The following is a 57,671-nucleotide window of genomic DNA, read 5'->3' as shown; positions in this document are numbered from 1 at the left end:
AAAAATTCCGGCGCTGGCGTCCAGCAATTGACTGTTGTCACGGAATAACTGGTAGGCATAATGGAACAGAAATGCAGGCGAGAAGGCTCCACGCAAACCGAGTACATATACCCGGCGGCTTGCTCGCAAGGTTTCGACCGCTTCCACGAGGATCGGATACTGGTCATCGGCGAGAGTGCGTTGAATATTCTCGAGATCCTGGGCGCGGACGTCTTCAAATAAAGCCCGCGTGTCATCAATGCCCCGACGCTGGACATCGAGCACGCCTGATGCATATTCCGGTTCAGGGTATCTGAGGCGCTGCCTGAAAGGCTCGCGCAGTTGCTTGTACTCGGAAAATCCCAATACCTTGGTCAATCGGCTGATGGTTGCGGGTTGTACGCCGGCTTCCCTGGCGATGGTGCGCATCGAGTTCAGGCCAACGTCTTCCGGGTGCTCGAGTAAATACCGGGCCGCGGTCTGCAGTTGTGGGGTCAAATCGGAAAACGCATCGACCAGCCGCCGTATTGTGTCTGAATAGGTGTGTTCCATGGGTAGAGATTTAGTTTTGATCGTTCGGGTTCCCCGGGTAAACCACAATGTCTTGATACAAATGAATTATAGATGATAATAGTGAATCATTTGTTGCATTAATGGAAGCGATCAGTTAACTTTGTTGTCAGAAATTTGCCCCGGCAAAATGGCCGGTAGAATAATAAGTCCGTTACTCATAAAAATGACATATATCGATAAGGGGAAAACCAAAATGACCATTAAATGGCAGCATATTGCGGCCCTGGCAACTGTATTCGCCAGTGCGGCGTTTTTCACGCAGACGGCGGTCGCACAGGATGGGGCCGGCAACGACGAGATCGAGGAAGTCGTTTCCATCGGAACGCGTAGCACCAAACCACGTTCCGCAGCGGATTCAACTGTTCCCATCGACGTAATTTCAGGCGAAGATTTTAACGCGCTGGGAAATGCGGCCGATCTCACGGACAACCTGAGAATGGTGGTGCCTTCCTATACGGCAACCCCGGCAACCGGTGATGGCAGCGCGTTCGTGCGGCCAACCTCCTTGCGCGGTACGGCACCCGACCAGGTTTTGGTCCTGGTCAATGGCAAGCGCAGACATCGTTCTGCCCTGGTGCACTTTTTTGCGCCCGCTGCCGGTAACGGCGCACACGGCGTCGATGTCGGAATGATTCCCGGTATCGCAGTCAAGAGCGTAGAAGTATTGCGTGATGGCGCTGCGTCACAGTATGGATCTGACGCGATCGCCGGCGTTATCAATTTCGTAATGAAGGACGCTTCAGACGGCGGCGAGGCATCGGTTCAATACGGCGAATATTATGATGGCGAAAGCAGCGTCAAATATTCTGCCAATGTTGGATTCCCCGCGGGTAACGATGGATTCGTCAATGTAAGCCTGGAGTACCTCGAGAACGATGCTCTCTCGCGTGGTGTCCAGCGCGTAAATGATGAGGCCACTCTGATCGCGATGGGCGTTCCATTATCGCAAATTGGCGCGGATGCTCCGTTTGGCGACGCACCCCTCTTGCAGACCTGGGGTCGCCCGTACTCTGACGGCACTCGTTTCTTCCTGAATGCTGGATTTCCGACCGCGACCGACGCCGAGGTTTACGCGCGCCTGGGATATGCGGAAACTGACGGTCGCTATCGTTTCTTCTACCGAACTTTTGATCATGTAACCATAACGACATTGAATGCTCTTGGCTTTGTGGGACTGCCCGCTGGCTACACGCCATTTCTCGATGGCGCTCAGAAGGATCTCAGTTTAGTAGGTGGCGTAGAAGGTGAATTCTCGAACGGTATGTACTATGACTTCAGCGTCGGTTACGGCAAGAACGAACTGGACTATTTCCTGAATAACACCATTAACCAGGATCTGGGTCTGGATGCGAGCTTGAATATCCCACAACGCGACTTCGATGTGGGTGGTTACGAGCAGGAAGAGCTGAATCTGAACGCCGATTTTTCCATTCCGCTCAACGATACTGTGAATCTGGGGTTTGGCGCTGAATGGCGCGAAGAGACCTATACCGCGAAAGTGGGTGAGCCCAATTCATTCCTGGGTGCAGGCGCCAATGGATTGAAGGGAATCAGGCCAGAGGACGCCGGTGAGTTTTCTCGCGACAACTTTGCCGTGTATGCGGATGTCGAGCAGGATGTCAGTGACGCCCTCCTGATGCAGTATGCCTTGCGTTATGAGGACTTCTCGGACTTTGGCAGCACTCTCAACGGCAAGATTGCAGCGCGCTACAGGACCTCGGATACCCTCGCTTTCCGCGGTTCTATATCGACCGGGTTTCACGCTCCGACGCCGGGTCAGGTCAATGTGACTACCACGATCACTACGTTTGATGGCGTGACCGGATTGCAGGTCGAAGAGGGTCTGGTACGGTCGACTGACCCCCTGGTCGCAGCAGTCGGCGGCACCGCACTCACCGAAGAAACATCGGTTAATTTCAGCATCGGGTTTACCGCTGACCTCAATGACACAACGACGCTGACCCTGGACTGGTATCTGATTGACGTCGATGACCGCATTTACCGGACGGGCGATATTTCGGTAGACCCCATGACCACCCAGACCATTTCGTTCTACACCAACGCGCTGGACGTTGAACATACCGGTATCGATTTGGTGCTGACCTCGGCGCTGGAGTGGCCAAATGGCGACACCACCACCGATCTGACCTTTGCGTATACGCATACGAAAACCGATGTAACGGGTCAGAAGCAAATCAATGGTGTCAATCCGGTCAATGACGGCCTGGTCGAAGACATCGAAAACAACTACCCCGAAAATCGCTTCGTGCTGACGGCCAATACATATTTTGGCGAAAAGTGGAATTACTTGTTCAGAGCGAATTTCTATGGCGAGCATTGGGATGAGCGTGGCAGAATCGGTGCGGCCGTTAACCCAAGCGCCAAGATAAATTCAACGATCTACGTTGATATGGAGTTGGGTTACCAGGTCAATGATAACGTCCGCTTGATGTTGGGCGCCTCCAACATATTCGATGAGTTCATCGATACGATTGGTCCGCCTAATTCGAATCGGCTTAGCGTTGGCTTGCAATATCCACGTCGAAGCGCCGCGAACTACGAAGGTGGTTCCTGGTATCTGCGCGGGACTTACAGCTTCTAGATTATTGCTAACGAATACAGGCGATCGATAAAGCCTGAAAACTCAAGGCCGGTTGCGATGGCATTGCAACCGGCCTTTTACGATTCCTACTCAGGATCGGGTCGGACTATTACCGTGTCGGCAATGGGGATGATCTCGGTCACTGGCAGGCCGGCGGCCTGGGCGTGCTGGCGTATCGCTTCTTCACTGCTGGCCTGGTAGATACAAACGGTTCCCAGTGCCCCACTGGTTTCCTCCAGCACATAGGAACGAATCCAGCGGATATCATCCGGCATGTCATCCCCGACTTCAGTTGAACGGGCGGCCGCTGCTTCAAGCGATGGGCCGTCAGTGAAACCATCACGTCGCAAAATAGCATATAGGTTCATCTGGACTCCTCCTATTGGTTGTTATTGTCACCCGCATTCCAGGATTCGAATTGGAAACCGCAGGCGGTCATCCTGCCTCAAGCCACCACCTTTCGCCACTGTCACGCTCGACTGGCTGGATGCCGCTTGCTGGCGCCGTCGATGAGCCGTCGCGCGGCACATGACCATATTTTGACGGAGTTATTCGTTTTTATCGGTGTCAGCGGATTTCTGCTCGGTAGCTTTGTCTTGGTTGCCAACCTGTTCCCGGGTCTTTTTAAAAACCGCGGGAATGTATGAACAGCGCGGCCGAGACCGGGCCAGCTTGTTCCATCGCACGAAAAAGCAGACCGGGGGCGAGTCGCCATCCCGGCAATCGCAAATGGTCAGCGCCAGCCATTAGTTGCAAAGAAATGATTCCGAATTTAGGCTAAGACCAGATTCGTGCGGGAACAAAATTGGATCAAAACCCTTTTCGAGCATGCGTGATTTTCTCACACTGTTGATAGCCGCAGCCAGTTTCTATGTTTTGCTGGCGCTGATGTTGTTTTTTTTCCAGGACAGGATGGTGTTTCTGTCCAATATGCCGGGTCGGGCCCTGACCGCTACTCCCAAAGATGCCGGATTCGACTATGAAGATGTCACGCTGGAAACCAGCGATGGACTGAAATTGCACGGTTGGTACGTACCGGCAGCACAAGCCCGCGGGGTCATCCTGTTCTTGCATGGCAACGCCGGCAATATTTCCCACCGCCTCGACAGCATTGCGATCTTTCGCGAACTGGGCCTGGACACGCTGATCATCGACTATCGTGGTTACGGACAAAGTCAGGGAAAACCCTCTGAGCAAGGAACTTATCTCGATGCCGAGGCTGCCTGGCATCACCTGGTCAACGACCGTGGGGTGGCAGCGGACAGGATCATCGTTTTTGGCCGCTCGCTCGGCGGCGCGGTAGCTGCCTGGCTGGCAAACCAACACACGCCAGCGGCCTTGATGATCGAATCCAGCTTCAGTTCGGCGCTGGACATGGCGCGCAAACTGTACCCTTTTATGCCGGTGCGCTTGATCACCAGGCTGGAATACCCGGTGAGCCTATACGTGAGCCAGCTGCAATGCCCGCTGCTCGTGATCCACAGCCGGGACGACGAGATCATTCCATTTACCATGGCCGAAGCGATTTACGACTCGGCAATGGAGCCAAAGTCGCTGCTGGAAATCTGGGGCGACCACAACAATGGATTCCTGCTGAGCAGGGATCGTTATTTGTCCGGAATCAATGAATTTGTACAAAAAAATCTACCACAGTAAGGCCGCGGTTTTCATCCTGCTATCGATCGTATCTTTTGGGATACCCGCAGATGATACGCAGTATGCGCTCGATCGAGCCGTCATGGTTGCCGAGATCGAAGAATATGCGCGGCTTACCGGTGATCAGGCGTTTGACAAGCGTGTCATGCAGGCTATGGCCAGTGTGCAACGTCATGAATTTGTTCCCGAGGCACAAAAACGTTTTGCGTATGAAAATCGCCCGCTACCGATCGGTTTTGGCCAGACCATATCGCAACCTTATATCGTGGCATTGATGACCGACCTTATAAAACCTGGCAGCGACGATGTAGTTCTCGAGATCGGCACCGGTTCCGGGTATCAGGCGGCAATCCTGTCACCGCTCGTAAAAAACGTTTACAGCATCGAAATAATCAAGCCACTGGCAAAACAGGCCGCAGCGCGCCTGCAACTGCTTGGCTTTGACAACGTCACGACCCGCCTGGGCGATGGGTATTACGGCTGGGCTGAACATGCCCCCTTCGATGCGATCGTGGTGACCGCTGCGGCGAGTCACGTGCCGCCATACCTGGTCAGGCAACTGCGCCGCGGGGGACGAATGATCATCCCGGTCGGTGGCAGGTTCCTGACCCAACAACTGTTGTTGATCGAAAAAACCGAGACAGGGGAAGTGAAAACGCGGCAAATCATTCCCGTCCGATTTGTACCGCTGACCGGCGAGCATTAGGGGGCAGTCACCCGGGAAAAACACGGGCCGGGACGAACCTTGTGAAAACACACAACCGTCACTTTGTATTTTTCTCTGTATCGCTTATTTCGGTGGCCGCAATCGGCTATGAAATTCTATTGATGCGATTACTGTCGATCGTGCAGTGGCATCATTTTGCATACATGGTCATTAGCCTGGCGCTCCTTGGCTATGGCGCGAGCGGCTCTTTTATCGCATTAAGCAAGCGCTTGTTAGTTCCTCATTTTGCCCTGGCATTCAGCGTCAGCGCCTTGCTTTTCAGCGTCACCATGATTATTTGTTTTGCGCTGGGGCAGTTGGTACCTTTCAATGCGCTGGAGATTGTCTGGGATCCGCGTCAGTTGCTCTACCTGTCGCTAATGTACCTGGTGTTCTTCGTGCCGTTTTTTTTCGCGGCCAGTTGTATCGGCCTCGCTTTCACTTGCCTGAAGAAACACATCAGCCGTATTTATTTTTTCGATCTCCTGGGCGCGGGAGCCGGGGCGTTGGTGGTTGTCGCGGCGCTTTTTCTGCTGTCGCCGCAGAACACGCTGCGGCTGCTGGCGGTATTCGCGTTGGCTGCATCGGCATTGGTGGGCCGCGCCCTCGCGTCACCGGCGCGCAACCGCTTTATGCTTGCGCTGGGCGTTTTCTTTATCGGCCTTTTGTTGGTCTTACCGCAAAATTGGCCGGCTTTTCGGATCTCCGAGTTCAAGGGCCAAAGCCAGGCCCTGCAAGTTATCGATGCCCGCGTGCTGGGGCAATATTCGAGCCCACTGGGTCTATTGACCGTCGTCGAGAGTCCGGCCATCCCATTTCGCGACGCACCGGGCCTGAGCCTGAACACGCAATCTGAACCCCCCGCGCAACTCGCGATATTTACTGACGGCGACGCGATGAGCGTAATTACGCGCTTCGACGGCAACCTGAATTCACTCGCGTACATGGATGATATTACCGCCGCGCTGCCATATCGTTTGCTCGACAGGCCCAGGGTTCTGGTCCTTGGCGCCGGTGGCGGTACCGACGTGTTGTTTGCCGTCTATCACGGCGCCCGCGCTATTGACGCTGTCGAACTGAATCCGCTGGTGACCAAGCTGGTCGGTGACACCTATGCCGATTTTGCCGGGCATTTATACGACGATGAGCGTATCGATGTATACACCGACGAGGCCCGCTCTTTCGTTGCCAGGCGCGCCGCCCGGTACGATCTGATACACATAGCGCTACTGGACTCTTTCGCCGCATCCGGAGCGGGTGTCCAGGCGCTGAATGAAAGTTATCTTTACACCGTCGAGGCCATCGGAGAATTCCTGCAACGTGTCGCGCCCGGAGGAATGCTCGCCATCACGCGATGGTTGAAGGTGCCACCCCGAGACAGCCTGAAGTTATTCGCCACGGTGATCGAGGCGCTAAAGCAGGAAGGAGCGGCCGATCCCGCCCAGAGTATCGTCCTGATCCGGAGCTGGAATACCAGCACAATGCTGGTGAAAAACGGCAATTTTTCCGCTCGGGAAATCGAAATCATCAAGGAGTTTTGCAAAACCAACTCTTTCGATACCGCCTTTTATCCGTCGATGACCGCCAGCGAAGCAAATCGCTATAACTTGCTGGATCAGCCTTTTTTGTTTGACGGTGCGATGGCGCTTTCAGGTCACGGAGCTGCTGAGTATCTTGATCGTTATAAATTTCGGATCGAACCGGCCACCGACGACAAGCCCTATTTTTTCCATTTTTTCAAATGGCGCACATTGCCTGAAGTGATGTCGCTGCGTAAGCGCGGTGGCGCCGGGCTGATCGAATGGGGTTATCTGGTGCTGGTTGCCACGCTGATTCAGGCAATCCTGGCAGGCGCCCTCCTGATACTTTTGCCGCTTTGGATCGTAAAGCGCCGCTGGCCTAAAGGCGCCGGTACCCGCATGGGTGCGTATTTCTTTATCCTCGGCCTGGCTTTCTTGTTCGTGGAAATGGCTTTCATTCAAAAATTCATCCTGTTTCTCGGTCATCCCCTTTACTCTGTTGCTGTTGTGCTGAGCGGTTTCCTGATCTTCGCCGGGCTGGGCAGCGGCTATTCGCAGACGCTGGTGCGGCGCTACCGAGGTCGTAGGCTCTTTCTGGTGGTCTATGCCGTGACAGGAATCGTGTCCGTTGCCCTGGTTTATTTGTTTTTCTTGCCTGAATTGTTCGACCGTCTTATCGGGCAGCCGGACGCAATCAAGATACCGATTGCGCTGCTGATGATCGCGCCATTGGCATTTTGCATGGGCATGCCTTTTCCGATCGGTCTTGGCCAGGTCGCCGGTCAAGCACCGGATTTTATCCCGTGGGCCTGGGGCATCAATGGCTATGCTTCGGTCGTGAGCGCATCGCTGGGGACGCTTTTGGCGATTGAGCTTGGCTTTACGGCAGTGATCCTGTTGGCCCTTGCGCTGTATGTGGCGGCAGCCGTTGTGGTCAACACCGGCGCCTTTTTTCGATCACCATCGGCAGGCTCCTGACCCTGTTAATGATCGCGCTGAGTGTGCAGAATTCGAGGCGAAAAGCCGCTCATTTCGCCTTGAAGCGCGGCAACCATCGCGGCACGCGAGCACAGTAATTGAAATAGGACTCGCCAAACAGCTTTCGCAGATGGGGTTCTTCATAGAGGACCACAAAGCTGTGAAATGCCAGACCGACGATCAGCATATAGACAAGCAAAATGATGGCCTTGAATGATGCCGCCCATGCCAGGATCAGGATGAGCACGCCAACATACATGGGGTTCCTTGAATACTGATAAAGGCCACGGGTGACCAGTTTTTTGGGAGCGTCGATGGGTGCAGGTGTACCGCGGCCGACGGTCGCGAAATCCCAGAGACACCATAAATAGATCGCTGAACCCAGGATAAAAAACAAGCTCGATACCAGGGTCATGAACCCAAGGTCCGTGCGTTTGCCGCCAACGATCAGCCATGGAATCAAGAAAGCGGCCGTACCCGGCGCGACTATCGTGAAAACCAGGTTTTTGAGAAACAGCACCATTGCCTCGCCTGGATACCCTCGGAAAATGCCCGCCCGACCGAGTGTCGGGCGGGCTCCATTTTCCTTATGCTTCGCGCTTATAGACCAAAGAAACGACTGTGCCCATGGCGACAAACACCACTATTCCGGAAACAAACCACTTGAATACCAGGTGATGCGGCAGTGGATAAATAACATAGGCGTCATAGGCCTGTACGACCATGAAAAACAGCCCCATGTACAGGCCATAACGAACACCCTCGCCGATCCCGCGATTCTCATAACCACGGGTGAAGATATAACAGAACATCAACGTCAAGACGGCGCTGGGTAGGAAGATAATCCACATCATCTGGTCCATTTGCTCTTTCGGCCTGAAGACCGACGCCAGGTCCTGGTAAATCGGATCAAGCCAGATGGCATGTATCAGAAATCCAAGCGCATGATAAACCAGGTAAGCAGCCACAAAGGCCATCCAAAACCTTTTCGTATTCATTGTTTTTCTCCCCAGGATCGAATGGGTGGACATACCCTAGAACGTGGTCCTCGCCGGTTCAAGCTGCACCGCAAGAATCGAGAAAACGAGGCAACCCGGGCAGGCGCATGCAGGCCTTTCCTCGGCACATACGCTATATTTGGAGGTCGATGAATACGGACCAAAAACTCGCGACCATCGAAGGCGCCTGCCACTGCGGCAATATCAGCTACCAATTCAGGACCGTCTTTACGCCGGAATCGTTAATCATTCGTAATTGCCAGTGCAGTTTTTGCACCGCTCATGGGGGCGCAACCGCAAGAGACCCAAATGGCACGGTGAAAATAACGGCAGCCAATCCGGATCTTGTGACGTTGTATCGTTTTGGCACGAAGACCACTGATTTCGTGCTTTGCGGCCGGTGCGGCGTGTATGTGGGTGCGGTGTTGACCCGCGATGGGAAGAAATACGCGACGCTCAATATGCGGTTGTCATCGCTGGATATCGGTCAGGCCGAACCTGTCGTGTATGACGACGAACCCGCGGAGGACCGCGTCTCACGCCGCATGGAGTTGTTCACGCCCGTTATCGAATGCCCGTTTTAGGCTAACCGGCAGCGTTCCTGGCTGCGGTTTTGGTGCCTGAATTCCCAAAATCCAGGCGTTTTTTGCGCTGAAGACATTTCCGTGACCTGATTCACATATTGTCGCGACACCTCGGACTAGGCTGCACGTGTCATGGACGATTGCGCACAGCCTGATGGCGGCGCTGGAGGAACGAGCGTGAAAATACGGATATTGCTTGCCCTGATTGGGCTGGGCCTGCTGGGCACACAAAGTGCCATAGCGGACGACAACATATGGCTTGGTGCGAAAGCCGGCACGTTGGGCATCGGGTTCGAAGCGACCTGGCGACCGACCCCGATACTGGATTTTCGGGCCGGGCTGAACAACTATTCCTATGACACCAGTAGCGCCGAAGCCGGCATCGACTATGATACCGAGTTGGACCTGAATACTTTCTACGCGACCGCCAACTTGCGGGCGCCGATGAGCCCCTTCCGGCTGACCGCGGGAATATTTTCCAACGGGAACGAGGTCAACCTGGTCAGCCAGTCGAGTGCGACTTATGATATCGGTGGCATGACCTATACGGGGGCCGAGGTTGGCACGCTCAATGCAGCGGTAACCTTCGAAAAGACCGCTCCTTACCTGGGCGTCGGCGCCGATTTTCGAATTGCCGATACCCTCGGCTTGAATTTCGACCTTGGCGTGCTGTGGCAAGGAACACCTGTCGTTGGCATGACCGCCAGCGGTCCGATTACAATGGACCCGAATTTCCAGGCCGACCTCGCGGCGGAAACGGTGGAGCTGCAAAATGCGCTGGACAACTATAAAGCGTATCCGGTGGTATCCATCGGCCTGAGCTTCAATTTCTGATCGAAATTCAGGAAGGACAGAAAGACGCAAAAAAGCCCGCTTTTGCGGGCTTTTTTGTGTCCGAAACAATCAATCAAAACCGGTATTTGTCCCTAATCAACTTTATTCGTCGGCTGGTTTTGTTACATAATGTTCGGGAAGTGTGAAATACATCCAAGACCGTTGTCGAAGGTCTTGTAGGATAGCCCCGGCATCCACTATCGAGTTTTTCTATGAGTAGCACCGGAGTTTTCAGAATCATCCAGTCCGTTCTCAGCGGCAAGACGGTGGATAAGTCTCGCCAGGAAGGCAAGAAACAGGGAGCGCCGGCCGGCCCATATCATTCCGTGACCATAAAATCGTCGCGCAGCTCCTGCGTCACCGCGAGAGCCCTGAAAGGCATTCGTTTCCTATCGAAGGAGGCACCGGCCCTGCCGCTGGAAGACTGCGATGTCGCAACCTGTAACTGCCGGTACGAACACCACACTGACCGACGCGGTGGCCGTCGGCGAGGCGCCGAAATGGGAGCGGCAAATATCCCGTCGATGAGCGGCGAAGAAAAAAGACATGAACGCGACCGCCGGTCTACCGCTGAAGTCATCGACGAATACGATGGTTCTGACACCTACTTCGACTACGTCTGCCAACGGCTGGTCCGGGAGCACGCGGAGAAAGCCGGCACCCTCAAGAAACTCGGCCTAAGCGAAGATGAACTGTATTCCGAAGACAAAGTCTGGTACGAAAGCGAAAGACCTGTCGAAAAATAAACGCTTTATCGGCGTATCATAATACCGCCATCGCCTGGTCCGCCGCCCTGCCACCTTCCGAAATAGCATTGCGGTAATTCATCCGCGCACCCAGTTCCGAATGACCGAAATGAATTCGGCCAAAGCCTTTCTTCACAACATCTTTCGGTGCAGGCCTCCCGTCTTTACCGAAATAGAACCCTGGTTGCGGCGCAACAAAAGCATGCCCCCAGCGATTGAGAATGATGCCGGCAATATCGCGCTGGTCATCGAAGCCCGCCAAGCCAAACATTCGGGTCATTTGCTGCCGGATTTCGGTTTCGTACTGGCAGTAAGACTTCGACAACAATTCATTGCGCGCTAATGCGCCCTGCTCCTTGATACCGTGGCCGGCGTAATTAAAGGGAACATAAAAGGTCATGACCGTGGGTTTGGCCGGGTCGAAAGGTTGCTGGCTGTTGCCGGTGATCATCGGACGGCGTATCGAGCAGAAAGTGCCAAAACCTTCGAACCAACGCGCCGAGGAGATGCCAAGGCGGTCAAGAAATTTCCAGTTTCTTAAGGCCACGTTGACCACGAGCACGGGGCCATGATGAAAATCTTCGTAAGCCGTGGCGATATCGTCCGGCATATCGCTGACGATGTTACGCGCGACCCAGCCACCGATAGATAACACAGCTGCCTTCGCGCGCACACTCCGAACTTCACCATCCTGGTAATAACAAACGCGGACGTAATCGGCGCTATCTACGGGCCCTTCATGACGAACGTCAACCACCGTTGCTTCAAGGCGCTCACTAACCGTGTTTTCGGGCCGGTCCAGAGCCGAAAAATTCACGGCATTGTTCAAAGTCTCCTCGGATGACCTGCCGCCTTCGATGACATCGGGAATCAGGTGCCTGACGATGTGCCGCAGATAACCCGCGTTACCCCCGGGGAAACTGAGGCTGACTTCCCGGGTTTGATCGAGCACATCGAACGATCCATAGGCGGTAGTGCCCGGCATGGCCAGCAGAAAGGCGGCATAAGCGGAGATCACATCGCTGGACAGGCCATAGCTGCTGATCGCCAGGATCGGGTCGACAAATTTGGCAACGCCCGGGTCAAGGCCCATTTCTTTTTCCAGCAAGTCCTTGTAGGACATGCTGTCGAGCCAACGATCGAAACCATCGCCCTCATGATATTTTTTGCGCTCCTCATACGCACGAATCATGTCCTTTCTGAAAATCTCCGGCCATGGCGTATTTTTGAGTTTGTTGCGCCACGGGTTTTTCACCCAGCCCGAGTCTTTGAAAAAGTAACCGGTATCGAACCTGCGTTCGGCCCAGTACATGGTTTCGAAGCTGTCCAGCGGAACCTTTACATCCGAACTGCCGAACGCCGGTTGAGCGAACTCAAACTCGGTAGGCATACCGATAGTTTTCCATATCTCATCGGACAGACCGTCACGACCAGTGGGTAAAATAAAACCATTTGAACCCTGCGGTCCGTATAGCCGGTAACCATCGACATCGAATTCATTCTGTTTGGCCTCGCCGCCGAATATCGGGTGGTTGTCGAGGATCAGGCAACGGCCATCGGCACCGTATTTTTTGTGGAACTGAAAGGCCGCAGCGTGACCGGCAAAGCCACCGCCGATCACGACCATGTCGAATATCTCGCCGGTATCCGCGGCTGTTCCCGCCAATGCCGGCCCATGGCCGTCACGGATCAAGTGCGCGGCCTGTCTGACCGACGCCGTGATGCCGTTGGAACGCGCATAGTCCCCGACACCGCCATAACCGGTCCACGGATCGCTGAATACACCCTGCGATCGGTTCCTGGCGGCGAACAACGGTGCCGGCGCCGACAGCAAGGCCGCGCCCGCGCCGATCAACACACCACCGAGGAAGTCGCGTCTGGTGATTTCAATGTTTAGACCGGACCTTCGAATCTTCCTGGCAGGCATTTATTTACCGTTATACCTGGCTGCGATATTAAGCCAGGCCTACTCTGCTGCAGTCCTAGAACCAGCCAAAGTGTATCACGAGCATTATGGGCCCATCGGCTGTCCCCACGGGCAAATGACCAAGCCTTGACATGCAACCTTTTAGTTGCCTATTATGGACCCTGATGGATCAGATATTCAAAGCACTGGCGAACCAAAGTCGCCGCGAAATTATGGATAAGCTTTTCGCACACGATGGCCAAACATTGAATGAGTTGTGCGAGATTGCGAGCTTCAGCCGGCAGGCGGTTTCCAGGCATCTGCAAATACTTGAAGACGCCGGCTTGATCGTCATCCATTGGTCCGGGCGGGAGAAACTTCATTACCTGAATCCTGCGCCGGTACATGAAATCAGCGAGCGCTGGCTGAAAAAATACGCACGCAGACGATTGACGGCCATATCCGCACTGAAACGAAAGCTGGAGAAATAAGATGAGCAACAAGCCCGAGTACATATATGAAACCTTCATCCGCACGACACCGGAAAAACTTTGGGAGGGGCTGACCAGCGCGGCATTTACCCGCCTTTATTTTCACAACACGGAAATCAGTTCCGATTGGGAGGTGGGTTCACCGGTTGTTTTCAAACGAGCCAATGACGGAGGTACCGCCGTCGAAGGCAAAATTCTCGCGGCAGACAAACCGAAGCTGCTGTCGTACACATGGAGAGCGTTGTATGACGAGGATATGGCGGCTGAATCCCATTCGCGCGTGACTTTCGAAATCGAAGCAATGCCGGGCGTGTGCCGCCTGCGCATCGTCCACGACGACTTCGACGCCGATAGCAAAACCTACGAGCAAGTCAGCCAGGGCTGGAGCGCAATTATCTGCAGTCTGAAATCGCTGCTGGAAACGGGTGAGCCCCTTCCACTGGCTGGGAACGAGGAACCGCCGGAACAGGAAAAAGGCGCGGCGTGACTATGCCGGTGGGTATTCACTGAATACAATCCGGGTCTCGCCAGTCACCGCCGATTGGTGTTTTACCCCATCCTGCCGATCGGATCATCGAGGCTGTCCGGGGGCACGGTAAACCATGCCGGTCCCCGGAGAGTCATGTACAGACAGTCCTCCAGGCGCACACCGAATTCGCCATAGATATAGATGCCCGGCTCATTGGAAAAACACATGCCGGACATCAATGGCGTGGTTTCGCCGTGCACGAAGTTGACGCTTTCGTGACCATCCATGCCGATTCCGTGACCGGTACGATGACTCAGACCCGGCGTCTGGTAACCCGGGCCGTAACCGAGCGATTCATAGTATGCCCGGACGGCATCATCGACCGCGCCGGCGGGTGTACCCAAAGTCGCGGTTTCGAACGCAATTTGCTGCCCCTTGCGAACGGTTTGCCAGACTTCCCTTTGTCGTTTTGTTGGCCTGCCAAATACAAAAGTGCGTGAGATATCCGATTTATAACCTTCTACCGTACAACCGCAATCCATCAGCACGATCTGCCCTTCTTTGATTTCCTGCGGCTGGTCCGTGCCATGCGGATAAGCGCTGGCCTCGCCAAACAAGGCCATGTTCCTTACGTTATTCCCGCCCAACGCCGTCTGCGCATCAAACATCATCGCGTTGACATCGGTCGGCGTCATCCCCGCCTCCAGTCTCGAATACACATGTCGAAATGCCGTCAAAGTCACCTCGCTGGCCTTTTTCATCAGCGCGATTTCATTATCAGATTTGTACATGCGACAACCCAGCGTGACCGGCAACGCTGATGTTATTGCGAACGATCGCACCGATTTTTTGACCCCTTTGACCACAAAATAGCGCACAGTGTCCTCGAGCCCGATCACCCCTTGATTGAGTCCCCGATCCTTGAGTATGCCCGCGACGAGGGCGAACGGGCTTTCGTGTTCGTGCCAGGTCCGGATATCATCGCCAAAAGCCATCGACTCGCGCACACTCGGCTCCTCAAAATAGGGGGTGACAACCGCGATTTCCCCGCGCCTGGGAATGATCACCGCGGTCAGACGTTCGCTACGCCGCCAGTTGACACCACTGAAATAAAGCATGGCGGAGCCCGGTTCAAGCAAGATTGCATCGATCCCCGCATCGACCATCAGCATCTGTGCCTTGGCGATCCTCGATAGTCTTTCGCCGACACCAATCGGCCGGACATCGCCGGTTATGGATTCCAGTCCTGTACCGCGCCCATCGCTATCATCGGCATCTGGTGCACTGCTGCAGGCAGTCAGACCCGCAGCGGACAGGCCAGCGATACCCGCGGTCAGGCCGCTGATCTTCAGGAATTCGCGTTTACTGATCGGCATAGGATTCTCTCCTGGCGTTACCGTGTGAAGCGAAGACTAAGTGTATCCAAAGAGCCGGATAAATAGGATCCGGGCCATTTTGTAGCGTAAATGTGTTTCTTGTACTATATTTGGGTTAATCCCATAATCGGATCGTCGGCCGGCATCGCGGCCGGCCGGTTGAAACGAGGGAGCGACGCCAATGCGATTACTGACTCTGTCATGTGCCGCGCCGTTTCTTGCCATCCTTTCTGCGTGTACACCATTGATCGTCGAATACCCGGTACTGAACGAAATGCCACAAGCCAGAGACGATGCGGCATTGGTCTATTTCTTTAAACGCAGCAGCTATCACAATACCGCCAGAAATCACCACGTATTCAATAATGGAGAGTTCCTGGGCGCAGTGAAAGACGGTTCGTTCTTTTTCGCGCATCTAGCACCAGGAATACACGACTTTCGCTGTCTGAAAATGGGCCTCCGTGCCGGCCAGACATACTACCTGGTTGTCGGTGATGGCTACGAATACCAGGTTGGCAAGAACCCCGATTCTGCCTCAGAACCAGAGTACACGTTTGGCCCTTGTGCTTCAGTATTTTTCCCGATGTCGCCGGAAATTGCCAAACCGATAATCGCGAATCTAACCTACACGATCGTACAAAGAAATTGACGCCAATGCGAATACTGACTCTTTGTTGTGCCGCGCCGCTTATCGCCACCCTTTCCGCGTGTGCAAAGTTGATCGTCGAATACCCGGTGCTGTACGAAGTACCACAAGCCAGGGACGATGCGGCACTGGTGTATTTCTTTAAAGCCGGCAGTTACTACAATCGCGCCAGAAATTACCACGTATACATGAACGGCAGTTTTTTGGGCGCCGTCAAAGAGGGTTCATTCTTTTTCGCTCATATCGAACCTGGAGTCCACAACTTCTCCTGCCTTGAACTGGAAGTTGAGGCCGGCCAGACATACTACGTGGAAAATACGCTGCATCAGCCACCAGGTTTTTACATGGGGAACAAACCGGTCAGCAGGCTACGCAAACTGGTCGAGCCAAGGTTTAGCTGGGTCTCAACGGCACGTGCTGCAGACACGATCCCAAACCTGACTTACACGATTGTCAGGCATGACAGAAAACCGGGAGGCAAAACCGGGTTTTACTGTGAATCAATTGATCGCCCTGAATCATATCCCAAAATATTGGTCTCTCCACAGCACATAAACTAACGCGAACTTGCACGGTAATTTTGCGTCTTATATTCTGGCCATGAGATAAGGAGCCGAGCGAGCGGACAATTATGAGCATATCCCGTCGAATTTTGCTTCGTCCGATGAAGAATGCAGGCGCAACGACACTGTTTTTATTGATATCCAGTTCCGTTTCGGCAGGCGACTGCGTCATTTTGCTTCACGGATTGACCAGATCATCCGCCTCAATGCAGCAACTCCAGACGGCGCTGGAGGATCAGAAATTCACCGTGGCGAATATCGATTACCCCTCTCGCGAACATTCGATCGAAGCGCTTGCTAAAACCGCTGTTGCCAACGGGATCGATCAATGCCGGGAAAAGTCTGCCGATTCTATCCATTTCGTTACCCATTCGCTGGGTGGGATCCTGGTTCGCCAGTATTTTCAAACCAACGATCTGGATCAATTGGGCCGCGTCGTCATGCTCGGACCACCGAATGCCGGCAGCGAGGCCGTCGACAAACTGAAGGACCTGCCGGGCTTTGAATTGCTCAATGGGCCTGCCGGACAACAGCTCGGCACTGAGGAAACGGCGTTGCCTGCGCAGTTGGGGCCGGTCGATTTCGAGCTGGGCATAATCGCAGGCTCCAGAAGCATCAACCTGATCCTGTCATCGCTGATTCCCGGGGAAGACGATGGCAAAGTCTCCGTGGAAAACACCAAGGTCGAAGGCATGACTGGATTTGTCACCATGGCGGTGACCCATCCTTTCATGATGAGTAACTCCAGCGTTATTAAGCAGACCATTCATTTTTTGTCGTATGGCAAATTTAGTGCAACAACCGGAAATGACCCCCTTGCGAGCACCGAGTAAATGGTTTTTCAGAAGAGCCCGCTTGGTTTTTGTACACAACTCAATCTTGATACCCCTTGATCCGAGCTAATACTAGCTCAGACCAAAAGCTTCTCTGACCTCGTCGGCTGATGCCGGTTTTCTATTCGAATCTTTGCTCGATCTTGTGTACTGGACGATTAGTTCGCCGTTATTCTTTGCTTCACGACCATCGGTCAGGCAGAGATTATTCTCAAAACCAATCCTGACATGCCCACCCCGGCCGGTCGCGGCAACCATCACTTCGTTTTCCTTGCCGCCAAAACAGCAGACCGCCCACGGGAACACCGTGCAATCGACCGTCGCCATGAATGCGTCCAGGTCGGACGTGTCGCCTGCCGTCTGGTCCGCATAATGGCCGAGTACAAAAAGGCAAAAAGGATGGTCCTTTGCTAAGACTCCATTTTTTCTCAGTTCATCGAATCGAAGCAGGTCGCCGGGAGAATACAAAATGAACTGCGGCCAGATATTTTCCTGCACCAGCCAGTGAAAGAAATTTGCTGCCGATTCCTGCGCAGCTTCGTCGGGGCAGAGCTCGCTCAGGCTAAGCGACACCGCTTCCGGGCGTAGCGCCTTGATAACATCCATCTGTTGATCGGGTGTGTACAGGCCGACTGCCTCGGTTGTAACTTGGATGATCAACCGTGCTCCAACTCGCGAGCGTATCGCTGAAATCGCCGCCCGGTATGAATCGACATCCAGTGTGTGTTGTTGATTCTGGTCACGGACATGCAGGTGCAATACCGATACCTGCTGTTCCACCAGCTCGGCGGCAGTGTCTGCGAGTTGCCCTGGCGTCACCGGGAGCGCGGGATGATCGGCCGTGGTTCGCCGCGCACCATTGGGCGCTGAGATAATCATGACCCGTTTTGTGGAAAAACGTTGTAAATCGCTGATCACAGCTCAGCCGGGATTTCTGAAAAAAAGTGGCGCATCTGTGTTTCCAACCCTGCTTTGCTGGTATTGCAGGTTACCAGAAAAAAGTCGTTTTCCAGTAACTGGCCGGTCTATCCGCGCCTCCCCCATCGGAGTTCAGCTCTGCGACAGTTTTATTTATCTCAATCAAAACAATCACTTGCTCGCCAGGGAATGGCCTGCCTTGACTTTGGAACCCTATACTATCAGAATGATATCATTGTGATATCTATGAGGTAAAACCATGATTACGGAAATTGTCAAAAAAGTCCCTTCCGGATACCCGATGATCGGGCTGATACTGGCGGCGCAATTGCTGTTCGGTTACCTGCTTGTGAATGCCATCGGCAGAGGCTCGATCGGCCAGGGCGTGGCCCTGATAATAGTCTCACTGGCGACCTTCATTCTGTGGTTCGGCTTTTTCATGGTCCACCCGAACGAAGCGAAGGTCCTGCAGTTATTCGGCAAATATGTCGGCACCAGCCGCGAGCCTGGCCTGCGCTGGGCCAGCCCTTTTTATAACAAGACCGCCGTTTCGACGCGGGTGCGGAATTTTGAAAGCAGCCAGCTCAAGGTCAACGATTCGCGAGGCAGCCCCATCGAGATCGCGGCCGTCGTCGTCTGGAAAGTATTCGATACGGCCGAGGCTATCTTCGAAGTCGATGACTACAAGGAGTTCGTTCATATTCAAAGCGAATCCGCGTTGAGAAACCTGTCGACGACCTATCCTTACGAGCCCCACGAAGGTGAAGGCACGGCACTGCGCAGCCACCCGGCGGTAATCGCCGATGCCTTGCGCGATGAAATCCAGGCACGCTTGGAAAAAGCCGGCGTCAACGTGATCGAGGCGAGAATCAGCCACCTGGCCTATGCACCGGAGATCGCCAATGCCATGTTACGCAGGCAACAGGCATCCGCCATTATCGCTGCGCGTACCCAGATTGTGCGCGGTGCGGTCGGCATGGTGAGGATGGCGCTCGAACAACTCAGCGAGGAAAAGATTGTCGATCTGGATGAGGAACGCAAAGCCGCGATGGTCAGCAATCTGCTGATCGTACTTTGCGGTGAGGAAAACGCGCAGCCCGTGCTCAATACCGGTTCGCTATATACCTGAACCAGCGACCCATGGATGAACGGGCTTGTGAGGTGGCTTCCCGGCAATGAGTAAACGCAAAGCGTTCGCGCTTCGAGTCGATGAACGAATCCTGGCCGCAACCCAGGCCTGGGCAAATGACGATCTGCGCAGTCTCAATGCGCAGATCGAATTTGTCTTGCGCGAAGCGCTGCGAAAAGCCGGCCGCCTGCCCGGGAAGCGTCAAAATTCCGGGTAGTGACCGCTGCTTGGTCAATCAGCGATAAAGACGTCCTCCGCGCGCTTGTCAAACAACGTCGCAATACGAAAAGCCAGCGGCAGGCTGGGATCGTACTTCTCCCTTTCGATTGCATTGACGGTCTGGCGTGACACATCGAGCGCCTTTGCCAGATCGGCCTGGGTCCAGTTCATCGCAGAGCGCAACTCCCTGACCTTGTTTCTCACCGGTAAAGACGCTCGAAGACAATCCACCCCGTCCCCCAGGTGCAACTCATCAAGGCCGCAGCCAGCGCCCAATTCAGGGTAGGTGCGCCTATCGACGCTTGCAGGACACCATAGGCTACGAGTAGAAAAAGGCTGGCCGCAAACGCGAAGGCCAGCGCAGCATCGTGGATCTTGCGCTCGAGTTCATCCATGCGTGACCGGGCCAGCATCAGGATGGTCACCGCGGCGAGACCCGGCAATGCCGGTATCAGGCCGATGATCAGGGCCTTGTTTGCGTCCCGATCTAAATTCAACAGATACATCACAACCATCAGCGCAACAGCAGAAATTCCGGCGAAAAAGAACTCGCGGCGGAATCGATTAAAAGTCATGGCGGACATCCTGGTCTCCTTTCAGTGTAAAGCAACCTTTACACTACGCTTTTTGACCTGGATGTCAAGCACCCTTTACATATTCCTCGATTGTTAGGTCGTCCGGTCGCGACCGGTTTCTTTTAAGGCTAAAATCGGTTGAGAATCACCGCTACCCGGCGGAGTCACTACGGAAAAGGAATACTTGTGAATACGAGACACAGCAAAATCCATCGCATCGCGCGTGCCACCTGGTTACTGCCCCTGTTATTGATTGCGAGCTGCGCCAGCGTGGCGCAAAGCGCCGGCAACAGCGGTTTTGTCATTGCCAACGCCCGGGTCTTCGATGGCACCCGGGTACTGGACGGATTTCATGTGGTGGTCCGCGACCGGCTGATCTCGGAAATCAGCGATAGCAGTGAACTCCCCGGGGGGCTGGAAATCATCGATGCCGGCGGCATGACCTTGATGCCGGGCATGATCGATACCCATACCCACACCTCATCCGTGACCCAGCTACAGACCGCGTTGCGATTCGGGGTAACGACCAACCTCGACCAGATGACCTGGCCGGGGGTTTTCCCCGTTCTGAAAATGGCTGCGGAAACTCGCGACGATGTTGCCGACTTCCTGTCCACCGATATGCTGGCAACTCCGCCGGGCGGCCACGGCACCGAATACGACATTGTTATTCCCACTGTAGACGGTCCACTACAGGCGGACGCTTTCGTCGCCGAACGGCTTGCCAATGGCGCCGATTACCAGAAAATCGTGCTAAACGGCGCGCGGGCAATGAACGGCATGCCAACCATGAGCGCCGCTACCACGCGGGCGCTGGTCGAGGCCGCACATAAGCGAAACTTGAAAGTTGTCGCCCACATCGAAACGCCCGATGACGTCAGAACAGTCATTGACGCGGGCGCGGACGGATTGGCGCATATCTGGCGTACATCGGGCGCCGAGCCTGAATTGTCGAAATTACTGGCGGAACACGGCATGTTTGTCACCGCAACACTGTCCGTTCCGGATGGCTTTGTCATGGGAAGTGCGCGCGCCCTGATTGCGAAAGACCCGGCAGTGACGCCATATCTTGACGATGAAATGATCGCCAATCTGACGGCTGGCAATGAAAATCAAAATCTCGAAAATCTGGATCAGTTTCTCGATGCGGTTCGCGGGCTGCACGACGCCGGTGTCATGCTGGTGGCCGGTACCGATCCTCCCAATGCGGGCGTCATGCATGGAATCAGCATGCACCGTGAATTGGAACTGCTGGTCCAGGCGGGTCTGAGTCCCGTCGAAGCCCTGTCGGCGGCGACAGCCAACGCGGCCGATGCGTTTGCCCTTGCCGACCGCGGGCGGATTGCGGTGGGGCTGCTCGCCGACCTGGTATTGATCGACGGCAATCCGACCCGCGATATTACCGACTCCCGCCAGATTGCCAGGGTCTGGCGCAACGGCGTCGAATTTGACCGTTCGCTGCCGGCAAGCCTGGCCGCAATCGCCGATGGCGATCACCGCAGCGAAGCTTCCAGGGCGCGCAATCATTACCGGCATCCGGTCGAAACGCTGGAATTTATTGGCATCAAACCGGACATGACGATCGTTGAAATTTCGCCTGGCGGGGGCGGCTGGTACACCGAGATCCTTGCACCCTATCTGAAGGACAACGGCAAGTTATACGCGGCAAGCTTCGACCCCGATTCCGAAAGCAATTATTTCAGGTCGAATGCGGAAAAGTTTAATGCCAAACTGGCGGCCGACCCCGGCAGTTATTCTAAAGTCGAAGTCACGGTTTTCGACCCGCCATTGTTGCTCGCTATCGCCCCGCCGGGTTCCGCCGATATGGTTTTGACCTTTAGAAACGTCCATAACTGGATGAGAGAAGGTGTTGCCCCTGAAGCGCTCGCCGGCATGTATGCCGCATTGAAGCCGGGCGGCATCCTGGGCGTCGTAGCGCACCGTGCCGACCCTGGAAACGAGCAGGACCCGAAAGTTGTTTCCGGTTATGTTCGCCAGGACTACGTCATAAAACTCGCGGAATCGGCAGGTTTCGAATTCGTTGAAAGCGGCGAGATCAATGCCAACCCGAATGACAGCAGGGATCATCCGGAAGGGGTGTGGACGCTGCCTCCTTCACTGCGTTTGAAAGACGTCGATCGGGATAAATATCTCGCGATTGGCGAAAGCGACCGCATGACGCTGAAATTCAGGAAACCGGATTGATTTTTGCCCATGCCGGCGTCCGAAAAATGCGCAAGGAGTCCGACCGATATGGCCGATAATCGAATCGACTCTGTCGAAACAAAAATCGCCTACCTGGAAGACACACTGCAAACTTTGAACGACATCGTAAGCAGCCAGCAAAAGGACATCGAAGAACTGCGCGTTAGTTGCAAATACCTTGTTGACCGGCAGAAGGGATTGGCGGAAATGATCGAAGGTGACGCCGATCGGGATGAGCGGCCGCCGCATTATTGACAGGTTTGCTTGAACCTGGCGTGGAGAAACGAGCGATGAGCGATGTCATTAACGGCAGCTGTCTTTGCGGAAAAGTAAAATTTGAATTACGCGGCCCATTCAAATCCTTTTTTGTCTGCCACTGTTCAAGATGCCGGAAAGCCACGGGCTCGGCGCATGCCAGCAATATTTTCACGACACCGGATAATTTGAGCTGGACCGAGGGTGAAGACCTGATACGCGATTTCAAACTGGATTCCGCCAAAAGTTTTGGCCGGAATTTCTGCGCTGAATGTGGATCGCCGGTGCCCAGGTTATCCACAGAAAGGAATATTGTCGTTATTCCGGCGGGCACGCTGGACGACGATCCAGGCATACACCCCGACAACATCATTTTCTGGGACAACCGGGCGCATTGGTATGACGACATGTCGTCCGCACCGCACTTTGCGAAATACCCTGACAAATAGCCACCGGCATATCCATTAATTTCGCCCTGACAACGCTTGCCCTGCTGGCCTTCGCGGCCAATTCGGTACTCTGCCGGATGGCGCTCGGCGCGGAAACAATAGACGCCATCAGTTTCACATCGATCCGCCTGCTATCCGGCGCAACCACTTTGCTGGTGATCGTCTTGGCGAGCACCAAGAAAGATCGGCTGCGAAGCGAAGGCAGCTGGATGTCGGCGGCGATGCTTTTTTTCTACGCACTGCCCTTCTCTCTTGCTTATATCAGCCTGGATGCCGGTACTGGCGCTTTGATCCTTTTTGCGGCGGTACAGGTCACCATGGTCGGCACTGCACTTTGGTCCGGCGACCGCCCGCATCATATGGAGTGGGCAGGCCTGATCCTCGCTTTGCTGGGCCTGATTTACCTGCTCCTGCCAGGCTTGTCGTCTCCGCCGCTGGGCGCTGCCGCGATGATGTGCCTGGCTGGCGTATGCTGGGGTATTTATTCCCTGCGCAGTCGAAAAGCGAGTAGCCCGCTCACCGACACGGCATCCAATTTCCTCCGCTGTGTGCCTGCGACACTTGCGGTGAGCATATGGTTTGCCGATGACATCTGGTTATCGCCGAAGGGCATCGTCCTCGCGATCATCTCGGGCGCCCTTGCTTCCGGGCTGGGTTACGTCATCTGGTACGCAGCGCTGCGCGCGATGAGTGCCACGCGCGCGGCCACTGTGCAGTTGTCGGTACCGGTAATAGCTGCCCTCGGCGGCGTTCTATTTCTTGCCGAAAGCCTGACTATGCGGCTGAGTTTGTCATCTGGCCTGATTCTGGGCGGCATTGGTCTGGCTATTTTTGGCTCACGCAATGCAGCCAAGGCAGGAGTATCCTGAGCGCAGGTCTGTGCGGAACCCATTCATGCTGACAGTCAACGAGAATATCCAGATAGCGGACAGCGAGATCGAATTTACCGCGATTCGCGCACAGGGTGCCGGCGGCCAGAATGTCAACAAAGTTTCGAGCGCGGTTCATCTGCGTTTCGATATCCGGCGCTCATCGCTGAGCGATGTAGTGAAGGAAACGTTGTTGCGCTTTCAGGACAAGCGCATCAACAAAGAAGGCGTCGTGGTGATCAAGGCGCAACAGCATCGCCGCCAGGAACAAAATCGCGAAGCAGCGCTGGACCGGTTGCGGGACCTGATCCGCAGTGCAACCGCCATCAAGAAAAAGCGCAAGAAAACGCGACCTGGCAGGAATGCGAGAAAAAAACGTGTGGACGACAAAACACGACGTGGAAAAACCAAGACCCTGCGCGCCAGGGTGACGCCCCGCGACCAGTAATACCGGTGTTTTCAGTCGATAACCTAGCTGTTGCCACGCGACCTATGTCTGTTCATCAACTTTGCGTTTCGCTCGAGATAGCCAGCTATCACAAAATAAGGCGCCACAACCAAAGGAGGAGCGGCAACGCCCAGCTTTTGCAGCAAAACGGCGGGCCGCCATTTGAAGGAACAGGCGTGCGGGTACAAAAATCCGTAGCCAATCAGCCCGGTTGCCAGTGCATAAATCAGAAAATCCTTCAGCGCTGTACGGTGCGGGCCCGTGAAAAGATTGTGAATTCATTCAGTTGGAATTATCACGAAATGGCGGACGCCCCCGGGCCTAAGATTGAGCCACGGCAAAATCCATGTTGCCACAATCATCGCGGCTCGAGTGGCGTCAGCCGATTTCCACGCTAACCGCCATGGACTTTTCCGCATTCAGGGAGTTGCTGACCAGGCAGTTTTTCTCGGCTTTTTCCAGCAATAGCTTCGCCTTGTCGGCATCTGTCCCTGCTGGAATACGCAGACGTGCCTGGATATCAAAATGAGTAAACCGGGTAACCCGATCGACCCGATCGAGCGTTCCGTCGACTTGCATTTCGATTTCGTTCCATTCCAGCTTCGAGGCTCTTGCGATGGCCCTGAAGGTCAGGATTACACAATCGGCCACCGACGCGGTGAGTAACGATTCGGGGGACCATTGGTCGCCCGGACCATCGAACTCGATCGGCGGCGCCGAAGCGAGTTGCGCCGCCCCGGGTGAATCAAGCAAAACCAGTCCGTCCTTCTTTGCACTTGCACTGACCGGGTAACGGTGAGGAAATCCCTGCATTTTTTTCTCCAGATATTAATTACCGATATTATTCGAGCAATTTTGACAATTTGACGCCTTGATCCATGGCAAATTACTCACGCTTGGAGTTCGTGCCAGCTACCGGCAGATCCATGAGTTCGGCAAGCATGCGACCGATCTGCCAGTTCGGATGGTAACCAGCAAAGCGCTCCGCTCCGGGCCCAAAAGCATAGACCCCTATATCGACAGCCGTATGGAAGCGTGTGCTCCAGTCTACTTTGACATGGCTGCTAAGTATCGCGCCGATCACCCGCATCGCGTCTTCCTCGATATCCTCGTCTTCGAGATCCATAGCGGGAATCGCCAGCAGACTTTTTTTCTGATTCGGGTAAATGGTCTCGATTCCGGTTTTCTCGACAAACACGGCGACCGGGTCGCCGCCATTTTTGATCAGGGTCAGCATAGCCATGACCGTTGCCTTCTGTTGTCTTAAAATATCGAGATCCCAATCACGCGAGTAATTTTTCTCCCCGATCTGCTCGTCACGAAGCATGCGGCCCAGAGTCAGACCACCGGTTTCATGATCGGCCAATGCGACCAGCAGCGTATCCTCTCGTTGCCTGGCAAAATTCAGCGCGACCGACAGCGCCCGGTCAAACTCACGGATATCGTGAACCAGCCAGCCTGGATCATAATAGTGTCCCGCACTATCGATCGAGCTGCCTTCGATGAGTAAGACGAATCCTTGATCGGCATCAGCCAGCCGGTCCAGCGCAAAGCGCGTCATTTCCGCCAGGTCCGGCTGATCGGTCGCATCACCATGAAGCCGGTCGAGCGTCGGGGTCAGCCAGTTGCTCGCAAAGACGCCGAGTACCGGCAACTTTGCCTGCGCAAGTTCCGCTCGAGTCGTAATGAGCTGGTAGCCTGCTGCCTTCGCTTTCCGGTACAGATCGGGATACCACAGCATATCCGGCTGCTCGGGCAACGGCATCGCGGTCGCCAGGTCATTGTCTGCAATGTCCTCATCGGTCACCGGCCCGGCCGCAAGATATCTCGCGCCGCCGCCGAGTAACAGATCGACACCCAATTCCAGTTGTTGCGATGCAATCTGCCGGTACTTGTCACGATGATCTACGTGCGCGGTAAACGCGGCCGGCGTCGCATGCTGAATCGGGCTGCTGACCACGAGGCCGGTCCGCATGCCATTTTTTTCCGCCGATTCGATCAGCGTCAGCAACGGCTGTCCTTCGCCATCAACCGCGATGGCGCGATTAAGCGTATTGACGCCAGTGGCAATCGCCGTGGCTGCCGCGCCGGAGTCAGGAATGCGATAATCGGTCGAGGAGACGCTCGCGCTGCCGACCAAAATCTGGTCCATGACCAACTCGCCCCAGTACGATCTCGCAAGCGTAACGGCTGCGGGGCCCAACCCGTCCGGTATCATCAAAATCAGGTTCCTGGGTGCATCGGCAGATGCCGTACTGGCGGCAACCAGGCAAAGGCAGGCAGAAAACCAAAGCCGGACCCGACACTTTTTGGCTGCTATGGAAAAAATGACAGTCATTCAGCTATCGGCAGCCAGTTGGGACGCCTTGCTCAGCAAGGCATCAACCTCTTCGTCCTTGGTACACCAGGCACAGACCAAGCGGTAAATATCCTGGGTCCCTGGCCAAAGATGAAACTGAAAATCGGCCTCGTAGAGACCACCTGATATTTTTTCATCCATGCGGACGAAAACCTCGTTCGCCTGCACAGGGTGCAGCAAATCGATGCCTGGCAGCCCGGTCAGACCCGCGGATAATCTCGTGGCCTGCTGATTGGCATTGGCCGCCCATCCCAGCCAGCGGCCATCGCTCAAACAAGCATCCAGTTGGGCCGAGACATAGCGCATCTTGCTCAGCAGGTGTCCGGCTCTCTTGCGCTTGCGTCCGAGTTGCACGGCCAGCGCAGGATCGAACACCAGCAGGGCCTCCGCCATCAGCGCACCGTTTTTTGTCGCGCCGAAGCTCATCAGGTCGACACCGGCCTTCCAGGTCAGATCGGCGGGTGCCACGCCCAGCGACTGAACCGCGTTGGCAAAACGAGCGCCATCCATGTGTACTTTGAGATTGCGGGCGCGGGCGACCTCGCACAAGGATTTCACTTCGTCGGGCGTATAAACCGTTCCGAACTCGGTAGCCTGACTGAGGGAGAGACCCGATGGCAGGACTTCGTGATCGTCCAGATAACCGGTCTCATCCAGCGCAGAAGCCAGATCTCCTGCCTGGATTTTGCCATGATCGCCCTTGAGACCGACCAGTTTCGCTCCGCCGGTAAAAAATTCCGGTGCGCCACATTCGTCGGTATTCAAGTGAGCGTGTGCGTGACAATAAATTGAACCGATGGGCTCACAAATCTGCGCCATCGCCAAGGAATTCGCGGCCGTGCCGGTTGCCAGCGGCCAAACTTGCACATCGGTGGCAAATACGTCAGAGAATTTCTGTTCAAGATCGGCGGTTAGTTGGTCCTCGCCGTAAGAATGCACGAAGCCGTGGTTGACCGCTGCGATCGCATCCAGAATTTCAGGCGCGGCTGGCGCTTCATTGTCACTGCGAAAATTGATGCTCATAGCCGATGATCCGGAGCGCTACTATCGGGAAAAACGGCGGTCAGTGTCGCAATTCATTAGCGGGCACGCAACAAAAAAGGGGGCCAAACCCATCGATTCGGCCCCCGCCTCCCCACATTTTTGCGTCAAGCCCGGGATCAGTTGCTTGCCACCCTGCCCGCTTTGGACTCGACCAGACGCATGGTCACACGCCGTTCCAGTGCGTAAGCATCCAGGTCGCCTTCCGTACTGCCGGTGACCTCGCCGTGCGCGTGGACCTGCAGTCTTTCCGCTGGCACGCCATACGCGATCAAGGCCGCGACAATCGTATCGGCACGCTTGCGTGACAGTTCGAGGTTGAACGACTCGTCACCGCGTTCGTCTGCGTAACCGTCTATTTCGAGCGTAAACCCGGGCTGTGTGGTCATGATCTCCGCGAGTTCGGCCATGCGCTCACCAGTAGCGGCATCTATATCTGCGTTACCGGTTTTGAACAGCACCTGCAGGCTCAGGCCCGCAAGCCGCGACTGCCGGTGCTGCAGTTCCGCGCTCAGACTTTCTTGCTGGCGTAGCTCATCGCGGATTATTGTGAGTTCCTGTTTGAGACCGTTAGCGGCGGAATTTGCGATCTCCAATTCCTGTTCCAGCGGGTCCACGCGTTTGGCGACCGCGATGCGATTTCCCAGCCAGGCGCCGACGCCTGCGCCGATTGCCGCGCCCACCGGTCCGCCGACCAGGACACCGACCACGGCGCCGGTTCCGAATCCCTTGCCCTCAGACGCGTGTTTCGCATCGTCCGCCCTAAGCTCAGCGGTCGTAAAAAATACCGATGCCGCTGCCAGAATTGCCATCATGTTTGCCTTTTTCATCTGTCTTCCCCTTGTCGTCACGCGATATTGCGTCATGGATCCAATTACAAGGGACAAAAAAAACGCCACCATGGCGAAACAGTGACAGCGTGGGCACAAATAATGACAAATTATGAATGTCCAGAGCGAAAATTATTACCCTCCACCAGGGTTGGCGGTGGAACCGGCTCCCTGACCTTGATTGACGATGTTGACTATAGAACCTTCCTGCAAAGTCTCGGCACCGCGTATAGCAACCCGGTCGCCGGGCATCAAATCACCGCTTACCGCGACCATCGCACCATCACCGTCGCCGATTTCGACCGTGATCCGATGCGCCGTGTTGTCTTCGTCGATGCGATAAACATAGGTTCCTTCGCGCCGGAGTACCAATGCATCGCGAGGAACAACCAGTGTTTCTTCCATACTGCGCATCGGCACCGCTACGCTGATCAGCTGGCCGATGGACCATTCACGCCCGGCATCCTCGGGAAGCTCCACCCGTATCTCAAAGGTTTGCGAACGTACATCCGTCGATGGGATAACCGAACGAATATTTCCTGAAAACTCGGACTCGAAACCAAACATCTTCAGGCTGTCGCCACGATTCACGCGGCCAGCGTAATTGACTGGGACTTCCACCCTGACTTCGAGGTTTTCCGTGTCGGTCAGCCTCGCCAGCACATTTCCGGGCGATACATATTCACCCTCACGCCGCAGGCGATCGGTAATGACACCACTGAATGGCGCACGAATTACCGCCCTGTCGAGTTGTTCCTGGATTCGCTCGAGTCGCAAGGCAGCAATCGACAAGTCGCTCTCCGCAACATCCCGGTCCGACTCGGTCTGTTCGAGCTGGTTGATCGATGTCGCCAGCGTTTGGGCCAGCCTGCGCTGACGCTCGAGCTGACTGTTCAGAAACCGCAGGCTGATTTTCGCCCTGTGCGCCAGCGCTTTCTGTTCCAGTTTCTGCAAGCGAAGGTCAGTGTCGTCGATACGAGCAACGACGTCGCCGGCTTTGGCATAAGTACCCGGCTCTGCGACAAAGACCAATGGCCCGCTGATTGCGGCAGTGATCTGTACATCGTTGCGGCTATAGATGGTCCCTGCTATCGGCACCGTCTGCCTGATCTGAGTGCTGGTGACGCCAGCCACCGATACGGGTTTTGGCGGCATCTGCTGCCCCTGGGCATAGAGCGGGCTGCCCGCCAGGCTCATCAAGACCGCAAGCAAGGAGATCATGTTTGAATTACTCATCATGTTCATCCCAGTAAAATCCTCAGCCTGTCTCCCGGCTGGCAGCGACCTGACCCGGGCTGCCGGTGCCGACGATGGTTGTCCGCCGCTCCTCCCCGAGGCGTAACAGGCTGGGCAGCAAGACCAGCGTGAAAGACGCGCTGACCATCATACCGCCAACAATGACCGCGGCCAGTCCGCGGTATACATCCGAGCCGACGCCTGGAATCACGACCAGTGGCAACATACCAAAAATACTGGTCAGCGTGCTCATATAAACAGGCCGGGCACGAACCCTGATTGCCTCGGCGACGGCAGAGCGGCGGTCATAGCCTTTGCTTTTCTCTGCATGGCGGGTCTGGCTGACCAAAAGAATGGCGTTGTTCACCACCAGACCCAGCAAAATAATAAAGCCAATCATGGTCAGTAAATCCATGGACTGGTATGTCACAATATTGAGCAGGCGCAGGCCAAGCACCCCGCCGGCCAACGCCAGTGGCATGACCAGCAGCACCAGGAAACCGTCACGCAGCGAACGGAAAATCGCCGCCATGATCATGAACAGAATCAGGATCGCGAGCAGGAAATTGTTCCTCATTTCCTTTAACGCGCCTTCCAGCCGGTCCGCACTGCCCCGGTAGCTAATGCTGGCGTCAGTGGGCAAAGCCTGCTGAATTTTCGGCCCGACATCTGAACGCAGTATGGCCAGCGCCTCTTCGACAGTCATGTTCTCCGGCGGTATGACCTGCAAACTGACGGTCCGTTGCCCGTCCACCCGTTGCAACTGGCTCGGTCCCACCGTACGGGTAATCGTCGCCAGGCTGCCGATGGTCTGCACGCCAGACAATGGCGTACTGATTGGCATGGCCGCCAACGCTTCCGGCGAAGACCACTCACCCGACTTGAGAATCATGTCCATGCGATCGTTGCCATCGAAATATTCGCCGACAAAAAGACCACCGGTCATCGCCCGCACGGCGCTGGCGAAGCTGCGTTGGCTGAGCCCGGACTGGGCAATCTGACGTTCGTTTGGGTCGATCTGAAGCTCCGGCTCCGAAATCGACAGTCCCGGCACGGGACGAGCCACTGCGCCGGGAAGGAATTCGTCGATTGCCTGCATGCCGACCCTGGCGCCAGCCATCAGTGCGCCGATATCCGGCCCCTGCAGATCCACGTTGATCGCGCGCCCGCCACTGAAGCCAAAACTGAGCAGCGAGGCACGGGTTGGGAACGCTTGTGTATCCGGCAGACCAACCAACAACTCATCTCTAAGCAGGGCGAGAAAATCGTCAACTTCATCCGGCTCTTCCGGATACAGGTAGAGCATACTGTACGAGCCGTACATCGACAGGTTGTATCCGTTGATATAGGGCTTTTGCTCGTGATCCATGTATGGCTTCAGGCGCCGCACGATCTCGCTGGCAATTTCCGTTTCCAGCATTTTCACGGTGCTGCCGGCTGGCAAACTGAAAAAGGTCTGCACTGCATCGGCCTTTGCCGATGGCAGGAAATCCGCTTTCGGCATCAGCAGTACAGTAATCGCAACCGCCGAGACCAGCAGTCCGCCGATCCACGCGCTGCGTTGAAACCGGGTATCGGTCAATCTCATCATCAGACCGGTGACGCGATCCCACCAATGGGACATCGGATCCTTTCTTTCTTCCTTGCTCAGCCAGCGCGAACTGGCTGCCGGCAAGACGGTCATGGCCACGGCCCACGAAGCGAGCACCGCGACCGACAAGGTCAGGGCCAGATCGGCAAACAACTGGCCTTCCATGCCCTTCATGAACAGGATCGGCAGAAAAATCGCGACACTGGTCAGCGTCGAGGCAAATAATGCGCCGGAAACCTGGGATGCGCCATGCAAAACCGCATAATCGCCCTGTTCGCCGCTCTGACGGTAACGAACGATATTCTCCTGTACGATAATCGCCGCATCCAGCACCAAGCCGACGGCAAATGCCAGGCCGGCCAGCGAAATTACATTGAGGGTGAGACCAAAAATATCCAGCGCGACAAATGCACCCATCAGCGACACGGGAATCGCCATCGCAATCAGCAGCGTCATGCGCACACTGCGCAGGAAAAACCATAAAACACCGAGCGCCAGCAACACACCAAGACCCAGGTTTGTCCGCACCAGCGAGATGGCGCGACGAATGTAGACCGAGGAATCGAAACTCAGATCCATGGTCAGCCCGGCTTCCAGTAACGGACCGGCGTTGAGTTCGTCAAGCGCAAGGTTGATCCGGTCGAGAATATCAACCGTATTGGAAGCGTTTTCTCGCTGAATCTGGATGTAATACGATGGATAGCCGTTGCGCAAGGTGAACCCTTGCTCCGGCGCAAGATCAACTTCGATCTCCGCGACTTCACGCAGATACAACGGGCGATTACCGCTCCAGCCAATAATCAACTCGTCCATTTCATCAATTTGTTGCTGTCCGACGACACGGACTGTGTACTGGCGACGCCCCACATCGGCGAAACCGCCTGATACGTCAACCGCCTGTCCGATCGCCGCGGCGATATCTTCGACGCGAATACCGAGCGCCGCAGCCTTGTATGGATCGAACTTGATGTGAATCTGCCTGTCCCGCTGGCTTCTAAGGTGGACCTGTGAAACGCCCGGGATACGGGTCAGTCTTGGCTGCACCGTCTCCTCGATCAGTTTCTGGTAGCTGGCCATTTCCTGATTTGGGTTACTCGGCAACGGGCGTATCAGCAGCGAAGCGACCGTCGGTAAGTTGAAACCGGCCCCACCAAAGACAAACGGCTCGCCGGCATCGACCGGTAACGGGGGCGCCTGGTTCACCGCGTTTATAACCCGGATCAGCGCGTCCTGCATATCGGTGTCGATATCGAAAGTCAGCGTGATACGACCGGAGCCGCGACGGACATTGCTGGTAATTTCCGTCACGCCCGGGATAAACCTGAGGATTCTCTCCTGCGGCTCTACGATATTGGCCTCGACCTCCGCAGGCGCCGCCTGACGCCAGTTATTGAAAACCGTTATTCGTGGTTGCGAAATTTCGGGCAGTAACTGGATCGGTAGCTTGTAAATTGCCAACGCACCAAACAACGCGATCAAGGCGACGACCACGGCGATCGCAGCGGGGTTTCTCAGGCTTTTTTCAGTAATCGTCATGGGTAGTCTGGTTTCTGTTCGATTCCCGGTTTTCAAGTTCCGTTGCCGGCGGCATGATCCTGGATGTTACCTTACTTGAGTCCGGCGAGGCTTTGGTGTGAGTTGGCGCAGTGACAAAACCACTGGTCGCAAAGGCTCGGGCGAATGTGGGTAGAGGAAAACGCACTGTCGATCACCATGCACGTCCTGTCGTACCGATGCCAACAACATCAGCGGCGAAGCGATGAACTGAAAAAAGAAAATGACGGTTTTCGAACATTTCAGACCGGCAGCAAATCCGCCATTCCATGCTGACCTTTTTGCAAAGCCTGGTCGCGGGCGGTATTGCCCTGGTCGTCGGTGATCGCGGGGTCGGCGTCGTGCTCGAGCAACAGCTTGAGTATTTCGATCAAGCCATTTGCCGCAGCGGCCATCAAGGCGGTATAGCCACCCTGCTGTTGGGCATCGATGTTGGCGCCAGCGGCCAGCAGATGCCTGGCGCTGGCTGCGCATTTGCCGGCCACGGCACCATGCAGTGCGGCAAGCCGGTTACCCGGCGCCTGGTAATTGACATCGGCGCCCGCCGCAATCAGTACTGCGACGACTGCCGGTTGAGCAAAAAAGGAGGCCAGCCCCAGAGCCTGAAACCCATCCGGCGCAACCGTGTTTACCGGGTCGGGTTGCTCGTCGAGCAGGTTTTTTATCCGTACCACATCGCCGATGGCTGCCGCTTCGAAAAAATCGAGTTCCCCGAGCAGCGGTCTGATCTCGTCCAGCCAGTTGGCCCTTTGCTGATAAAGCATCCACATCAGCAAGGACAAGCCCTGTTCGTTCCTGACCTGGACAAGGGATGGGTCTTTAGCTATCAGCGCCTGAAATCCGCCCCGATTGTCTGCCGTAACCGCGGCGAAGATTTTTTCACTTGCTGACATTTATCTCCCCCTCAAAACAGGATGCCCGAGCATTTAATTGCAGTTTTCTTTTTTCGGCTTATTTGTTCAATATAGCAGACGGCGTGGACTTTGCCTGTTGGCGGGCTGGCGTCAGACCTGTTACCAACCGATGTCGACACTCGGTTTCACACGACCGGGTGGTCGTACTGCAGTAATATCGGACCTGACCGAAAAGGAGCTCTCGCATTACCATGAAGTTACCCGCTTTCTACATTCTGCAGCACCTTCGCGCCTGCGTGGCGAGCTTCTCGTTGCTGTTGCTTTTCCCGGTAAATGTTTCAAGTCAGCCGTTAAGGGACTGGGTCGATGTCAACTGCGAAGCATGCACCGAGCTGATGAGGGAAAAGACGGGTATTTATATACTCGAAAAGGGCGAGGAAGCATTAATGGGCCGTGCGTGGCTGGCGCAGCATGCCGAAAAAACGATCGACATTCAGTACTTCATATGGAGCACTGACAATATCGGGACACTTGCGGCTGAAATGCTGTTGCGAGCGGCTGAACGCGGAGTAACGGTACGGGTCCTGGTCGACGATTTTCTGATTGATGCTGAAGACAAAACACTGCTGCTGCTTGCTGCTCACCCGCAGGTCCACATTCGAATTTACAACCCGAAGTACACGGTCGGGATCTCCTTTTTCCGCCGCATCGCAAATTTAGTCGTTGATTTCCGTGAAACCAACCAACGCATGCATGACAAGACTGCGATATTTGACGGCCTGGCTGGCATTACCGGCGGCCGCAACATGGCTGACGAATATTTTGATTTCGATCAGGAGTACAACTTTCGTGATCGGGATATCTTGCTCCTGGGACCCGCTGTTCAGGATATGAGCGCCAACTTCAATGAATTCTGGGAAAGTTCCCTGGCGGTGCCGGTTGCACAGCTACTGGGAGACCGGGACGCCCTGCCATCTGCAGAGGAAGCGCATCTCTGGTACGAGGAACTTCATGCATATGCCAGCGATCCGCGGAATTTTGAACCTGCGATACGAACCGCGATTGAAGAGATGCCAAGATATTTCCCCAAAATGTTGCAGGCGATGGTTTGGGAAGAGGCCAGATTCATCAGCGACAAACCGGGAAAAAATACCGGAGAATCCGGCTTGGCGGGTGGCGGTACGTCAACGCAGGCGCTGATTGCCGCGATAAAAGACGCAAGACATTCAATACTGATTCAATCCCCGTACCTGATCCTGCCTAAAGATGGCATCGAGTTATTTGCTGACCTGCATGAGCGCGGCGTAAGAATTCGTATTTCTACGAACTCGCTGGCGTCTACCGACAACCTGGAAGCCTTCAGCGGCTACCATAAGCAAAGAAACAAATTGCTCGATGCAGGAATCGAGTTATACGAGTACAAACCCCACCCGCAAATCCAGGTTGAATTGATCGAGCGCTATCCGCAACTGGCGCACAAGAACCCCATTTTCGCGCTGCATGCCAAGAGTATGGTGATCGACGATAGCAAGGTGTTTATCGGTACTTTCAATCTCGATCCGCGTTCCGCAAATTTGAACACCGAAGTTGGCGTGCTGGTCGACAATCTACAATTAGGTGAGCAGCTGACGAAAAGTATCGAAAGAGACATCAGGCCGGAGAACAGCTGGAGAACGACGGCCAGTTTTAATCCGGACAAAGAAGTTAGTCGCGGCACGCGATTCAAGCTGAGACTTTTGAAGCTGCTCCCGATAGACCCGATCTTGTAGCCGGTTTACGAAGATGCCCAAGACGTCCCGATCATTTTGATTTCACTTGAACCCCGGCAACAAACCACTGATCGAAGCACCCGCAACAACCATTAGGAACGCAGCGATATCAAGCCCCGGCAACGGAGCATTGCCGAACCCGAAAAGAGCAAGCAGCGCGACGCCCAGGCATATAAGTACCGCACCACCGACCTGCCTCGCCGCAGCCGGGACAGCAGCATCGGGCGGGCGCGCACGCCTCTCCAATGGCGCCATCAGCAAGGCCACCGGCAATAACACCGCATAAAGAACGGCTACCCAGAGCGGACGGGTAAGCCACCACTCGGAACTCCCGGGTTCGAATCCCAATCCCAGGCCTCCGGCCAGGTAGGCCAGCGAAACAATGATCACCATAACCGTCAGATGCCAGAGATAGATCGTCATGATCATGCTGTTGATCAAAACCGTCGCTGCCCAGACACGCAGACCGGATAACATGCGCCGCATCGGTTTTTCGACAGCCAACAGCAAACCAAACTGAAAAACAGCCAGCGCCAGCAAAGTAATTTTCGGCGGGGCCGTGTTGCTCAGCCCTTCATCCGGCGATCCCACCATGGCGAGAGGATATGGCCCCGCAAAAACCAGCAACACGAGCGCCAGCAAGCCCAGCGCCGAGTAAGACATGAGCCGCGCCGGACTTCCCATACGGCCGTCCCGCCATGCGTAGCCCAGATGGTGCACAGAGAGCCAGATCCAGAAATAGTTACTCCAGCCCGCCCAACGAAGGTCCGCCGCAAAAAAAGCGATATCGACCAGCGCCCCGCCAGCCGCGAAAACCCAGAACGACGCGAAACCCCACCGCCGCCACGCTTTGTATGTTGCCGGAGCGAGCACGACAACCATGATGTAGATGGCCAGAAACCAAATCGGTATCAGCGCGGCTCGCGACGCCAGGGCAATGACACCACCACTGACGTCCCAGAAATACAAGAGTACGGCGAATATTGCCCAGCCCAGCAACAAGGCAAGCAGCGGGGTAACCAGTCGATTCAGACGCGCAGCCAGCCAGCCTGCATAACCGACCCCACGCCGGCGCGCACTTTCCAGCGAGACGGCATTGGCGTAACCACCGACGATGAAAAATATCGGCATTACCTGGAACAACCAGGTCAGCCACTGCGTTTCCGGTTGAATCGTCAGGAGAGTACCCGGGGTCAGCGTACCGTCCTGGTAATACAGAGCAACGATCAACCAATGGCCAGTGATGACCGCCAGGATCGACACGGCGCGAAGAAAATCGACATAACGATTTCGCTCGTCAGGCGTTTGCGCGGCCATGTCTTGGGCCTGTGACCAGATGCTCAATTCAGGTTTTCCTCAACCGGCTTGCCGTCCTGTTTGTAAACCACCCCGCCCTTCATCACGAATTCCACATGCTGGAGCAGATTGATATATTCCAACACGTCTCCACGCACAGCAATGATGTCAGCTTTCTTGCCCGCAGATACGGTACCCAGTTCATCTTCAACGCCCATCATAACGGCAGGCCAGTAAACCGCCGCGCGGATCACATCCATGACCGGCATGCCCATGACGCGGACCAGAACATCCATCTCATTCCACGTAGACTGACAGTGAAATTTCATTGGGATACCGCTGTCGGTACCCACCAGGAACACCACCCCTGCTTCGCGTAGCTGGGCAATTTTTCTTTTCAGTGTTGGTTTGCGCAACGGCGTCAGGCGTGTATAGCCGAGCTGTCCCGGATTGGCGATGGATGCGCGAATATCGGCGATCGTATCTTCCTTGAGGCCGCGCTCCCAACAATCATCATCAAGTTTTTCCGGGTTCGCGACCGTGCGGTCGAAATTCCACAGGCCTTCGACCGTCGGCGTCCAGTAGAGAGGTCCCCCGGCGATACGGCCCGTGGCTGTACGCTCTTTCAGGGCCGCCATGATATCAGGCGGATATTCAGGCGCTGTAGTCAACCCCGTGTGTTCGAAATTATCGATGCCGATCTCCAAGCCGACACGGATTTCATTCGGGCGGTGAGCATGCCCGACAACCTTCATTCCGCGAGCATGGGCTTCATCGACAATTGCCTTGGCGACCTTTCGCGGGAGTTTGTCCTGATCGATCAACTTCACGATGACCATGCCGGCATCATCCAGCTTCGCAACTTTTGCCCGCGCATCCGCCACGGAGCGCACCGACCAGCGATACGCGTCTTGCCAGTCCTCAACTTCTGCCTGCAGGAACGGTCCAGACATAAAAAGGCGCGGCCCCGGTATTTCACCGCGATCGATCCGCTCCTTGACTGATTTTGACGGCTCGAGTGGCGCCCCCAGGTCACGGGCCGATGTCACGCCGGCCAATAAAAGATGGCTTGCCGTAGCGGGCATGATTTCATCTGCCAACCGATCAAGATAAGTTGCCTGCCAGTGAGGATAGTCGGCATGGCCGCTAAGCATGAGATGCGCGTGGCTTTCCCACAAGCCCGGCAAAACATCCATGCCGTCTGTCGAGATGATTTTATAGCCATCAGGCACTGGCAGCGTGTCTACCGTCCCAACCTTTACGATCGTATCATCTTCAATCAGGATAACGCTGTTCTGGATCGGCGCATGACCATAGCCATCGATCAGGCGACCCCCTACCAGAGCCGTCCTGTCCTGCGCATTGGCACCAGATATGGTGGCAGATAAGATGATGAGTGTTGCGAAAAGAGTCTTGACCACGGGTCCCATTCTAGCGTCCTCCTGGCATGATTTCGAAACAGCTTATGCGCAACAGATGCCTGGAGCAAAAAGCGCTGCGTCGATGGATGGCGACCGCTGTTCGGCGCGGTTCTATTCCAAATCGATTACTATTTTTCCTCGAGCGTGTCCTTCTTCCGAATACCGGATCGCCGCCGGAACCTCACTCAATCGGTAACGTCGGTCGATGACTGGCGTCACTTTGCCGGCCTGCATGAGGTCAGCCAGGATGGCTAGGTCATCCTGGCGAAGTTGCGCCAGAATCATGACGAATTCCTGGCCCACGAACGGTGACACCATAAGCGCCTTGATCGGACTCAAAAAAGGCGTTAGCCAATTACCTTTTGGTCCTCCGACGATGACGAAAATGCCGTCGGGATCAAGAACCCGCCTGTTCGCTAACAGCGAGTGATTGCCAACATTATCGATGATCAGGTCGTAACGTTGCCCACTTTTGGTGTAGTCCTCCCGGGTGTAATCGATGACATGATCGGCGCCGATCGAGCGAACCATTTCCACATTCCGTGTGCTGCATACGCCGGTCACCTCGGCACCGAATGACTTGGCGATCTGCACCGCGAACGTCCCCACGCCGCCCGACGCGCCGTTAATCAAGACTCTCTGACCCGGCTTTATTCTTCCCTTGTCACGAAGAGCCTGAAGTGCGGTAATCCCCGCTATAGCTACTGTAGCCGACTGCGCAAATGTCATGTTGGCCGGTTTCAGAACCAGTGCCCGGTCCTCACGAACAATTACATACTCGGCGAAAGCTCCGCTACTGCCGCCAAATACCTCATCTCCCGGCTTAAACCGCTTGACGTTTCTGCCGACTGCCTCGACCGTCCCCGCAAAGTCGACTCCCATGCTCGTGTTATTTGGTGCGCCCAGACCGGACATTAGCCGCATGATGTATGGGGAGCCTCTCATGAAGTGCCAGTCAAGTGGATTGACGGCAGCTGCGTGGATCTTTACCAGAACCTCATCGTCCGCAGGCGTCGGTTTTTGGACGTCTTCAAACTCGAGCACATCGGGTGAACCATAGCAACGATAGACAATGGCTTTCATCAGCTCCGTGTCATCGGAGACCGCCGGCGCCGGTCCGCAGGCGGAGTTGTGGCTCAGAACAAGGGCCAGTGACGATATCGCGACCGCCAGGACAATCAGGATACCTCCCGCGACTTTGTAACGTAGCTTCATTGATCCGTCTCCCGCAAACAGGGGGTGGCCGGCTTTCAATCCGACCGTACATCTATAGCCTAAATGGCGGCCGTTTGTAACACGAAACGGTCTCACGAATCGGCGCCGGCACCATTATCTTGGCAATTACCTCAGCACTAAAAAGCCAGTAAAAAGCCAGGACATCCACAATCTAGGACAAAAATAACGGTCTTTTTGCATCATCGATGCAGAAAGTCTGTGGATGTCCTTTATTTTCCTTTTGGGTGGATGTCCTTTGTTTTTCCCACTTTGTTTTTCCCACTTTGTTTTTCCCACTTTGTTTTTCCCGCCCAGTGGTGCTGGCCATATCGCACAGGTCAGTTATTTGCTACTTTGGCCCCGTTTGCTAAATTCAGGGGGGCGAGGACCGATGGCCTGGTACAACAGGTTGCACTGGCAAATCATCATCGGCCTGGTGCTGGGGATCATCTATGGAGTGATTGCAGCCGCTAGCGGCTGGGGTTATTTCACGGCTGACTGGATTACCCCGTTCGGCACGATTTTCATAAACGCTCTGAAGCTGATTGGCGTTCCATTGATTCTCGGTTCCCTGGTGACGGGAGTCGCCTCTCTTGGCGACATCGGGAAACTTTCACGGATCGGTGGCAGGACCATTGCGATATATATCGCGACGACAGCCATAGCAGCCATAATCGGCTTGGGTGCAGTGCATTTGATACGGCCCGGTGATCAGGTACCGGAGCAAATGCGACTGGAGCTACAAAAAACCTATTCGGTCGTTATAGAGCACCGCGACGCCTCGGCCATGACCGTGCGCGAGCGCGGACCCCTGGCTATGCTTGCCAACCTCATCCCGGAGAACTTTTTCGCTGCCGCAGCCAATAATCGCAACATGCTGCAGGTCGTCATCATCGCCTTGTTTTTTGGTATTGGTCTGATTCAGTTGCCCCCCGACAAGGCGAAACCGCTGATCGATGTCTTTGACAGTCTGAACCACGTTGTAATTCGGCTGGTAGAACTGATCATGAAGATAGCCCCGCTAGGTGTATTTGCGTTGCTTGCGGGAACCATCACATCTGTTGCGGGTGACGATCCCACGCAAATCACACAACTCCTTGGCGCATTGGGTTTTTATATGATAGCGGTCATCGGTGGCCTGATTTTCCATACCGCTGTCATCTACGGAATTTTGCTGAAAATCTGGACGCCCCTCGGGTTCAAAACGTTTTTACAGGGAATCGCGCCGGCGCAACTGGTCGCGTTCTCGACCAGTTCCAGTGGCGCGACTTTGCCGGTCACGATGAAACGGGTCGAGCAAAAACTTGGCGTATCAGAAGAGGTGTCTGCCTTCGTGCTGCCACTGGGGGCCACCGTCAACATGGATGGAACTGCCCTGTTTCAGGCGGTGGCCACCGTTTTCATCGCCCAAAGCCTGGGAATTGATCTGGGTTTTGGCGCTCAGTTGACTATCGTTCTTACCGCCGTCATGGCGTCGATTGGCACACCGGCGGTTCCTGGCGCCGGCATTATTATGCTGGTTATTATTCTGGAATCGGTCGGCGTACCTAGTGCCGGAATAGCCCTGATCCTGGGCGTGGACCGGGTTCTGGATATGCTACGGACGATCACCAATGTCACCGGCGACGCCACAGTTGCCACCGTGGTGGCGCACGCTGAGGGGCAATTGGGTGAGCCGGATATGAGCGAGGAAACCGATCGCGTCAGGACCCGCGGATAGGCAAGCAATGGCTGCGACGACCATTAAAGATATCCGAGCCAGGCGCATCTTTGACGGCTGTGCACGACCTTCACTTGAAGTCGTCGTTACCACTGAGGCGGCCTGTGTATGCGCGGCACCGTCGTATTCCGATCCAAGGAGTTCGGGAAAATACGAGATTACGCATTTTCCCGAAGGCGGGGTTCAGGGCAGTATCGATCTGATCAATTCGACGATACGGGATCGCCTGATCAGTATGGACGCCGCTGCCCAGCAGGAAATCGATGATCTCTTTCTACAAATTGACGGCGGCGACCGTTTCGACAACATCGGCGGTAATACGGCCGAGGCGACGTCGATGGCGGTGGCCAAGGCCGCTGCTGCAAGCCTTAGAATTCCCTTGTACCGTCATATCCACGGTGATGGGGTCATCGGGGTTCCGCACCAGATGCCCAACATCATCGGCGGCGGAGCGACCATGGGGAACGCGGGTTGGAAAGGGCGTTGCCCCGACATTCAGGACCACGTGATTTTGCCGGTTGGCTGCCAATCGACCTACGAGGAAATGGAACGCGTGTCCGAGGTGTTTCACCGCGTGGGATTGCTGCTGCAGGATGCCGATCCCGCCTATTCGGGCGGTCGCGATGAGGAGTATTGCTGGTTGCCCGGACTCGACGACATCACGTGCCTGGAGGTACTCAAACAGGCCTGCGATGAAGTGGCCGAGTCGCGGGACATTTCGTTTCGCCTTGGCCTGGATGTGGGCGCGGCCGATCTTTGGGACGAGGAAGCTCATGTCTACGTCTACGTGCGGGAAGGCATACAGCGAACCCCAGCCGAGCATGCCCGCCACCTGGCTGATCTGGTGGACCGTTTCAATCTTTTCTACATGGAGGATTCGTTTTTCGAGGATCATGTCGATCTCTACGTGGAGCAGATGCAACAGTACGGAAAGCATGTTCTGGTGGCAGGCGATGATCTGTTGGCCGGTGATCTGCGCCGCCTGGAAGAGATGGCTGAGCGGGGCGCAGTCAACGCAGCCGTGATCAAGCTGAACATGGCGGGTACAGTGACACGCACCGGGCAGTTTGTGGAAACATGCAAGGCCTACGGCTTCGCCACCATCGGATCCTGCCGGACCTACGACAGTCCGGACGACACGCTGGCGGACCTGATTGTCGGCTGGGGCTGCAACGCTTACAAGTGCGGTTCTCCCGCCGGGGGCGAGCACGCGGCGAAGTACAACCGTTACATCAGAATCGACGAGGAGCTGGGGACGACTCCCACCCTGGTAAATTTCCCGGGGGTTCAGCCATGATCGATGGTCCCCAGAGCATGCGCGAGATCATTTATCTGAACCAGTCTCATCTGGATTCACTGGATCTCAATTTGTCCTGCATTGTCGATGTACTCGAGGACGTTTTCCGCCACAAGGCCGCCGGTGACACCGTAATGCCGCCGAAGATCTTCTTCCATTTGCAGGAAGACCGTTTCTACAGCGCCATGGCGAGCTGTTGTCCACCGCTGGGATATGCGGGCAGCAAGTGGCAGAGTGGTGACCCGGCGAATCCGTCACGCGGACTGCCCTACATCCAGGGGTTATTTATCCTCAACGAGAACGAAACCGGCCAGATGGTAGCTATCATCGATGCCAGATGGATCACCGGTAAACGAACCGCAGCGGCCTCCGCACTGGTCGCCCGATATCAGGCTAAGAAGGGTTCGGAGGTATTGGCCCTGCTCGGCTGTGGCGTGCAAGGGCGAACGCATCTGGAGGCATTGGCCGCAGAAGTGCCCAGCCTGAAGCTTTGCCAGGTCTTCGATATTGTCCCGGAGCGTCAGGCAGCCTATATCGAAGAAATGGATGGTCGGTTCCACGGGGTCCAGGTCATTGGAGCTAACGGTGCAAAGTCCACCGTCAAAGGCGCCGATATTGTGATTTCTGGCGGCCCAATCCAAACCGAGCGCAATGCAACCATCGTCTCCGAGTGGATCAAGCCCGGCGCGTTAATCATCACCATCGACTACGACTCCTACGTCACCGACGAGTGTATCGCCGCCATGGACATCGTTCTTACTGACGACTACGAGCAGATTCAGGACGCTCGGGAGAGGGAAGGCAAGTTTCTCGGAGTCACACAGATCGATGCGGACAATGCCGAAATGATCGCGCATGGCAAGGGGCGCAGGCGGAACAACCAGCAGCGGATTCTGGCATTTAATCTGGGAATCGCGCTGGAGGACGTGGCAACCGCGGCGGAAATCCTGCGGCGGGCGAGCGAGAAAGGAATCGGCATCAGGCTCGCTCCCTAGCCCCGCTGCTGAACGAGATTCGCTCAAATCAGCCAAATACCGTTCGATCCTGATTGAGCAATAGCTCTTCCGTACAGGATCGGATAATTTGCACTTACCAGATCGGCCCGAGCGAGCCTGGCCGGGACTGACTCAGACGAAGTCCGGTAGAGGGTCAAATGTAAGAGGCAGGGTAAATTTCCGTTATGGTACTGTTTGATAGTGAATAGGGAATGCCAATGACAACTGGCCGCGACGTGGAAATTGCAGTGATTGGTGCGGGGTTTGCCGGCATTGCTACTGCTTTCTATTTGTGCACTGAATACGAAAAGACATCCGTGCTTCTAATCGACAGCAGGCAACCGATGGGCTTTACCAGCGCACAATCGGGTGACAATTATCGCAATTGGTGGCCGCATCCGATCATGGTCGACTTTATCAACTACAGCACTGATCTAATGGAACGCATTGCACTGGAATCAGCAGATGTCATGCAAATGACGCGGCGTGGGTACGTGCTGACGACGCGGCGAACAGATATCGACGATTTAATAGCCGAATTGCATGTCGGCTACGGAGATGCAGAGTCTGACCTGATTCGCATTCAAAACAGGCCATCATCAAAATCGTACGAGCCGCCTGTTTCCTCAGATTGGACGAATGCGCCCAACGGTGTTGATGTCTTGTCCAATCAGGAGCTGATTCGACGGACGTTTCCTTCTTTCAGCCCTGAAGTAACCAATGTGTTACATATTCGCCGGGCGGGCGACATCGATGGCCAACACATGGGCCAGTATATGTTACAACGCATCAAGCAGTCTGGTGGCAAACGACTGTCCGCTCATTTAAGAAGTATTGAGCAGCGGCAGAGATTTGCGCTTGAAGTCGAAGGACCCGATGGCATCGAACGAATTAAGGCCGATGTGATCGTTAACGCCGCCGGGCCCTTCGCGAAAGAAATCGCAGCAATGATTGGGGTCGATCTGCCGCTCAGGAATGTGTTTCAGCAGAAATTGGCATTTGACGATCAGTACGGCGCAATATCCAGACAGCTACCGTTTTCGCTCGATCTGGACGATCAGGAACTGGACTGGACCGCTGAAGAACGAGACTTGCTTGCCGATGATCCGAACTTCGATTGGGTGACCAAACCGATCCTCGGCGGCGCACACTGCCGGCCTGAAGGCGGTGAAAAGGGAACCTGGGTGAAGCTTGGTTGGGCATTTAATAGAGAATCGAGCGAACCACAGCAGGAATTGGCAGACGATCCGCATTTTAACCCGCAGTTTCCCGAACTGATTCTGCGGGCTACAGCGCGACTCAATCCCTCGCTGAAGCGATATATTGAGTCATTTCCAAGCCGCTGGTCGCATTATGGGGGCTATTACCCGATGACAGATGAAAACTGGCCGCTGGTTGGTCCGCTCGGCGTCGACGGGGCGTTTGTTACCGGTGCTCTATCTGGCTACGGTTGCATGGCGGCCTGTGCCGCCGGCGCAATTTGTGCGGCCTGGATAGCGGATGGCGATTTGCCCGACTACGCGAAACAACTGAGTCTGGCAAGATACGACGACGAGAATCTGATGGCTGAGATTATAAATTCCCCATCCAAAGGAATTCTATAGATAAGACGATCTTTTAGATCAGTTTTTGTTTTGACCAGGGGGCTGAGTTAAGAAAGTCGGCCACAGCGCTTCCTGGGGGGACGAGTTCGTCGCAGGCTTGGCGAATTTCATCGCTCAAACTCATTTCCATTACCGGAAGAAGGTCATTAAGTTGGTCCAGAGTTCTTGGGCCGGCGAGAGGGGCTGTTACATGGGGTTGGTCTTTGACCCACAACAAAGCGAGTTGGGCGGCGGGAATATCAAATTGCTGCGCGAGTTGCGCAAATCGTTTTCCAGCATCTACCGCCTTAGGAGTGATACGTTCAGCGTAGATACCACCACGTTGAAATCGGGCTGTGTTAAAACTTTCGGGGTCGTCATTATTGTAACATCCGGCGAGAATGCCCATGGCCAAAGGCGACCAAACAAGAACGGCCAGTCCGGCCCACTCACAAGCGGGGAGTATTTCATTTTCCACTCTCCTGTCGAGGAGGTTGTAGGGCAGTTGCTCGGAAACCATGAGAGTGAGGTTTTTGAATTCAGCCAGTAACGCCGATTGCACAATCTTCCAGGAGGGGGAAGTAGTCGAGCCGCAGTATCTGATTTTGCCTTGCCGTTGAAGATCAGTGAGTGCGCCCAGAGTTTCTTCTAACTCTGTTTCCATGCAGACACGATGGGTTTGATAAATGTCGATGTAGTCTGTTTGCAGGCGTCGAAGAGAATCTTCGCAAGCTTTGATGATGTGTCTGCGAGAGTTGGCACGGTCGTTGATGCCTTTTTTGCCAACCCGGTAATATACCTTGGTTGCCAAAATAACATCGTCACGTCGCCCATTGGCTTTGAGGGCCCGCCCAATTATTTTTTCGCTCTCGCCGGCAGCGTAACTGTCGGCAGTGTCGATCAGATTGATACCGTTGTCAATGGCACAGTTAATAATGTTGACAGCCTCATCTTCCGAAGTCGGATTAGCGAAGTTGTCTGTGCCCAGGCAGATCGGCGAAACTTTGAGGCCAGTGCGGCCTAAAGGCCGGTAAAACGATTCCTTTAACATGCGGACAGGCTCTATCAACCGTTGTACTGCTACCCTGCAGGCACTTGGCTGATACTGTCAAGTTACGTTCAGTCCAGACACGGCCCGACAGGCCCACGAGCGCTAACGGGTATTCGCCATCGTCTGCACCGACAATCCGTATAATGTCCGCTCCTGACGGCGGTCTCCAGTGATCAATGCAACACTTCATTTTAAACGAAAAAGATGGAGTGTCTGCAGATGAGACAACTATATCGTTGAGGATTCAGTGCGAATCGCGTCTGCACAGCAGCTAGGTTCGGTCCCAACGACATGTATTTGCAAGATCGAAAAATGCCTGCCTAACCAATCGATTAAGAATGCTTTCTGATAGATCGTCTTTCCAATGTTGATAATTTATGACATCGACAAACAACTTGAAGAAGCTGTGCGCGGTGGTTTGTTTCAGTATGCCGCCCTGGTAATCATCCCAGTACATGGCATGCGTGTCCTCAACGACATAAATTCCGCCGGGCCGCAGAATCTGAAAGTAGTTTACAAAGGCCTTGAAAATGTCATCTGACCGGTGCGACCCGTCGTCAATGATGATTTCAAAGGTGCTGCTGCGAGCCCTGATTTCATTGAACGTGCTTTCCGCATTCACATCACCCACAACGACACTTATACGATTGTCGTCATAGACGAGACTCCCGCACCGTGGGTCGATATCGCACCCGACAATTTTTTCCGCATTGGAGAAATACTTTGCCCACACCTCGAGCGAACCACCATTCTGTACGCCTATCTCGAGCAATTTCAGAGAGTCATCCATGTATGGCAAGAATATTCTGTCATAAACCGGGAGATAGGATGCCCACTTGTCGCTTGATTTTCCGGTCTGGTTTCGGTGTAAATCGTTGATGGTTTTCAAGATATACTCCCAGCACCTGCAATCTATTCACATCATCCGGGACGCCAAATTTCCGCTTTGGGTGGCGGTCTCAACCGATCGACGCAATGCTTTATCTTAAACGGAAAAGGTGGAGCGTATGCGGATGAGACAAGGATATCGCCGAAGTTTCAGTGCTGAAGAGAAAACGAAGTCGTGGTATCGGCCTCAACCACATTCACCTGCGAAATCAAAAAAGCCTTCCCAACCAATTGATTAAGAAGGCTTTCTGATAAATGGTGGTGATGGGTGGAATTGAAGGACTGAATCGATAACTCGTAATATCCTCTCTTTGACTAATTCAGCCATAACCATTTGTTTTTCCTCAGATTCTAGTTATCTTCAGGCTATCTACAGTCACTAATGCTGGTGATAAAACACTGAAGAGGACCGACAAATGGGCGCCAAGAGGAAATACATCAAGACCGACCAGGCAAGATCGGAGCCGTTCGAACCGCCAGGTAAACACAGAATATTGCGTGATACTCAACTGCGTGGTTTCTATATGTACATAGGATCGATGTCAGCGACGTATTACTGCAATGCCGATTACAAAGATTCATTGGGCAGGAAGAAGACGAGGCGGAAGAAGATCGGCGACGTGCAGTTGTTCGAGGCGGAAGACGCCCGCAACGAGGCCCGGCTCGAAATCGCTAAGATAAAAAGTGGCCTCACCGCCGTTGTTGACAAGCCGCGCGAGATTACGCTCAGAGACGCATGGGAGTTCTTTCTGAAACGCCGTGGCCCGAACTTGGCGACAGAAACGTTGCGCTCATACCGAAAGGCGATGGAGCTCGTGCTGCCCGATTTGCTCGACGTGTCGCTGAAGAAACTGGCATCGGAAATAGGTCGCTACGAAATGGAAAAGCGGCATATCAAAGAATCCGAAGAACGCGGACCGTTCATGGCGAACAGGGCCATGCAGACTTTGCGAGCTGTTTACCGTCATGCCCGAAAGGGTTTCGATGGACTGCCGGAGACGCCTCCGACGGCGCTGGTCGGCTTTAACAAGGAAGAACGCTACCAGGTTGGCAACGTGTTACCTGAACTCTGGGAAGCTCACGCTGCGATTGCAAACCCGATAACAAAGTCACTGGCAGCCGTTGTGCTGCTGACTGGCGGCCGACCTGGTGAGGTATCGCGTTTGCGATGGGAGAACATCGATTTGGCTCGACAGACTGCCCGCATCGAGCACACTAAGAGCAAGCGACCATTTGAATATATCCTGTCGCAACCGGCTATTCAGTACCTCGAAGAAGCCCGCTATGACGATGAGTGGGTATTCCCCGGCATTAAGCAATCGCGCGATTACCGAGTGCCATCAATGCCTGTGCCAATTGGCAAGTTCCGCAACATCTATCAAGCGGTAGCAAAGAGCATTCATGTTGATGACCTGTTCTTAAAGATGCTGGTAAACCATAGGCTCGCAGACGTCACACACGGTTACGCTGGGCAACGGTCGATTCTCTTGGACACGTTGATTGCTGAGCAGGAGCGGATTAGCGAGGCGCTGACTACATCCGCTCGATAAGGCTCTTGACCCACGACATGCAAAACTCGATTGCCCAGTTGGTTTGCTGGCCGGTCAGCTCTGGCATCTCATCGGACCCAGCTCCGTGCCCGAATGGACGTCGAACATCGGTGAAGAAGTTTTTAAGCGACGTGGCTTCCCACGCATCGATAAATCGACCGTTCTTCTCCTTAGCTAAATTCTCGATGAAGTTGTGAGGCCCGCCCTCCTTTCCGTGCGTCCAGCCTTTTTCCTTCGATATTATCTTGATCGTGCTTTCCAGTGCTTTGGCGGCGTACCACGCCGGATCACGACCGCCTGAGTCTCGCAGATCAAGCGCCTCCTTCATATCCGTGTCAACATTTTGCCACTTCGGATCTGCTACAAGGTTCCAGAATGGTGTTTCGATTTGCTCCTCAACTGCGGCATCAGACGAAATCTGTATAAAGCCATTGTGGTAGTTCAGGCCGTAGCGGGCTTGGCGCAGTCGCTCGTTGAGCTCATTGACCGAACTACGGAATTCGTCGTTAAAAGCTTTGTTGTGGGCCTTCACACCTGCGGCCGGGTCGCCAGGCAGAGTAATCCCACTAGAATTTTGACCAAATTGGCTTTTCGCAACGAGGATCTGACGCGGAAGATTGTTGTTCGCTGCTTGCACATCTTCGCCGCGTTGACGGAATGCGAGTTCGATGAAACTCAATCGCTCCTTGACGAACTCGTCGGGCGACGCGTCAGCGGGGAAGTCAACGCATACAAAGTCTTTGCAAACCGTGTGCCACGACTTTGTGTATGACGTCCATCGCTTTCTACCGGCGAAATCAGCGTAGTACCCGTTGACCCGCTGGGAAAGTTCATGCAGGCCTAGTTCTGTGCCTAGGCGGTCATTTATCAACTTCCACTTGGCTTGAGCCCAATCGTTTGTCTTGCCATCGGTGTACGGCGGATAGAGCTGCTCAGTAATAATGCGATATGCCTGCACGATGAATTTGCGGTCACGTTCTTCGAACGCTTCCCACATGGGAACTTCGGCATAACGGTACGCAAAGATGTCTGTCAGCATGATGCGAGATTATACGGATGAGACCGCCGTGAACCAACCGCGAAAATCCCCCGCCCGTGAAGGCGGGGGCTTTTTCCCTCAAGATCGTCAACATAGGTATACAAATGTCGCGACAAATGTCTTGACAATAGTCGCGACTAGTGTATCCTTCGTCGAACCAATAGATTCAGGAGTTTCGATATGGCAGACGAGGAAGGCTACAAGGTCCAGCTAGAAGGACCGGGTTTAAAGATCGACCGTGAGATATCAAAGGCATTAGCCGATCAGATAGTATTGGTCATGGTGACAGGCCAGGCGCCCGCAGCGGCGCGCGGGACCGCGCAACACCATATTCCCACGCATCATGGCGAGCTTTCGATTCGTGAATTCTTGGACGAATGCGCGGCAGTTCGAGGTCCCGACAAAATCACCGCTATCGGCATATACCTGGCTGACCACGAGTCTAAGGCGGATATTAAGCGTGACGATTTAGTTCGGCAATTCGAGAACGCTTCTGAGCCTGTCCCAAAAAATCTCAGCCGTGATATCAACTGGACCGTCAAGGCTGGTTGGATCGCTCCCAGGAGCGGGGCTAACGACACGTATTACGTTACGAAAACTGGTCGGGATGCGGTTGCGGCGAAATTCTCGAAGGATGTAGTCCAGAAAACAAAGGGCATGACGACGTATGTGCCTAAAAAGAAGAAGGGCTCGGCAGCTAAATAATGATTCAGCTGAGTGAAATGAGCGACGCCTGCGAGCAGACACTTTATGTGCTCGCATTCGAAGATGATCTGACACCTGCGGAGATTTCTCATAGGTTGCACGACATGCACGGCGTCAACACGCACTGGCGCACGATCGAAGCGTCGCTATTGAGGAATAGGGACTTGGTTTCTCGACGCAAGCGCGCGCACAAGTGGAGGTACCACATACTGGAGGCAGGTCGAAAGCGTCTTGATGGGGCCTCTGGTCCCATACTTTTCATTGATCCGAGTAAGTCAATCCAAAATGTAGTTACGTTGCATGAATTATTCGGCGGAATGAACGGGTTGGTTCGTGTCTGTGACCCCTACCTTGATGAGTCGAGCATCGAACATTTGGATTCCCTGACTGGAAACGTAAAATACTTAACGCATAACGTGAAAGACTCGGGACGCCTAAGGCAGACATTGGCGGCGTTTCAGAAGCCGGGGCGGACACTCGAGATCAAGACCACGCAGAAAAATGTGTTGCACGACCGGTACATCATTGACAAGACCTCAATGCTTATCTTGGGGACTAGTTTGAACGGGTTCGGCAAGAAGCAATGCTTTTTGATACGGGCCGGTCAAGACATTCGTGCGACAATGCTGCACGGATTCAACGAGCACTGGGACTCAGCCGACGTCTGGCAATAGTGCCTCGCTAATTCGCTCCTGCTCAGCAATCAACGTGTCCAACAGAATCGACCGCTGCCCGGCGTAGCCATGCGTGACGTCAGTTACCTTGTGGTTGACCAGTAGCTTCAGAAACAGATCATCCACGTGCAGCGACTTCGCTACGGCTTGGTAGATGTTTCTGAGCTTGCCTGCGGGCACCGGCATTGAAGCCTCGCGGTATGAATTCGGGCTTTTCATGCCGAAGAAGACCCATTCGTCATCGAAGCGTACCCGCTCCATGTGTTCGATTATCGAGTCAGAAAGCACTAGCTCAAAACTTCGTCCGCCTTTCGGATTTTCGATCCCGAGCTTGCCCGGCGTTATAACGCGACGGGGCCTCGCTATACGTCCTATCAAACCGCCGCCGAACTCACTGAAGATTTCAACGAGCTGGACTACCGGCGCTTAGTGGCACTCAGTAACGGTAATTCACTTCGTCGTTCGTTATCGGTTTACGTACACATAACCTTCTGCCGATCACTCTGCTACTTCTTCGGTTGCACCAAAAAGATCATCAGTAGCGCAGAAAAAGCAGATGCTTATCTCAAACGACTGCACAAAGAGATTCAGATCGTGGCTAGCCTCTATGATCACGGACGAACCGTGGAGCAAGTTCACTGGGGTGGGGGGGCGACTCCGACTTTCCTGAACCACGTACAGCTCACCGATCTGATGGGCGCACAGCACTTCATAATGTCTGATCGGCCAGCTGAAATCCGGCGATCCAGCCGCACTGTATACAACGGGGCAGCAGCGTGGCGATATCCGGCATGGTTTCCGGATCACTCAGAACGGCAAAGGGGCTTTGACGTTCGATAGCTATTAGGAGCTGCCAGGCCCGTTCGTCGAGTGGATCGATACGCATGTCATAGTCCTGGCGCCAGACCATGAGCCGCGCGCCGCCTTCTGCCAGACTGACCTGTTGCTCACCCTTCCAGTTGTCCTGATTGACCTCCCAGATCCGGTGGATGGGAAAATTGGACGCCAGCAGCGTTGCCGACGCCGGAAGTCGAAACAGGATTCGGCTTCGGTCCGACTTCGCGATTTCGCCTAAGACGGTGACGTCCAGCCCTGGTTCATCCGCTGCGTGAAAGGCCCGGTGCCAGTGCCATTCCAGGCGTGCTACATCGGGGAGATAGGTCAGACCGGCAGCAGGTTCGAACTCGGCCACAAAGTCGGCGAGGGCTTGTCCATAATCGGCGAGGTCGGCAGAGTGCGAAGGCATCTGGTGGATAAAGATCCGCGCCATGGTCTCAAAGAACGCCGGTCCCACCAGACGGCGGCATACGGGGTATATCTCGCTCAGGGCCCGGGTCAGCGTGCCAAAGATACTGCTGCCATAGATACGCAGGAGTTCGGCGGATGACAGACCCTCCTTTGCGTGGATATACTCACTCACACGAGCGAGCGCCGGCCCGTTCGTGTCGCTTTCGAACACGGCCTCCTGGAACAAACCCTGCAGCTCGCGAAGAGACATCATGCCGCCACATCCAACTGTGCCTGTGCCTTCTCCGCCTCTTCCACCAATACGCTAAACGGGGGAATATCCGTATCCCACTCAATGAGGGTGGGCACTGGCCCGAAATACTCTAGGGCGGCCCGGTACAGTTCCCACACCGGTGGGTGGACCCGGCAGCCGTGGGTGTCAAACAGGTAGTCCTCGCGTTCCTCGTACCCGGCCAAATGGATCTCTCTCACGCGCTCCTTCGGAACCGCCTTGATGTAGTCCATGGGATCAAAGCCGTGATTCGTTGCGCTGACGTAGATATTGTTCACGTCAATGAGCAGTTCACAGTCCGTCCGATCGACAAGACCCTGCACGAATTCCCACTCGGTCATCTCCGAGTGGTTGAAGCTCAGGTAGGTGGCGGGGTTCTCGATCAGGAGGCGACGCCCCAGGAAGTCCTCGGCCTGGATGACACGCCTCGCGACATGACTGAGCGCCTCTTCCGTGTACGGCAACGGCAACAGATCGTGCGTATACCGGCGATTGACGGATATCCAGGCAAGATGATCGGAGATCCAGACCGGTTCGAAGCGCTCGGCCAGAGCCTTCAGCTTGGCCAGATAGTTAAAATCAAGAGGGTCCGTCGACCCCAGGGACATGCCCACGCCGTGCATGGTGATGGGGTAGCTTTCACGCACCTGTTCCAGATGATAGAGCGGCAGACCACCAGCACCGAAATAGTTTTCCGATAGCACCTCGAACCATCGCACCGGCGGCCTGTTGACCAAGATTTCCTGATAATGTTGTGTGCGCAGGCCGATCCCGGCGCCGATTACCGGCATGTCACTAAACGGAGGCATAGGACAATCGCCCACGAAGCGGGAAGCTCCTCGGTGGCCGCCCGGAGCACATGTCGGAGGTTATGATTCCTCTTTCTTGGGCGCCGGCGCTTTAAGAGTGGCCTCCACAATCTTGTCACAAGTCCCTTCGGGGACGTAGATCCACTCCTCCTCAGCCCCATCCTCCTTGGCCTTGCCCGAGCAATCATGCGTGGCTGTGCCACAGTCGTTCATACCGGCCTTGACAATACCGGCACACTTCTCGAAACCCGGCTTGGCAGCAGACGCGCTACCAACCACAGCACCCATGCTCAAGGCAACGACACCAGCCAAAGCCGCTTTCATCAGGGTCTTTGTGTCTCTCATAATCCTCTCCTTCCGATCATATTTGGTTGTATTTCACGTGGGCTAGCCCGTATGCCGGGCCAGAAAAACAGATGCTTAGGCGTAGACCGGCAAGTTCAGCAACGAGCCCTTCCGGGGAAGCTTTCGGATGGACCAGCGACGTGTACACGCTAGCCGCTAGGATGGCTATTTGCAAACTCGCTGAAGACGGCATCCAGTCGTTCCCCAAGGGCATCCATCTCAATTCCATAGTGTTCACGATCTGCACGGCGTTCATGTGGGCTGCGGAGGCTTGGCGATCTTAGAATCCTTCGCGGCGCGAAGTCGTCGCAGCCGAAGCCAGGACCCGGAGCTTTGCGTGCCGGCTTCGGTCCGATTTGCCTTACTGCCTGTGACACTCACCACAAAAGTATAGTTCCCGACAATAATTCTACCGCCACTGTGAATCGCGGCCCTAGATATCCGACCGACCGGCATCGGTACGGGGTTTGCCGTTTGGCTTCCCTAACAGACGAGACCACTAGACTTCCAGTGAGAAAAATGCTTCGACCCAGCTTCCTTATTGGCGATCGCGTTTCGTCTGCTTGGGCAGGCTGTCTTTTTGATCAATGTCTTCGATAATCGGGCAGCCGCCCTCGGTGTTGTCGCAAAGATGTAAGAAGCAGTTGTAATTCGTTGCGCAATTGCAAGTCGTCGAAATGTTCCTCTACTTCACTCAACTGACGCTGCATGAGCATGGGTACATCCTCGCGGCCAGGTTAGTGATCCCCCACGCATCTTGAGAGCGGCTTGGCGAAAATACGTCGGTTCCAAAGCCGGGTTCCGTCGCACAGTTACGAGACGCCTAAGGGTCGTCCAAGTAGTTCACGTACACTTCACAGTAACCCGCGGCCCAATGGGCCGCACGATGGGCATTCTCTTCCGGTCTGGGACAAGAACCGGGAGCATTTTACCAAGTCAAGAGCGCGCTCGCGTTGCTGCGTTCATTTGGAAACTTCGGTCCCTGTGGATGGCGGGCGGGTCGCTGGCACCTGTAGGACCCGCCGTTCCGGCGGCAAACACACGCTGTCATCGCAGGCTTGCAGGCGCAGCGCAACCGGGATCAAGGATCCGGCAACGGCCGGATCGGTTTGCTGCAAATTCATCGTGATGCGCACTTGCCCTTCGTACAAAGCCAGCTCCTCACGTAGGAAGCCGAGGGTCTTGAGGACGGGTGTCGGGTAGGACACCGCACCAGAATGCCACCCCGGAACAGGTTTTTCGAGACCAACTACCGTTGGTATCAATTTTTCTTGCAGGGTCTTGTGCGCATTGATGTGCCAACCCGGGCGGATCGCGATGTCCACCACCAGCGTGTTTGCCTGCATCTGGGCGTTCACCTTGATCGCCCCCCGTGCCGCATATTGTTGTGGACCGGCCGCGCCGTTGGCGAGTTGTTGCGCTCCGCGCAGCAGATAGCTGTAGACGGTCGGGCTTTGGTTGATGGAGTTTGCGAAGGCGGCGAGCAAGGTATTTGCGGTCCTGCGGTAGGCTTCCTCACCCGTGCGTTGCGCCAGTTTCGCCAGGACATGCAACGCCACCGCGTTACCGGAGGGCACGGCACCGTCGGTGCTGTCCTTGGGTCGCGCCATGGTGGCGACGCCCACGGCGTCGGTATTCATAAAATAGCCACCCGCTTTTCCATCCCAGAACAACCGGTTCATGGTTGCGACCAGCACCTCCGCCCGCTCCAGCCAGTGCGGATCTCGAGTCAAGTCATAGAGATGAATAAACCCATCGGCGAGCCAGGCATAATCTTCCTGAACCGCGGGTACCGAGGAGCGCCCGTCAAAGCGCGAGCGCCACAGCTCGCCGTTGTTCTGGCGGCTGGTCCGCCACAGGAACTCGGCAGCGCGTAGTGCCGCCGTGCGGTAACGCGGTTCGTCCAGAATCTGGGCGACCTCGGCCAGCGCCACAATCATCATGCCGTTCCAGGCGGTAATGATCTTCTCATCCCGGCCAGGGTGCTCGCGCTGCTCGCGCTTCACATAAAGTGCCGCACGAATATCATCTACGCGAGCAAGCAGGTCCGACAGGGACATGTCTCGCTGCGTTGCGAATTCGGCCAAGGGCACTGGCATGTGTAGGATATTCGCGCCCTCGAAGTTGCCACGCCTGGTCAAGCCGTATAAATCGACAGCCAAATCAGCGTCTGCCGGGGCCAGCGCTGCACGAATCTGTTCTGGAGTCCAGAGAAAGAACCGCCCTTCACCATCGGAACTGTCGGCGTCGGTGGCCGAATAGAAACCACCCTCCGGCGCGGTCATATCCCGCAGCACGTAGTCCGCTGTCTGACGGGCAATGCGTGCGAACGCGGAATCGCCTGTGAGACGCCAGGCCTCGGCATAGATGCGGGCCAGCTGCGCCTGGTTATAGAGCATCTTCTCGAAGTGCGGGACCAGCCAGGCATTATCGGTGGAATAGCGGTGAAAGCCACCACCCACTTGGTCGTAGATACCGCCGCGGGCCATTGCTTGGAGGTCGAAACTTATGATGTCGCGGCTCCGGTCGTCACCCGTGCGCAGGGCCTCGTCGAGCAGTAACAGATACCGCGGTTCATTGGGAAACTTTGGAGCGGGACCAAATCCGCCTCGCAGCTCGTCATGGGCCTGTTGTAGGTTGGTTATCGCGCGTTGCACCGTGTCAACGGCCACTTTGCCGGCGGCGCCGGCGCTGCGGGTGGCGGCACGCACCGCGCCGGCCACCCGGCTAGCCTGTTGCTCAAGGCCCGGGCGGTTCCGGCGCCACGCCGTGGTGACCTGACGCAGCAGATTCATGAAGGTGTCTCTGGGATAATAGGTGCCGCCGAAGAAGGTCTGGCCCGCCGGAGTAAGAAAGCTGGACATGGGCCAGCCCCCTCTCCCAGCTATCAATTGCACCGCGGTCATGTAGATGGTGTCGATGTCAGGGCGGCGTTCGCGATCTATCTTGATGGCAACGAAGTGCGTGTTCAGAACTAACGCGACTGCCATGTCCTCAAAACTCTCTCGCTCCATGACGTGGCACCAGTGACACGTGGAGTAGCCGATCGAGAGAAAAATAGGTTTATTCTCGCGGCTCGCCTTGGCGAAGGCCGCCGGTCCCCAAGCGTACCAGTCCACCGGGTTGTGGGCATGCTGCAACAGGTACGGAGAGTCCTCCAGAATCAGACGGTTCGTGTAAAGCGGCGACCCGTCAAGATGGAGATGTTTGGTGCGCGGCGGGTAGTCCGGGCCTTTTGCCGCCAGTGCCGTCTGCAGGCGTTGTTTCAGCGAGGTGGAATGAACCACGCCGGGCGGGTCATCAGCGTACGCTGCTGTGGCCAGAGCCAGCAGCAACACCACCACGATGACGTGTATGTATACCAATGGTCTGAGCATGTTATGTGCCGGTGTACCGGCGAAATCCGGCCCACCGCTGGGCGTTCGTCAATTCATTGTCGGCGGCTGTCATATGCTGACCTTGCTTCGCGTTTCGGCTTATGTCCCGCTCCGGTACTGTCAAGTTAACACACAGGCGTGGGCCAGCGGCAGCGTGTTCCACCTGCATTTCCATGAGCATCGGGATTTCCCGCCGGCAGGGTGCGCACCAGGTTGCCCAGAAATTGACGACCAGGGGTTTTCCCTCCCATTGCCGCGATGACACCGGCACGCCCTCGAGTGATATCAGTTCGAATGTTGGACGCAGACCCGGGCCGGCGGTCGTGGATCGCGTGACTGGCGCCGTACCCGCGGGATGCAGCTGGCCGCCTCCCTGGTACTCATTCCAGACCTGGAACGCGATAAAGCCGACGATCGCCGCCGCAC

At 55.2% G+C, this 57,671-nt stretch carries 55 protein-coding genes and 1 pseudogene (1 of these 56 running past the window's edge); 28 read left to right on the top strand and 28 right to left on the bottom strand.

Annotation, left to right across the window (positions count from 1 at the left end; genetic code table 11):
* Window positions 1-531, bottom strand: partial view of a MurR/RpiR family transcriptional regulator gene (locus IIA05_08555; GenBank protein MCH9027148.1) — the 5' portion only. Its footprint begins 336 nt before the window's first position; the window shows 531 of its 867 coding nt (coding positions 1-531); it begins with the start codon at window positions 529-531; its stop codon lies off the left edge, out of view.
* Window positions 532-745: 214 nt separating this feature from the next.
* Here IIA05_08555 and IIA05_08550 point away from each other — a divergent pair, with 214 nt between their 5' ends.
* Window positions 746-3,154: a TonB-dependent receptor gene (locus IIA05_08550; GenBank protein MCH9027147.1), complete on the top strand. Its 2,409-nt coding sequence runs from the start codon at window positions 746-748 to the stop codon at window positions 3,152-3,154.
* A gap of 86 nt (window positions 3,155-3,240) precedes the next feature.
* Here the strand turns inward: IIA05_08550 and IIA05_08545 are convergent, their stop codons facing one another.
* Entirely contained in the window at window positions 3,241-3,522 is a 282-nt protein-coding gene (locus IIA05_08545; GenBank protein MCH9027146.1) for a DUF4242 domain-containing protein, read from the bottom strand.
* Between the two features lie 460 nt (window positions 3,523-3,982).
* Between IIA05_08545 and IIA05_08540 the strand changes: the two genes are divergently transcribed.
* Genes IIA05_08540 through IIA05_08530 form a run of 3 tightly spaced genes read left to right on the top strand, consistent with a single transcriptional unit; the run spans window position 3,983 to window position 8,014 of the window.
* The gene (locus IIA05_08540; protein MCH9027145.1) at window positions 3,983-4,810 is read left to right on the top strand and encodes an alpha/beta hydrolase; all 828 of its coding nucleotides are present in this window, start codon (window positions 3,983-3,985) and stop codon (window positions 4,808-4,810) included.
* On the top strand, window positions 4,779-5,516 hold the full coding sequence (locus tag IIA05_08535) for a protein-L-isoaspartate(D-aspartate) O-methyltransferase (GenBank protein ID MCH9027144.1): 738 nt from the start codon (window positions 4,779-4,781) through the stop codon (window positions 5,514-5,516). The genes IIA05_08540 and IIA05_08535 overlap by 32 nt, the downstream gene beginning before the upstream one ends.
* A gap of 41 nt (window positions 5,517-5,557) precedes the next feature.
* The gene (locus tag IIA05_08530) at window positions 5,558-8,014 is read left to right on the top strand and encodes an SAM-dependent methyltransferase (protein MCH9027143.1); all 2,457 of its coding nucleotides are present in this window, start codon (window positions 5,558-5,560) and stop codon (window positions 8,012-8,014) included.
* Between the two features lie 49 nt (window positions 8,015-8,063).
* On the opposite strand, the gene IIA05_08525 is transcribed toward IIA05_08530, so the two are convergent.
* Both IIA05_08525 and IIA05_08520 read right to left on the bottom strand, forming a co-directional pair.
* Complete coding sequence (locus IIA05_08525) at window positions 8,064-8,537, bottom strand: isoprenylcysteine carboxylmethyltransferase family protein (protein ID MCH9027142.1); 474 nt, start codon at window positions 8,535-8,537, stop codon at window positions 8,064-8,066.
* A gap of 64 nt (window positions 8,538-8,601) precedes the next feature.
* On the bottom strand, window positions 8,602-9,012 hold the full coding sequence (locus tag IIA05_08520; protein MCH9027141.1) for a hypothetical protein: 411 nt from the start codon (window positions 9,010-9,012) through the stop codon (window positions 8,602-8,604).
* A gap of 149 nt (window positions 9,013-9,161) precedes the next feature.
* On the opposite strand from IIA05_08520, the gene IIA05_08515 reads away from it, so the two are divergent.
* From IIA05_08515 to IIA05_08505, 3 genes are all read left to right on the top strand, one after another.
* Window positions 9,162-9,596, top strand: coding sequence for a hypothetical protein (locus IIA05_08515; protein ID MCH9027140.1), 435 nt, complete (start codon window positions 9,162-9,164; stop codon window positions 9,594-9,596).
* Window positions 9,597-9,773: 177 nt separating this feature from the next.
* Complete coding sequence (locus tag IIA05_08510; GenBank protein MCH9027139.1) at window positions 9,774-10,430, top strand: hypothetical protein; 657 nt, start codon at window positions 9,774-9,776, stop codon at window positions 10,428-10,430.
* A 212-nt stretch (window positions 10,431-10,642) separates the two neighbouring features.
* Complete coding sequence (locus tag IIA05_08505) at window positions 10,643-11,176, top strand: hypothetical protein (GenBank protein MCH9027138.1); 534 nt, start codon at window positions 10,643-10,645, stop codon at window positions 11,174-11,176.
* A 16-nt stretch (window positions 11,177-11,192) separates the two neighbouring features.
* Here the strand turns inward: IIA05_08505 and IIA05_08500 are convergent, their stop codons facing one another.
* Complete coding sequence (locus IIA05_08500; protein ID MCH9027137.1) at window positions 11,193-13,103, bottom strand: NAD(P)-binding protein; 1,911 nt, start codon at window positions 13,101-13,103, stop codon at window positions 11,193-11,195.
* A gap of 164 nt (window positions 13,104-13,267) precedes the next feature.
* Here IIA05_08500 and IIA05_08495 point away from each other — a divergent pair, with 164 nt between their 5' ends.
* Window positions 13,268-13,573, top strand: coding sequence for a helix-turn-helix transcriptional regulator (locus tag IIA05_08495; protein MCH9027136.1), 306 nt, complete (start codon window positions 13,268-13,270; stop codon window positions 13,571-13,573).
* Window position 13,574: 1 nt separating this feature from the next.
* A complete protein-coding gene (locus tag IIA05_08490) occupies window positions 13,575-14,060 on the top strand; it encodes an SRPBCC family protein (GenBank protein ID MCH9027135.1) in 486 nt (161 codons plus the stop codon).
* Window positions 14,061-14,122: 62 nt separating this feature from the next.
* On the opposite strand, the gene IIA05_08485 is transcribed toward IIA05_08490, so the two are convergent.
* Window positions 14,123-15,418 carry an aminopeptidase P family protein gene (locus tag IIA05_08485; protein MCH9027134.1) on the bottom strand — a complete coding sequence of 432 codons (1,296 nt, stop codon included), beginning with the start codon at window positions 15,416-15,418 and terminating at the stop codon, window positions 14,123-14,125.
* Window positions 15,419-15,599: 181 nt separating this feature from the next.
* On the opposite strand from IIA05_08485, the gene IIA05_08480 reads away from it, so the two are divergent.
* From IIA05_08480 to IIA05_08470, 3 genes are all read left to right on the top strand, one after another.
* Window positions 15,600-16,067, top strand: coding sequence for a hypothetical protein (locus IIA05_08480; GenBank protein ID MCH9027133.1), 468 nt, complete (start codon window positions 15,600-15,602; stop codon window positions 16,065-16,067).
* A gap of 5 nt (window positions 16,068-16,072) precedes the next feature.
* Window positions 16,073-16,624, top strand: coding sequence for a DUF2846 domain-containing protein (locus tag IIA05_08475; protein MCH9027132.1), 552 nt, complete (start codon window positions 16,073-16,075; stop codon window positions 16,622-16,624).
* A gap of 104 nt (window positions 16,625-16,728) precedes the next feature.
* Window positions 16,729-17,460, top strand: a complete 732-nt coding sequence (locus IIA05_08470; GenBank protein MCH9027131.1) for an alpha/beta hydrolase — start codon at window positions 16,729-16,731, stop codon at window positions 17,458-17,460.
* Window positions 17,461-17,532: 72 nt separating this feature from the next.
* On the opposite strand, the gene IIA05_08465 is transcribed toward IIA05_08470, so the two are convergent.
* Window positions 17,533-18,339, bottom strand: coding sequence for a 3-keto-5-aminohexanoate cleavage protein (locus IIA05_08465; GenBank protein MCH9027130.1), 807 nt, complete (start codon window positions 18,337-18,339; stop codon window positions 17,533-17,535).
* Here IIA05_08465 and IIA05_08460 point away from each other — a divergent pair.
* Genes IIA05_08460 through IIA05_08450 form a run of 3 tightly spaced genes read left to right on the top strand, consistent with a single transcriptional unit; the run spans window position 18,338 to window position 19,724 of the window.
* Complete coding sequence (locus tag IIA05_08460; GenBank protein ID MCH9027129.1) at window positions 18,338-18,619, top strand: hypothetical protein; 282 nt, start codon at window positions 18,338-18,340, stop codon at window positions 18,617-18,619. The genes IIA05_08465 and IIA05_08460 overlap by 2 nt on opposite strands.
* 18 nt (window positions 18,620-18,637) lie before the next feature.
* Window positions 18,638-19,507 carry an SPFH domain-containing protein gene (locus IIA05_08455; GenBank protein MCH9027128.1) on the top strand — a complete coding sequence of 290 codons (870 nt, stop codon included), beginning with the start codon at window positions 18,638-18,640 and terminating at the stop codon, window positions 19,505-19,507.
* Between the two features lie 46 nt (window positions 19,508-19,553).
* The gene (locus tag IIA05_08450; protein MCH9027127.1) at window positions 19,554-19,724 is read left to right on the top strand and encodes an Arc family DNA binding domain-containing protein; all 171 of its coding nucleotides are present in this window, start codon (window positions 19,554-19,556) and stop codon (window positions 19,722-19,724) included.
* A 14-nt stretch (window positions 19,725-19,738) separates the two neighbouring features.
* On the opposite strand, the gene IIA05_08445 is transcribed toward IIA05_08450, so the two are convergent.
* Both IIA05_08445 and IIA05_08440 read right to left on the bottom strand, forming a co-directional pair.
* On the bottom strand, window positions 19,739-19,930 hold the full coding sequence (locus IIA05_08445; GenBank protein ID MCH9027126.1) for a helix-turn-helix transcriptional regulator: 192 nt from the start codon (window positions 19,928-19,930) through the stop codon (window positions 19,739-19,741).
* Window positions 19,927-20,310: a hypothetical protein gene (locus tag IIA05_08440; GenBank protein ID MCH9027125.1), complete on the bottom strand. Its 384-nt coding sequence runs from the start codon at window positions 20,308-20,310 to the stop codon at window positions 19,927-19,929. Before IIA05_08440 ends, IIA05_08445 begins: the two co-directional genes overlap by 4 nt.
* 177 nt (window positions 20,311-20,487) lie before the next feature.
* On the opposite strand from IIA05_08440, the gene IIA05_08435 reads away from it, so the two are divergent.
* The 5 genes and pseudogenes from IIA05_08435 (at window position 20,488) to arfB (ending at window position 24,527) form a co-directional block, all read left to right on the top strand.
* A complete protein-coding gene (locus IIA05_08435; protein MCH9027124.1) occupies window positions 20,488-22,506 on the top strand; it encodes an amidohydrolase family protein in 2,019 nt (672 codons plus the stop codon).
* Window positions 22,507-22,554: 48 nt separating this feature from the next.
* Window positions 22,555-22,761, top strand: a complete 207-nt coding sequence (locus IIA05_08430; GenBank protein ID MCH9027123.1) for a SlyX family protein — start codon at window positions 22,555-22,557, stop codon at window positions 22,759-22,761.
* A 35-nt stretch (window positions 22,762-22,796) separates the two neighbouring features.
* Window positions 22,797-23,210, top strand: coding sequence for a GFA family protein (locus IIA05_08425; protein ID MCH9027122.1), 414 nt, complete (start codon window positions 22,797-22,799; stop codon window positions 23,208-23,210).
* Between the two features lie 26 nt (window positions 23,211-23,236).
* Window positions 23,237-24,079: pseudogene (locus IIA05_08420) on the top strand (DMT family transporter).
* Window positions 24,080-24,104: 25 nt separating this feature from the next.
* Complete coding sequence (gene arfB, locus IIA05_08415) at window positions 24,105-24,527, top strand: aminoacyl-tRNA hydrolase (GenBank protein MCH9027121.1); 423 nt, start codon at window positions 24,105-24,107, stop codon at window positions 24,525-24,527.
* Between the two features lie 378 nt (window positions 24,528-24,905).
* Here the strand turns inward: arfB and IIA05_08410 are convergent, their stop codons facing one another.
* The 7 genes from IIA05_08410 to IIA05_08380 form a co-directional block, all read right to left on the bottom strand.
* Entirely contained in the window at window positions 24,906-25,340 is a 435-nt protein-coding gene (locus IIA05_08410) for an OsmC family protein (GenBank protein ID MCH9027120.1), read from the bottom strand.
* Window positions 25,341-25,413: 73 nt separating this feature from the next.
* Window positions 25,414-26,865 (bottom strand): alkaline phosphatase, encoded by a 1,452-nt coding sequence (locus IIA05_08405; protein ID MCH9027119.1) that lies wholly within the window; start codon window positions 26,863-26,865, stop codon window positions 25,414-25,416.
* Complete coding sequence (locus IIA05_08400; GenBank protein MCH9027118.1) at window positions 26,866-27,903, bottom strand: low specificity L-threonine aldolase; 1,038 nt, start codon at window positions 27,901-27,903, stop codon at window positions 26,866-26,868. It lies immediately after the preceding gene.
* A gap of 143 nt (window positions 27,904-28,046) precedes the next feature.
* Window positions 28,047-28,757, bottom strand: a complete 711-nt coding sequence (locus IIA05_08395) for an OmpA family protein (GenBank protein ID MCH9027117.1) — start codon at window positions 28,755-28,757, stop codon at window positions 28,047-28,049.
* 135 nt (window positions 28,758-28,892) lie between these two features.
* A complete protein-coding gene (locus IIA05_08390; GenBank protein MCH9027116.1) occupies window positions 28,893-29,993 on the bottom strand; it encodes an efflux RND transporter periplasmic adaptor subunit in 1,101 nt (366 codons plus the stop codon).
* 22 nt (window positions 29,994-30,015) lie between these two features.
* Window positions 30,016-33,120, bottom strand: coding sequence for an efflux RND transporter permease subunit (locus IIA05_08385; GenBank protein MCH9027115.1), 3,105 nt, complete (start codon window positions 33,118-33,120; stop codon window positions 30,016-30,018).
* A gap of 260 nt (window positions 33,121-33,380) precedes the next feature.
* Window positions 33,381-34,031: an ankyrin repeat domain-containing protein gene (locus IIA05_08380; protein ID MCH9027114.1), complete on the bottom strand. Its 651-nt coding sequence runs from the start codon at window positions 34,029-34,031 to the stop codon at window positions 33,381-33,383.
* Between the two features lie 212 nt (window positions 34,032-34,243).
* On the opposite strand from IIA05_08380, the gene IIA05_08375 reads away from it, so the two are divergent.
* A complete protein-coding gene (locus IIA05_08375; GenBank protein ID MCH9027113.1) occupies window positions 34,244-35,761 on the top strand; it encodes a phospholipase D family protein in 1,518 nt (505 codons plus the stop codon).
* 42 nt (window positions 35,762-35,803) lie between these two features.
* Here the strand turns inward: IIA05_08375 and IIA05_08370 are convergent, their stop codons facing one another.
* The 3 genes from IIA05_08370 to IIA05_08360 form a co-directional block, all read right to left on the bottom strand.
* The gene (locus tag IIA05_08370) at window positions 35,804-37,105 is read right to left on the bottom strand and encodes an acyltransferase (GenBank protein ID MCH9027112.1); all 1,302 of its coding nucleotides are present in this window, start codon (window positions 37,103-37,105) and stop codon (window positions 35,804-35,806) included.
* Window positions 37,102-38,487 (bottom strand): amidohydrolase family protein, encoded by a 1,386-nt coding sequence (locus IIA05_08365; GenBank protein ID MCH9027111.1) that lies wholly within the window; start codon window positions 38,485-38,487, stop codon window positions 37,102-37,104. The genes IIA05_08370 and IIA05_08365 overlap by 4 nt, the downstream gene beginning before the upstream one ends.
* A 102-nt stretch (window positions 38,488-38,589) precedes the next feature.
* Window positions 38,590-39,561, bottom strand: a complete 972-nt coding sequence (locus IIA05_08360; GenBank protein MCH9027110.1) for an NAD(P)-dependent alcohol dehydrogenase — start codon at window positions 39,559-39,561, stop codon at window positions 38,590-38,592.
* Window positions 39,562-40,084: 523 nt separating this feature from the next.
* Here IIA05_08360 and IIA05_08355 point away from each other — a divergent pair.
* The 4 genes from IIA05_08355 (at window position 40,085) to IIA05_08340 (ending at window position 45,309) form a co-directional block, all read left to right on the top strand.
* The gene (locus IIA05_08355) at window positions 40,085-41,413 is read left to right on the top strand and encodes a dicarboxylate/amino acid:cation symporter (protein ID MCH9027109.1); all 1,329 of its coding nucleotides are present in this window, start codon (window positions 40,085-40,087) and stop codon (window positions 41,411-41,413) included.
* A gap of 7 nt (window positions 41,414-41,420) precedes the next feature.
* Entirely contained in the window at window positions 41,421-42,710 is a 1,290-nt protein-coding gene (locus tag IIA05_08350) for a hypothetical protein (protein MCH9027108.1), read from the top strand.
* The gene (locus IIA05_08345; protein MCH9027107.1) at window positions 42,707-43,705 is read left to right on the top strand and encodes an ornithine cyclodeaminase family protein; all 999 of its coding nucleotides are present in this window, start codon (window positions 42,707-42,709) and stop codon (window positions 43,703-43,705) included. Before IIA05_08350 ends, IIA05_08345 begins: the two co-directional genes overlap by 4 nt.
* Before the next feature lie 212 nt (window positions 43,706-43,917).
* A complete protein-coding gene (locus IIA05_08340) occupies window positions 43,918-45,309 on the top strand; it encodes an FAD-binding oxidoreductase (GenBank protein MCH9027106.1) in 1,392 nt (463 codons plus the stop codon).
* 13 nt (window positions 45,310-45,322) lie between these two features.
* Here IIA05_08340 and IIA05_08335 read toward each other — a convergent pair whose 3' ends face one another.
* Window positions 45,323-46,339, bottom strand: a complete 1,017-nt coding sequence (locus IIA05_08335; protein MCH9027105.1) for an aldo/keto reductase — start codon at window positions 46,337-46,339, stop codon at window positions 45,323-45,325.
* Between the two features lie 271 nt (window positions 46,340-46,610).
* The gene (locus IIA05_08330) at window positions 46,611-47,228 is read right to left on the bottom strand and encodes a class I SAM-dependent methyltransferase (GenBank protein MCH9027104.1); all 618 of its coding nucleotides are present in this window, start codon (window positions 47,226-47,228) and stop codon (window positions 46,611-46,613) included.
* Between the two features lie 415 nt (window positions 47,229-47,643).
* On the opposite strand from IIA05_08330, the gene IIA05_08325 reads away from it, so the two are divergent.
* Window positions 47,644-48,777 (top strand): tyrosine-type recombinase/integrase, encoded by a 1,134-nt coding sequence (locus IIA05_08325; protein MCH9027103.1) that lies wholly within the window; start codon window positions 47,644-47,646, stop codon window positions 48,775-48,777.
* Here the strand turns inward: IIA05_08325 and IIA05_08320 are convergent.
* Window positions 48,761-49,816: a hypothetical protein gene (locus tag IIA05_08320; protein ID MCH9027102.1), complete on the bottom strand. Its 1,056-nt coding sequence runs from the start codon at window positions 49,814-49,816 to the stop codon at window positions 48,761-48,763. The genes IIA05_08325 and IIA05_08320 overlap by 17 nt on opposite strands.
* 180 nt (window positions 49,817-49,996) lie before the next feature.
* Here IIA05_08320 and IIA05_08315 point away from each other — a divergent pair, with 180 nt between their 5' ends.
* Together IIA05_08315 and IIA05_08310 are read left to right on the top strand one after the other, a co-directional pair.
* A complete protein-coding gene (locus tag IIA05_08315; protein MCH9027101.1) occupies window positions 49,997-50,521 on the top strand; it encodes a hypothetical protein in 525 nt (174 codons plus the stop codon).
* Window positions 50,521-51,195, top strand: a complete 675-nt coding sequence (locus IIA05_08310) for a hypothetical protein (GenBank protein MCH9027100.1) — start codon at window positions 50,521-50,523, stop codon at window positions 51,193-51,195. Before IIA05_08315 ends, IIA05_08310 begins: the two co-directional genes overlap by 1 nt.
* Here the strand turns inward: IIA05_08310 and IIA05_08305 are convergent.
* From IIA05_08305 to IIA05_08280, 6 genes are all read right to left on the bottom strand, one after another.
* On the bottom strand, window positions 51,175-51,456 hold the full coding sequence (locus IIA05_08305; protein ID MCH9027099.1) for a hypothetical protein: 282 nt from the start codon (window positions 51,454-51,456) through the stop codon (window positions 51,175-51,177). The two genes, IIA05_08310 and IIA05_08305, sit on opposite strands and share 21 nt — an antisense overlap.
* Before the next feature lie 448 nt (window positions 51,457-51,904).
* Window positions 51,905-52,693: a putative DNA-binding domain-containing protein gene (locus IIA05_08300; protein MCH9027098.1), complete on the bottom strand. Its 789-nt coding sequence runs from the start codon at window positions 52,691-52,693 to the stop codon at window positions 51,905-51,907.
* Entirely contained in the window at window positions 52,693-53,523 is an 831-nt protein-coding gene (locus IIA05_08295; protein ID MCH9027097.1) for a DUF692 domain-containing protein, read from the bottom strand. The genes IIA05_08300 and IIA05_08295 overlap by 1 nt, the downstream gene beginning before the upstream one ends.
* A 60-nt stretch (window positions 53,524-53,583) precedes the next feature.
* Entirely contained in the window at window positions 53,584-53,868 is a 285-nt protein-coding gene (locus IIA05_08290; GenBank protein MCH9027096.1) for a DUF2282 domain-containing protein, read from the bottom strand.
* 962 nt (window positions 53,869-54,830) lie between these two features.
* Window positions 54,831-57,224 carry a DUF255 domain-containing protein gene (locus IIA05_08285; GenBank protein ID MCH9027095.1) on the bottom strand — a complete coding sequence of 798 codons (2,394 nt, stop codon included), beginning with the start codon at window positions 57,222-57,224 and terminating at the stop codon, window positions 54,831-54,833.
* 22 nt (window positions 57,225-57,246) lie between these two features.
* A partial coding sequence (locus IIA05_08280; protein MCH9027094.1) for a TlpA family protein disulfide reductase occupies window positions 57,247-57,671 on the bottom strand: 425 nt, incomplete at its 5' end.

This window comes from Pseudomonadota bacterium, assembly GCA_022572885.1.
Taxonomy (GTDB): Bacteria; Pseudomonadota; Gammaproteobacteria; order Steroidobacterales; family MnTg04; genus MnTg04.
Note: the sequence above shows the minus strand (reverse complement) of the source record. Positions and strands in the feature narration are given on the sequence as shown.

Excerpts from the sequence above, each read along its gene's own strand:
- IIA05_08335 (MCH9027105.1), bottom strand. The coding sequence starts at position 46,339 with ATGTTAAAGGAATCGTTTTACCGGCCTTTAGGCCGCACTGGCCTCAAA.
- IIA05_08410 (MCH9027120.1), bottom strand. The coding sequence starts at position 25,340 with ATGCAGGGATTTCCTCACCGTTACCCGGTCAGTGCAAGTGCAAAGAAG.
- IIA05_08305 (MCH9027099.1), bottom strand. The coding sequence starts at position 51,456 with ATGGAGCGGGTACGCTTCGATGACGAATGGGTCTTCTTCGGCATGAAA.
- IIA05_08345 (MCH9027107.1), top strand. The coding sequence starts at position 42,707 with ATGATCGATGGTCCCCAGAGCATGCGCGAGATCATTTATCTGAACCAG.
- IIA05_08490 (MCH9027135.1), top strand. The coding sequence starts at position 13,575 with ATGAGCAACAAGCCCGAGTACATATATGAAACCTTCATCCGCACGACA.
- arfB (MCH9027121.1), top strand. The coding sequence starts at position 24,105 with ATGCTGACAGTCAACGAGAATATCCAGATAGCGGACAGCGAGATCGAA.
- IIA05_08380 (MCH9027114.1), bottom strand. The coding sequence starts at position 34,031 with ATGTCAGCAAGTGAAAAAATCTTCGCCGCGGTTACGGCAGACAATCGG.
- IIA05_08495 (MCH9027136.1), top strand. The coding sequence starts at position 13,268 with ATGGATCAGATATTCAAAGCACTGGCGAACCAAAGTCGCCGCGAAATT.
- IIA05_08450 (MCH9027127.1), top strand. The coding sequence starts at position 19,554 with ATGAGTAAACGCAAAGCGTTCGCGCTTCGAGTCGATGAACGAATCCTG.
- IIA05_08320 (MCH9027102.1), bottom strand. The coding sequence starts at position 49,816 with ATGCTGACAGACATCTTTGCGTACCGTTATGCCGAAGTTCCCATGTGG.
- IIA05_08395 (MCH9027117.1), bottom strand. The coding sequence starts at position 28,757 with ATGAAAAAGGCAAACATGATGGCAATTCTGGCAGCGGCATCGGTATTT.
- IIA05_08350 (MCH9027108.1), top strand. The coding sequence starts at position 41,421 with ATGGCTGCGACGACCATTAAAGATATCCGAGCCAGGCGCATCTTTGAC.
- IIA05_08480 (MCH9027133.1), top strand. The coding sequence starts at position 15,600 with ATGCGATTACTGACTCTGTCATGTGCCGCGCCGTTTCTTGCCATCCTT.
- IIA05_08360 (MCH9027110.1), bottom strand. The coding sequence starts at position 39,561 with ATGAAAGCCATTGTCTATCGTTGCTATGGTTCACCCGATGTGCTCGAG.
- IIA05_08355 (MCH9027109.1), top strand. The coding sequence starts at position 40,085 with ATGGCCTGGTACAACAGGTTGCACTGGCAAATCATCATCGGCCTGGTG.
- IIA05_08290 (MCH9027096.1), bottom strand. The coding sequence starts at position 53,868 with ATGAGAGACACAAAGACCCTGATGAAAGCGGCTTTGGCTGGTGTCGTT.
- IIA05_08525 (MCH9027142.1), bottom strand. The coding sequence starts at position 8,537 with ATGGTGCTGTTTCTCAAAAACCTGGTTTTCACGATAGTCGCGCCGGGT.
- IIA05_08520 (MCH9027141.1), bottom strand. The coding sequence starts at position 9,012 with ATGAATACGAAAAGGTTTTGGATGGCCTTTGTGGCTGCTTACCTGGTT.
- IIA05_08375 (MCH9027113.1), top strand. The coding sequence starts at position 34,244 with ATGAAGTTACCCGCTTTCTACATTCTGCAGCACCTTCGCGCCTGCGTG.
- IIA05_08295 (MCH9027097.1), bottom strand. The coding sequence starts at position 53,523 with ATGCCTCCGTTTAGTGACATGCCGGTAATCGGCGCCGGGATCGGCCTG.
- IIA05_08455 (MCH9027128.1), top strand. The coding sequence starts at position 18,638 with ATGATTACGGAAATTGTCAAAAAAGTCCCTTCCGGATACCCGATGATC.
- IIA05_08385 (MCH9027115.1), bottom strand. The coding sequence starts at position 33,120 with ATGACGATTACTGAAAAAAGCCTGAGAAACCCCGCTGCGATCGCCGTG.
- IIA05_08545 (MCH9027146.1), bottom strand. The coding sequence starts at position 3,522 with ATGAACCTATATGCTATTTTGCGACGTGATGGTTTCACTGACGGCCCA.
- IIA05_08365 (MCH9027111.1), bottom strand. The coding sequence starts at position 38,487 with ATGGGACCCGTGGTCAAGACTCTTTTCGCAACACTCATCATCTTATCT.
- IIA05_08390 (MCH9027116.1), bottom strand. The coding sequence starts at position 29,993 with ATGAGTAATTCAAACATGATCTCCTTGCTTGCGGTCTTGATGAGCCTG.
- IIA05_08425 (MCH9027122.1), top strand. The coding sequence starts at position 22,797 with ATGAGCGATGTCATTAACGGCAGCTGTCTTTGCGGAAAAGTAAAATTT.
- IIA05_08540 (MCH9027145.1), top strand. The coding sequence starts at position 3,983 with ATGCGTGATTTTCTCACACTGTTGATAGCCGCAGCCAGTTTCTATGTT.
- IIA05_08325 (MCH9027103.1), top strand. The coding sequence starts at position 47,644 with ATGGGCGCCAAGAGGAAATACATCAAGACCGACCAGGCAAGATCGGAG.
- IIA05_08440 (MCH9027125.1), bottom strand. The coding sequence starts at position 20,310 with ATGTCCGCCATGACTTTTAATCGATTCCGCCGCGAGTTCTTTTTCGCC.
- IIA05_08550 (MCH9027147.1), top strand. The coding sequence starts at position 746 with ATGACCATTAAATGGCAGCATATTGCGGCCCTGGCAACTGTATTCGCC.
- IIA05_08340 (MCH9027106.1), top strand. The coding sequence starts at position 43,918 with ATGCCAATGACAACTGGCCGCGACGTGGAAATTGCAGTGATTGGTGCG.
- IIA05_08465 (MCH9027130.1), bottom strand. The coding sequence starts at position 18,339 with ATGATTATCTCAGCGCCCAATGGTGCGCGGCGAACCACGGCCGATCAT.
- IIA05_08430 (MCH9027123.1), top strand. The coding sequence starts at position 22,555 with ATGGCCGATAATCGAATCGACTCTGTCGAAACAAAAATCGCCTACCTG.
- IIA05_08535 (MCH9027144.1), top strand. The coding sequence starts at position 4,779 with ATGAATTTGTACAAAAAAATCTACCACAGTAAGGCCGCGGTTTTCATC.
- IIA05_08470 (MCH9027131.1), top strand. The coding sequence starts at position 16,729 with ATGAAGAATGCAGGCGCAACGACACTGTTTTTATTGATATCCAGTTCC.
- IIA05_08515 (MCH9027140.1), top strand. The coding sequence starts at position 9,162 with ATGAATACGGACCAAAAACTCGCGACCATCGAAGGCGCCTGCCACTGC.
- IIA05_08505 (MCH9027138.1), top strand. The coding sequence starts at position 10,643 with ATGAGTAGCACCGGAGTTTTCAGAATCATCCAGTCCGTTCTCAGCGGC.
- IIA05_08485 (MCH9027134.1), bottom strand. The coding sequence starts at position 15,418 with ATGCCGATCAGTAAACGCGAATTCCTGAAGATCAGCGGCCTGACCGCG.
- IIA05_08460 (MCH9027129.1), top strand. The coding sequence starts at position 18,338 with ATGACCCGTTTTGTGGAAAAACGTTGTAAATCGCTGATCACAGCTCAG.
- IIA05_08405 (MCH9027119.1), bottom strand. The coding sequence starts at position 26,865 with ATGACTGTCATTTTTTCCATAGCAGCCAAAAAGTGTCGGGTCCGGCTT.
- IIA05_08315 (MCH9027101.1), top strand. The coding sequence starts at position 49,997 with ATGGCAGACGAGGAAGGCTACAAGGTCCAGCTAGAAGGACCGGGTTTA.
- IIA05_08475 (MCH9027132.1), top strand. The coding sequence starts at position 16,073 with ATGCGAATACTGACTCTTTGTTGTGCCGCGCCGCTTATCGCCACCCTT.
- IIA05_08300 (MCH9027098.1), bottom strand. The coding sequence starts at position 52,693 with ATGTCTCTTCGCGAGCTGCAGGGTTTGTTCCAGGAGGCCGTGTTCGAA.
- IIA05_08310 (MCH9027100.1), top strand. The coding sequence starts at position 50,521 with ATGATTCAGCTGAGTGAAATGAGCGACGCCTGCGAGCAGACACTTTAT.
- IIA05_08500 (MCH9027137.1), bottom strand. The coding sequence starts at position 13,103 with ATGCCTGCCAGGAAGATTCGAAGGTCCGGTCTAAACATTGAAATCACC.